This window comes from Microbacterium sp. lyk4-40-TSB-66 (genome assembly GCF_030209475.1).
GTDB lineage: Bacteria > Actinomycetota > Actinomycetes > Actinomycetales > Microbacteriaceae > Microbacterium.
The window spans coordinates 453,960-509,140 of record NZ_JARVRW010000002.1 but is presented as its reverse complement, the minus strand read 5'-3'; the positions used below and the strand labels follow the sequence as shown (position 1 = coordinate 509,140).

54 protein-coding genes, 1 tRNA gene and 2 pseudogenes (1 of these 57 only partly in view) are annotated in these 55,181 nt (G+C 69.6%); 36 read left to right on the top strand and 21 right to left on the bottom strand.

Annotation, left to right across the window (positions count from 1 at the left end; all coding sequences use genetic code 11):
* The first annotated feature begins 94 nt into the window (after positions 1–94).
* From QRO03_RS04510 to QRO03_RS04500, 3 genes are read left to right on the top strand one after another with little or no spacing between them, the layout of a single operon-like run.
* The gene (locus QRO03_RS04510) at positions 95–388 is read left to right on the top strand and encodes a rhodanese-like domain-containing protein (RefSeq protein WP_285136323.1); all 294 of its coding nucleotides are present in this window, start codon (positions 95–97) and stop codon (positions 386–388) included.
* A 28-nt stretch (positions 389–416) separates the two neighbouring features.
* On the top strand, positions 417–695 hold the full coding sequence (locus QRO03_RS04505) for a glutaredoxin family protein (RefSeq protein ID WP_285136321.1): 279 nt from the start codon (positions 417–419) through the stop codon (positions 693–695).
* Positions 692–994 carry a Dabb family protein gene (locus QRO03_RS04500; RefSeq protein ID WP_285136320.1) on the top strand — a complete coding sequence of 101 codons (303 nt, stop codon included), beginning with the start codon at positions 692–694 and terminating at the stop codon, positions 992–994. Before QRO03_RS04505 ends, QRO03_RS04500 begins: the two co-directional genes overlap by 4 nt.
* Positions 995–1,084: 90 nt before the next feature.
* Here QRO03_RS04500 and QRO03_RS04495 read toward each other — a convergent pair whose 3' ends face one another.
* Positions 1,085–2,152, bottom strand: coding sequence for an ATP-binding cassette domain-containing protein (locus QRO03_RS04495; protein ID WP_285136319.1), 1,068 nt, complete (start codon positions 2,150–2,152; stop codon positions 1,085–1,087).
* A gap of 98 nt (positions 2,153–2,250) precedes the next feature.
* Positions 2,251–3,591, bottom strand: coding sequence for an aspartate--tRNA(Asn) ligase (gene aspS, locus QRO03_RS04490; RefSeq protein WP_285136318.1), 1,341 nt, complete (start codon positions 3,589–3,591; stop codon positions 2,251–2,253).
* Between the two features lie 164 nt (positions 3,592–3,755).
* Between aspS and QRO03_RS04485 the strand changes: the two genes are divergently transcribed.
* The 6 genes from QRO03_RS04485 (at position 3,756) to ccsB (ending at position 9,385) form a co-directional block, all read left to right on the top strand.
* Positions 3,756–4,463: a DedA family protein gene (locus tag QRO03_RS04485; protein ID WP_285136317.1), complete on the top strand. Its 708-nt coding sequence runs from the start codon at positions 3,756–3,758 to the stop codon at positions 4,461–4,463.
* Between the two features lie 155 nt (positions 4,464–4,618).
* The gene (locus QRO03_RS04480; RefSeq protein WP_285136316.1) at positions 4,619–5,263 is read left to right on the top strand and encodes a histidine phosphatase family protein; all 645 of its coding nucleotides are present in this window, start codon (positions 4,619–4,621) and stop codon (positions 5,261–5,263) included.
* The gene (locus QRO03_RS04475) at positions 5,263–5,868 is read left to right on the top strand and encodes a TlpA family protein disulfide reductase (RefSeq protein ID WP_285136315.1); all 606 of its coding nucleotides are present in this window, start codon (positions 5,263–5,265) and stop codon (positions 5,866–5,868) included. The genes QRO03_RS04480 and QRO03_RS04475 overlap by 1 nt, the downstream gene beginning before the upstream one ends.
* A complete protein-coding gene (locus QRO03_RS04470; protein WP_285136313.1) occupies positions 5,865–6,611 on the top strand; it encodes a cytochrome c biogenesis CcdA family protein in 747 nt (248 codons plus the stop codon). Before QRO03_RS04475 ends, QRO03_RS04470 begins: the two co-directional genes overlap by 4 nt.
* On the top strand, positions 6,592–8,373 hold the full coding sequence (gene resB, locus QRO03_RS04465) for a cytochrome c biogenesis protein ResB (RefSeq protein ID WP_285136312.1): 1,782 nt from the start codon (positions 6,592–6,594) through the stop codon (positions 8,371–8,373). Before QRO03_RS04470 ends, resB begins: the two co-directional genes overlap by 20 nt.
* Before the next feature lie 4 nt (positions 8,374–8,377).
* The gene (gene ccsB, locus QRO03_RS04460; protein ID WP_285136311.1) at positions 8,378–9,385 is read left to right on the top strand and encodes a c-type cytochrome biogenesis protein CcsB; all 1,008 of its coding nucleotides are present in this window, start codon (positions 8,378–8,380) and stop codon (positions 9,383–9,385) included.
* A gap of 394 nt (positions 9,386–9,779) precedes the next feature.
* Here the strand turns inward: ccsB and QRO03_RS04455 are convergent, their stop codons facing one another.
* The 3 genes from QRO03_RS04455 to QRO03_RS04445 form a co-directional block, all read right to left on the bottom strand.
* Positions 9,780–10,310: an endonuclease domain-containing protein gene (locus QRO03_RS04455; RefSeq protein WP_285136310.1), complete on the bottom strand. Its 531-nt coding sequence runs from the start codon at positions 10,308–10,310 to the stop codon at positions 9,780–9,782.
* Positions 10,311–10,897: 587 nt separating this feature from the next.
* A complete protein-coding gene (locus tag QRO03_RS04450) occupies positions 10,898–13,240 on the bottom strand; it encodes a YhgE/Pip domain-containing protein (protein ID WP_285136309.1) in 2,343 nt (780 codons plus the stop codon).
* On the bottom strand, positions 13,237–16,134 hold the full coding sequence (locus QRO03_RS04445; protein ID WP_285136308.1) for an MMPL family transporter: 2,898 nt from the start codon (positions 16,132–16,134) through the stop codon (positions 13,237–13,239). The genes QRO03_RS04450 and QRO03_RS04445 overlap by 4 nt, the downstream gene beginning before the upstream one ends.
* A gap of 117 nt (positions 16,135–16,251) precedes the next feature.
* Here QRO03_RS04445 and QRO03_RS04440 point away from each other — a divergent pair, with 117 nt between their 5' ends.
* Positions 16,252–16,878 carry a TetR/AcrR family transcriptional regulator gene (locus QRO03_RS04440; RefSeq protein WP_285136307.1) on the top strand — a complete coding sequence of 209 codons (627 nt, stop codon included), beginning with the start codon at positions 16,252–16,254 and terminating at the stop codon, positions 16,876–16,878.
* On the opposite strand, the gene QRO03_RS04435 is transcribed toward QRO03_RS04440, so the two are convergent.
* The gene (locus tag QRO03_RS04435) at positions 16,865–17,866 is read right to left on the bottom strand and encodes an o-succinylbenzoate synthase (RefSeq protein WP_285136306.1); all 1,002 of its coding nucleotides are present in this window, start codon (positions 17,864–17,866) and stop codon (positions 16,865–16,867) included. The genes QRO03_RS04440 and QRO03_RS04435 overlap by 14 nt on opposite strands.
* 47 nt (positions 17,867–17,913) lie before the next feature.
* Between QRO03_RS04435 and QRO03_RS04430 the strand changes: the two genes are divergently transcribed.
* The gene (locus tag QRO03_RS04430) at positions 17,914–18,711 is read left to right on the top strand and encodes an LLM class F420-dependent oxidoreductase (RefSeq protein ID WP_285136305.1); all 798 of its coding nucleotides are present in this window, start codon (positions 17,914–17,916) and stop codon (positions 18,709–18,711) included.
* Positions 18,712–18,800: 89 nt separating this feature from the next.
* On the opposite strand, the gene QRO03_RS04425 is transcribed toward QRO03_RS04430, so the two are convergent.
* Positions 18,801–19,934, bottom strand: coding sequence for a Fic family protein (locus QRO03_RS04425; RefSeq protein WP_285136304.1), 1,134 nt, complete (start codon positions 19,932–19,934; stop codon positions 18,801–18,803).
* 183 nt (positions 19,935–20,117) lie between these two features.
* Between QRO03_RS04425 and QRO03_RS04420 the strand changes: the two genes are divergently transcribed.
* The 3 genes from QRO03_RS04420 to QRO03_RS04410 are packed head-to-tail and all read left to right on the top strand — an operon-like array spanning position 20,118 to position 23,204.
* On the top strand, positions 20,118–21,020 hold the full coding sequence (locus tag QRO03_RS04420) for a 1,4-dihydroxy-2-naphthoyl-CoA synthase (RefSeq protein WP_285136303.1): 903 nt from the start codon (positions 20,118–20,120) through the stop codon (positions 21,018–21,020).
* A 49-nt stretch (positions 21,021–21,069) separates the two neighbouring features.
* A complete protein-coding gene (locus QRO03_RS04415; protein ID WP_285136302.1) occupies positions 21,070–22,221 on the top strand; it encodes an AMP-binding protein in 1,152 nt (383 codons plus the stop codon).
* A gap of 11 nt (positions 22,222–22,232) precedes the next feature.
* Positions 22,233–23,204: a 1,4-dihydroxy-2-naphthoate polyprenyltransferase gene (locus QRO03_RS04410; RefSeq protein ID WP_285136301.1), complete on the top strand. Its 972-nt coding sequence runs from the start codon at positions 22,233–22,235 to the stop codon at positions 23,202–23,204.
* Between the two features lie 90 nt (positions 23,205–23,294).
* Here QRO03_RS04410 and QRO03_RS04405 read toward each other — a convergent pair whose 3' ends face one another.
* Positions 23,295–23,615 carry a DUF4229 domain-containing protein gene (locus QRO03_RS04405; RefSeq protein WP_285136300.1) on the bottom strand — a complete coding sequence of 107 codons (321 nt, stop codon included), beginning with the start codon at positions 23,613–23,615 and terminating at the stop codon, positions 23,295–23,297.
* A 74-nt stretch (positions 23,616–23,689) separates the two neighbouring features.
* On the opposite strand from QRO03_RS04405, the gene QRO03_RS04400 reads away from it, so the two are divergent.
* The 3 genes from QRO03_RS04400 to QRO03_RS04390 are packed head-to-tail and all read left to right on the top strand — an operon-like array spanning position 23,690 to position 26,807.
* Entirely contained in the window at positions 23,690–24,112 is a 423-nt protein-coding gene (locus QRO03_RS04400) for a PLD nuclease N-terminal domain-containing protein (protein WP_285136299.1), read from the top strand.
* 6 nt (positions 24,113–24,118) lie between these two features.
* Positions 24,119–25,897, top strand: a complete 1,779-nt coding sequence (gene menD / locus QRO03_RS04395) for a 2-succinyl-5-enolpyruvyl-6-hydroxy-3-cyclohexene-1-carboxylic-acid synthase (protein WP_285136298.1) — start codon at positions 24,119–24,121, stop codon at positions 25,895–25,897.
* A gap of 52 nt (positions 25,898–25,949) precedes the next feature.
* A complete protein-coding gene (locus QRO03_RS04390; protein ID WP_285136297.1) occupies positions 25,950–26,807 on the top strand; it encodes a polyphosphate kinase 2 family protein in 858 nt (285 codons plus the stop codon).
* A 25-nt stretch (positions 26,808–26,832) separates the two neighbouring features.
* On the opposite strand, the gene QRO03_RS04385 is transcribed toward QRO03_RS04390, so the two are convergent.
* Positions 26,833–28,110 carry an isochorismate synthase gene (locus QRO03_RS04385; RefSeq protein WP_502883001.1) on the bottom strand — a complete coding sequence of 426 codons (1,278 nt, stop codon included), beginning with the start codon at positions 28,108–28,110 and terminating at the stop codon, positions 26,833–26,835.
* A 175-nt stretch (positions 28,111–28,285) separates the two neighbouring features.
* On the opposite strand from QRO03_RS04385, the gene QRO03_RS04380 reads away from it, so the two are divergent.
* The 8 genes from QRO03_RS04380 (at position 28,286) to QRO03_RS04345 (ending at position 36,819) form a co-directional block, all read left to right on the top strand.
* Complete coding sequence (locus QRO03_RS04380) at positions 28,286–28,849, top strand: DUF402 domain-containing protein (protein WP_285136296.1); 564 nt, start codon at positions 28,286–28,288, stop codon at positions 28,847–28,849.
* A gap of 61 nt (positions 28,850–28,910) precedes the next feature.
* The gene (locus QRO03_RS04375; protein ID WP_285136295.1) at positions 28,911–29,630 is read left to right on the top strand and encodes a demethylmenaquinone methyltransferase; all 720 of its coding nucleotides are present in this window, start codon (positions 28,911–28,913) and stop codon (positions 29,628–29,630) included.
* A gap of 85 nt (positions 29,631–29,715) precedes the next feature.
* The gene (locus tag QRO03_RS04370) at positions 29,716–30,777 is read left to right on the top strand and encodes a polyprenyl synthetase family protein (RefSeq protein WP_285136294.1); all 1,062 of its coding nucleotides are present in this window, start codon (positions 29,716–29,718) and stop codon (positions 30,775–30,777) included.
* A gap of 41 nt (positions 30,778–30,818) precedes the next feature.
* Complete coding sequence (locus QRO03_RS04365; RefSeq protein ID WP_285136293.1) at positions 30,819–32,192, top strand: FAD-dependent oxidoreductase; 1,374 nt, start codon at positions 30,819–30,821, stop codon at positions 32,190–32,192.
* Positions 32,193–32,362: 170 nt separating this feature from the next.
* Entirely contained in the window at positions 32,363–33,628 is a 1,266-nt protein-coding gene (locus QRO03_RS04360; protein WP_285136292.1) for a sugar ABC transporter substrate-binding protein, read from the top strand.
* Positions 33,625–34,599, top strand: coding sequence for a carbohydrate ABC transporter permease (locus QRO03_RS04355; RefSeq protein WP_285136291.1), 975 nt, complete (start codon positions 33,625–33,627; stop codon positions 34,597–34,599). Before QRO03_RS04360 ends, QRO03_RS04355 begins: the two co-directional genes overlap by 4 nt.
* A 28-nt stretch (positions 34,600–34,627) precedes the next feature.
* Positions 34,628–35,476: a carbohydrate ABC transporter permease gene (locus QRO03_RS04350; protein WP_285136290.1), complete on the top strand. Its 849-nt coding sequence runs from the start codon at positions 34,628–34,630 to the stop codon at positions 35,474–35,476.
* Positions 35,477–35,550: 74 nt separating this feature from the next.
* Positions 35,551–36,819, top strand: coding sequence for an ABC transporter ATP-binding protein (locus QRO03_RS04345; RefSeq protein WP_285136289.1), 1,269 nt, complete (start codon positions 35,551–35,553; stop codon positions 36,817–36,819).
* Positions 36,820–36,970: 151 nt separating this feature from the next.
* Here QRO03_RS04345 and QRO03_RS04340 read toward each other — a convergent pair whose 3' ends face one another.
* The 3 genes from QRO03_RS04340 to QRO03_RS04330 form a co-directional block, all read right to left on the bottom strand.
* Complete coding sequence (locus QRO03_RS04340) at positions 36,971–37,111, bottom strand: hypothetical protein (RefSeq protein WP_285136288.1); 141 nt, start codon at positions 37,109–37,111, stop codon at positions 36,971–36,973.
* A 21-nt stretch (positions 37,112–37,132) separates the two neighbouring features.
* On the bottom strand, positions 37,133–37,594 hold the full coding sequence (locus QRO03_RS04335) for a DUF6518 family protein (protein WP_285136287.1): 462 nt from the start codon (positions 37,592–37,594) through the stop codon (positions 37,133–37,135).
* A 188-nt stretch (positions 37,595–37,782) separates the two neighbouring features.
* Positions 37,783–39,126, bottom strand: a complete 1,344-nt coding sequence (locus QRO03_RS04330; protein ID WP_285136286.1) for a dicarboxylate/amino acid:cation symporter — start codon at positions 39,124–39,126, stop codon at positions 37,783–37,785.
* A gap of 150 nt (positions 39,127–39,276) precedes the next feature.
* On the opposite strand from QRO03_RS04330, the gene QRO03_RS04325 reads away from it, so the two are divergent.
* The 5 genes and pseudogenes from QRO03_RS04325 (at position 39,277) to QRO03_RS04310 (ending at position 43,285) form a co-directional block, all read left to right on the top strand.
* Complete coding sequence (locus QRO03_RS04325) at positions 39,277–39,981, top strand: FadR/GntR family transcriptional regulator (RefSeq protein WP_285136285.1); 705 nt, start codon at positions 39,277–39,279, stop codon at positions 39,979–39,981.
* 85 nt (positions 39,982–40,066) lie between these two features.
* Positions 40,067–41,776, top strand: a complete 1,710-nt coding sequence (locus QRO03_RS04320) for an AMP-binding protein (RefSeq protein ID WP_285136284.1) — start codon at positions 40,067–40,069, stop codon at positions 41,774–41,776.
* Positions 41,773–42,180, top strand: coding sequence for an NAD(+)--rifampin ADP-ribosyltransferase (arr, locus tag QRO03_RS04315; RefSeq protein ID WP_285136283.1), 408 nt, complete (start codon positions 41,773–41,775; stop codon positions 42,178–42,180). Before QRO03_RS04320 ends, arr begins: the two co-directional genes overlap by 4 nt.
* A gap of 58 nt (positions 42,181–42,238) precedes the next feature.
* Positions 42,239–42,424 (top strand): annotated as a pseudogene (locus QRO03_RS16360) (DUF2510 domain-containing protein); the annotation flags it as partial.
* A 27-nt stretch (positions 42,425–42,451) separates the two neighbouring features.
* The gene (locus tag QRO03_RS04310) at positions 42,452–43,285 is read left to right on the top strand and encodes a DUF4190 domain-containing protein (protein ID WP_285136282.1); all 834 of its coding nucleotides are present in this window, start codon (positions 42,452–42,454) and stop codon (positions 43,283–43,285) included.
* Between the two features lie 66 nt (positions 43,286–43,351).
* Here the strand turns inward: QRO03_RS04310 and QRO03_RS04305 are convergent, their stop codons facing one another.
* From QRO03_RS04305 to QRO03_RS04295, 3 genes are read right to left on the bottom strand one after another with little or no spacing between them, the layout of a single operon-like run.
* Positions 43,352–43,489: a hypothetical protein gene (locus tag QRO03_RS04305; protein WP_243223856.1), complete on the bottom strand. Its 138-nt coding sequence runs from the start codon at positions 43,487–43,489 to the stop codon at positions 43,352–43,354.
* The gene (locus QRO03_RS04300) at positions 43,486–44,127 is read right to left on the bottom strand and encodes a dihydrofolate reductase family protein (protein ID WP_285136281.1); all 642 of its coding nucleotides are present in this window, start codon (positions 44,125–44,127) and stop codon (positions 43,486–43,488) included. Before QRO03_RS04300 ends, QRO03_RS04305 begins: the two co-directional genes overlap by 4 nt.
* A gap of 24 nt (positions 44,128–44,151) precedes the next feature.
* Entirely contained in the window at positions 44,152–44,640 is a 489-nt protein-coding gene (locus tag QRO03_RS04295) for a YajQ family cyclic di-GMP-binding protein (protein ID WP_285136279.1), read from the bottom strand.
* Positions 44,641–44,728: 88 nt separating this feature from the next.
* Here QRO03_RS04295 and QRO03_RS04290 point away from each other — a divergent pair, with 88 nt between their 5' ends.
* The gene (locus QRO03_RS04290; protein WP_285136278.1) at positions 44,729–45,229 is read left to right on the top strand and encodes an FBP domain-containing protein; all 501 of its coding nucleotides are present in this window, start codon (positions 44,729–44,731) and stop codon (positions 45,227–45,229) included.
* 206 nt (positions 45,230–45,435) lie between these two features.
* A tRNA-Tyr gene (locus QRO03_RS04285) sits at positions 45,436–45,517 on the top strand.
* 226 nt (positions 45,518–45,743) lie between these two features.
* On the opposite strand, the gene QRO03_RS04280 is transcribed toward QRO03_RS04285, so the two are convergent.
* The 4 genes from QRO03_RS04280 to QRO03_RS04265 all read right to left on the bottom strand — a co-directional run bounded on the left by QRO03_RS04280 (position 45,744) and on the right by QRO03_RS04265 (position 49,054).
* Positions 45,744–46,145 carry an NUDIX hydrolase gene (locus QRO03_RS04280; protein WP_285136277.1) on the bottom strand — a complete coding sequence of 134 codons (402 nt, stop codon included), beginning with the start codon at positions 46,143–46,145 and terminating at the stop codon, positions 45,744–45,746.
* A gap of 185 nt (positions 46,146–46,330) precedes the next feature.
* Positions 46,331–47,524, bottom strand: a complete 1,194-nt coding sequence (locus QRO03_RS04275) for an MFS transporter (RefSeq protein ID WP_285136276.1) — start codon at positions 47,522–47,524, stop codon at positions 46,331–46,333.
* Positions 47,521–48,420, bottom strand: coding sequence for a dihydrodipicolinate synthase family protein (locus QRO03_RS04270; RefSeq protein WP_285136445.1), 900 nt, complete (start codon positions 48,418–48,420; stop codon positions 47,521–47,523). The genes QRO03_RS04275 and QRO03_RS04270 overlap by 4 nt, the downstream gene beginning before the upstream one ends.
* A 28-nt stretch (positions 48,421–48,448) precedes the next feature.
* Positions 48,449–49,054 (bottom strand): helix-turn-helix domain-containing protein, encoded by a 606-nt coding sequence (locus QRO03_RS04265; protein ID WP_285136275.1) that lies wholly within the window; start codon positions 49,052–49,054, stop codon positions 48,449–48,451.
* A 38-nt stretch (positions 49,055–49,092) separates the two neighbouring features.
* Between QRO03_RS04265 and QRO03_RS04260 the strand changes: the two genes are divergently transcribed.
* The 3 genes and pseudogenes from QRO03_RS04260 to QRO03_RS04250 all read left to right on the top strand — a co-directional run.
* Positions 49,093–50,301 (top strand): trans-sulfuration enzyme family protein, encoded by a 1,209-nt coding sequence (locus QRO03_RS04260; RefSeq protein WP_285136274.1) that lies wholly within the window; start codon positions 49,093–49,095, stop codon positions 50,299–50,301.
* A gap of 55 nt (positions 50,302–50,356) precedes the next feature.
* Positions 50,357–51,286: a 2-dehydropantoate 2-reductase gene (locus tag QRO03_RS04255; protein ID WP_285136273.1), complete on the top strand. Its 930-nt coding sequence runs from the start codon at positions 50,357–50,359 to the stop codon at positions 51,284–51,286.
* Positions 51,283–51,504: pseudogene (locus QRO03_RS04250) on the top strand (pyridoxal-phosphate dependent enzyme); the annotation flags it as partial. The gene QRO03_RS04255 and the pseudogene QRO03_RS04250, both read left to right, overlap by 4 nt.
* A gap of 99 nt (positions 51,505–51,603) precedes the next feature.
* On the opposite strand, the gene QRO03_RS04245 reads toward QRO03_RS04250, so the two are convergent.
* Positions 51,604–52,716: a substrate-binding domain-containing protein gene (locus QRO03_RS04245; protein ID WP_285136272.1), complete on the bottom strand. Its 1,113-nt coding sequence runs from the start codon at positions 52,714–52,716 to the stop codon at positions 51,604–51,606.
* Positions 52,716–54,665 (bottom strand): heparinase II/III domain-containing protein, encoded by a 1,950-nt coding sequence (locus QRO03_RS04240; protein WP_285136271.1) that lies wholly within the window; start codon positions 54,663–54,665, stop codon positions 52,716–52,718. The genes QRO03_RS04245 and QRO03_RS04240 overlap by 1 nt, the downstream gene beginning before the upstream one ends.
* Before the next feature lie 119 nt (positions 54,666–54,784).
* Here QRO03_RS04240 and QRO03_RS04235 point away from each other — a divergent pair, with 119 nt between their 5' ends.
* Positions 54,785–55,181, top strand: partial view of a DUF2264 domain-containing protein gene (locus QRO03_RS04235; protein WP_285136270.1) — the beginning only. Its footprint extends 1,595 nt past the window's final position; 397 of the gene's 1,992 nt are visible here — the first part of the coding sequence; it begins with the start codon at positions 54,785–54,787; its stop codon lies off the right edge, out of view.

Genomic DNA, 55,181 nt, shown 5'->3' with positions numbered 1-55,181 from the left:
TGTCCGATGCGACGGGCGCTTCGTGTATCCGTCGCGCGCGTCGGCGGGGCATCGGCATCCTGCTCGTCGCCTCGCCCCTTCCGGAGGGAAAAGCATGCAGTCCATCACCGTCCACGACCTGCACGCGGGGCGCGAGCGTCCCCTCATCGATGTGCGCGAAGAGCACGAGTTCGCCGCGGGTCATGTGCCCGGCGCGGTGAATCTGCCCATGTCGACGCTGGGTGAGCACCTCGACGAGCTGCCGGCCGAGCCCTTCGATGTCATCTGCCAGGTCGGCGGCCGATCGGCGCGCGTGACCGAGGCGCTCGCCGCGCGCGGTCACGATGCGACAAACGTCGAGGGTGGCACGGGTGAATGGATCGCGGCGGGATACGCCGTCGAGGCGTGAGCGCGTCCGCCCCTCCTAGGATGGACGTGTGACCACCCTCACGCTGATCGGCAAGCCCGACTGCCATCTGTGCGATGTGGCCGAGCAGATCGTCGAGACGGTCGTCGCCGACCTTCCCGCGGACATCGCCGAGCGCATCGACATCGAGCAGGCCTCGATCGCCGACGACGCGGCCCTGCACGCCGTCTGGTGGGAGAAGATCCCCGTCGTGCTCATCGACGGCGAACTGCACGCCCACTGGCGGGTCTCCGCAGACCGCCTGCGAGCCGCGTTGATCGCGGCAGATTCCGAAGGAGCCTCCTCGTGAGCATCCGTCACATCGTCCTGTGGAAGCTGGCGGCCGACGACGCCGACACGCGAGCGCTGCACGCCGAGCAGATCGCCGAAAAGCTCCTCGCCCTGCGCGAGGTCGTGAGCGAGATCAACCACATCGAGGTGGGCCGCAACACCGTCAACCCCCAGTCGAACTGGGACGTCGCGCTCGTCAGCGAGTTCGCCGACGCCGCCGCCCTCGAGCGGTATCAGGTTCACCCGGCGCACCAGGAGGTCGCGGCGTTCGTCCGCTCCGTCGTCGCCGAGCGCTCCTGCGTCGACTACCCGTTCTGATCCCCGGCCCGCGGGTTCCCGTCGGACTTCCTCGCCGGCGCATCGCGCAGAACGGCGCGCACCGCTGAGGCGCCACGTGCTCCGTGGTCGTCAGTCCTGGGAGAGCACGCTCGCCGGAACGGGTGCGAGAGCGATGCGCACGCGCGCGTCGTCCTCGAGGCGCCGCTCGGCGGGGTGCTCGACCACGACACGGCTGCCGTCGGCGGCGAGGACGGTCGTACGGCGGACGCTGCCGAGGAACGTCGTCTCTTCGACGACGGCGTCCACGCCCGGCGCGTCGGCCGCGACGAGCACCACGTTCTCGGGCCGGACCACCACCTCGCAATGACCGTCGTGTGCGGCGCCGGCGAGGGGCAGTCTCTGGCCCCAGACCTCCACGACGGCGCCCTCGACGATCCCCGGCACCGTGCTGACCGGCCCCAGGACCTCCGCGACGGCGGCATCTCCGACACGTCCGTAGACGTCTGAGGGAGAGCCTCGGGCGATGATCCGTCCCTCGTCCATCACGACGAGCTCGTCGGCGACGGCCGCGCCTTCCGCGGTGTCGCGGGTGGCCCAGAGGGTCGTCACCCCGCGCTCGCGCAGTTCGCGGACCAGACGGTCGCGCGTCTCCGCGCGGGCGGTCGTGTGAAGCGCTGCGAGGGCGTCGTCGAGCGCGAGGGCACGGGGGCGGGATGCCAGGACCCGCGCCACCGCCCACCGCTGGCGGTCGCCGAGTGCGAGTCGGGACACGGCGGCATCCGGGGTCTCCAACCCGACGAGCTCGCACAGGCGATCCGTCTCGAGGTCGGGGTCGACGACGCCGGCCTGCCGAGCGACCGCTGCGATCGACGCGCGCACGCGACCGAAGCGCGGCGCCGACGCACGGTCCGCCACCACGGGTAGGCGAGGGGCGGCGGCACCCGCGCGTCCCTCCACCTGCACGGTGCCGGCGTCGCAGCGCTCGGCACCGGTCGCGAGTCTGAGCAACGTCGATGCCCCGCACCCCGACGGGCCGATGATCGCCGCGATCCGACCGGCCGCGATGTCGAGGTCGATGTCGTGCAGCACGCGGACGCCCGCGCGGTCGCGGCTGACGCCGCGGAAGACGATCGACCAGCCCCGGGAGCGTGACGCACGCCCCATTCCCGCGGGGTCCACGGGCGTGACGGCGACCATGCGCCTACGTTATGGGTCGCCGATGACACGCGAACGCCCGGGGAGTGAACCCCGGGCGTCGCTCGGTCGAATCGTGGACGTCGGTGCGGACGCCGTGCTTACGGAGCCAGGCGGGTCGGTCCGCGGAAGAGGTAGGTGACCTCGCGGATGGACGACTCGCCCAGCAGCAGCATGAGCACACGGGCGAGGCCCATGCCGAAACCGCCGTGCGGCGGGGCGCCGAAGCGGAAGAAGTCGAGGTAGAAGTCGAGGTGCTCGGGGTCGAGACCCTTCTCCTTCGCCTGTTCCACGAGCACGTCCACGCGGTGCTCGCGCTGGGCGCCCGTCGTGATCTCGACGCCGTTGAAGAGCAGGTCGTACGACTTCGTCAGCCCGGTCTTCTCATCGCGCATGTGGTAGAAAGCGCGGATCTCGGGGTGGTAGTCGGTGATGAACACCAACTGGTGTCCGTACGTCTCGGCCACGTGCGCCGCGATCTGACGCTCGCCCTCGGGGTCGAGGTCGCCGTCGGTGCGGGGGATGTCGTATCCGCGGGCGGCGACGATCTCGCGGGCCTCGGCGAGGGGGATGCGCGGGAAGGGCAGCGACGGCACCTGCACCTCGACGCCGAACAGATCCTGGATCTCGGCGCCGTGCTTGTCGGCGACCGCCTGGAACGCCGTCTGCAGCAGTTCCTCCTGCATCCGCGCGACGTCTTCGTGCGAATCGATCCAGCTGATCTCGGCGTCGATCGAGGTGAACTCGGTCGCGTGGCGGCTGGTGAAGGAGGGGTCGGCGCGGAAGGCCGGGGCGATCTCGAAGATCTTGCCGAAGCCGGCGACCTGGGCCATCTGCTTGAAGAACTGCGGGCTCTGGGCGAGGTAGGCCGTCTTGTCTTCGAAGTACGGCACCTCGAACAGCTCGGCGTTGGACTCCGAGGGGGAGGCCATGAGCTTGGGGGAGTGGACCTCGATGTAGTCGCGCTCGACCCAGTACGTGCGCATGGCGTGCTCGAGGGTGGTCTGCACACGGAAGATGAGGTTGTTGCGGCGCTGACGCAGGTCGATGAAGCGGTAGTCCATGCGCTTGTCGGGGCTGCTGTCGGCGGCGATCGGGGTCTCGGGGTTGGCCGCGGCGGCGATCACGAGTTCGCCGACCTTGATCTCGACCCCGCCGAGCTTCACGCGCTCGTCGTGCTTCAGCTCGCCACGCACCGTCAGGAACGTTCCGGTGGCGAGGCCACCGATCGTCTCGGTGAGGGCGAGGGCGGCGGCATCCTGATCCGTCGCGTCCTCGGAGGGGCGCGTCGCCGGGTTCACGAGCTGAACGGCGCCCGTCTCGTCGCGGAGGACGACGAACTGCACCTTCTTCTGATCGCGCACGGTTTCGACCCAACCCGACACCTCGACGGCGCCGGCGGGAAGGGATTTCAGCTGGTTGACCAGGACTCGTTCGCTCACGATCGACCATCCTACGTGCGCCGGTCGCGCGGGACGGGGACTCGGGGGCGGGCTTCGCGGCATCCCTCCGCTCGGGGGCAACCCCCAGGATTCGCACCTGTACGGGTCGTAGCCTGAAACGGGCGTCCGTTCGGGCGGCCGATCACCGAGCGCGAAGGCACCCGATGACCGACACCACCCTCACACTCTCACCTCTTCGAGCCGCGACCGGCTCCGGCGAGGGGCAGTCGTGGCTGACGTCGCTGGCCGACTGGACCGTCTCGCTCATGGAGATCATCGGCCCGGTGGGTGCAGGCGTCGCGATCGCGCTCGAGAACCTCTTCCCGCCGCTGCCCAGCGAGGTCGTCCTGCCGATGGCGGGGCTGACCGCCAGCCGCGGTTCCTTCACGCTCTTCGAGGCCCTGCTGTGGACGACGGTCGGCTCGATCGTCGGCGCATTCATGCTCTACGGCCTCGGCCGCTGGCTCGGGGCCGCGCGTCTGCGCGCCTTCGCGGCCAAGATGCCGCTGTTGCACCCCGAGGACGTCGATCGTACGGTGGCGTGGTTCGAGCGGCACGGTGGCAAGGCGGTGTTCTTCGGCCGCATGATCCCGATCTTCCGGAGCCTCATCTCCATTCCCGCGGGGGTGTCGAAGATGCCCCTGTGGCGCTTCGGACTGCTCACGGGCGCCGGCAGCCTGATCTGGAACACGATCTTCGTCCTGTCGGGCTATCTGCTGGGCGAGAACTGGCACATCGTCGAGGAATACGCCTCGATCCTGCAGTACGTCGTGATCGGTGCGGTGGCCATCGGCGTCACGTGGTTCCTGTACGCGCGCATCCGCTCCCTGCTCGCCTCTCGGCAGGATCCGGCCTCGCGCACCGACGCCTGACGGACGCTCGGACCCTCCGTTCCGGGCCCCTCTCCGCGGCGGCTCGGGAACCTTTCCCCGTCGCTCGCGGGGGCGGCGTCGCACGGTATCTCCACGTCGAAGCAACCGGCCCGCCCGCTCAGTCAGACCACAGAACCCGCGCCTAGACTGGCCTCGTGACCGCCGATCGCCTGCATCTCGTGCGCCACGGAGAGGTCCACAACCCCCGTCGCGTGCTCTACGGTCGGCTCCCCGGTTTCGGCCTCAGCGCTGCCGGTCGGCAGATGGCACGCCAGGCCGCCCAGTACGTGCGCGGGCTCGATCGGCCCGTCAGCGCGCTGGTGGTCTCACCCCTGCAGCGCACGCGCGAGTCGTCGGAGCCCTTCACCGAGATGTTCGGCATCGACGCCTACATCGACGACCGGGTGATCGAGCCGACCAATGTCTTCGAGGGGCGGCGCATGAAGCAGGCGCTGGCCAACCCCCTCAATTGGCGCCACCTCAGCCGCCCGGCCGTGCCCAGCTGGGGCGAGCCGTACGAGCGCATCGTGGCCCGGATGACGGATGCCATGACCGACGCCTGGGAGCGGGTGCCCTCGGGCGACGTCGTCGTCGTCTCACATCAGCTGCCGATCTGGGTGACCCACCTCGCCCTCTCCCACCAACCCACCCGCCACGACCCTCGCAAGCGCCGGTGCGCGCTGTCGAGCGTGACGAGCTTCGAACGGCGAGACGGCGCCGACGGCTCGACGCGCTGGGTCGAGGTGGCGTACGCCGAGCCGGCATCGACCGCCGGAGCCGTCGACGTAGGAGCCGTGTGATGCGCCGAATCCTCACCGCCGCGGGGTCTCTGGCCGCTGCCGCGGCCCTCGTGCTGGGCCTGGCGGCCTGCACCGCCGACCCTCTCGCCGACCAGTACCGCGCCGGTGACAACAAGGGCTACATCGCCGCGAACGGTTTCCAGACCGCCGAGATCCCGGCCGGAAGCCGCGGGGAACCCGTCGACTTCGCCGGCACGCTCGACGACGGTTCCGCCGTCTCCAGCGCCGACTACGACGGCAAGGTGCTCGTGGTGAACTTCTGGTACGCCACGTGCGGCCCGTGCATCATCGAGGCGCCGCGCCTGGAGCAGGCGTACAAGACCTTCGAGGGGCAGGACGTCGCGTTCCTCGGCATCAACACGTACGACCAGCCCTCGACCGCGCAGTCCTTCGCGCGCGACCACGACATCTCGTACCCGAGCGCGATGGCCGTCAACGATGCCGAGCTGAAACTCGCGTTCAATGACAAGACGCCGCTGAACGCGACCCCGACCACCCTCGTGCTCGACAAGCAGGGGCGCGTCGCTGCGCGCATCGTCGGCGAGCTGCCCGAGGCCTCGATCCTCGAGGCGATCGTGCGCACCCTGGTCGCGGAGGACGCGTGAATCCCGGAGCCCTCGTCTTCGACGGGGCGCTGTGGGTCGCCGTGCCCATCGCCCTGGCCGCCGGCCTCATCTCGTTCCTCTCCCCCTGCGTGCTGCCGCTCGTGCCGGGCTACCTGGGGTACATCGGCGGTGCCGTCGCTCCCCGTGGGGGCTCGGCATCCACCGGTCGAGGTCGCCTGCTGGGCGGAACGCTGCTGTTCATCGCCGGGTTCACGCTCGTGTTCATGGCCTTCAACGTGCTCGGCGGTGCCGCGGGCGCGTTCTTCACCCGCTACGGCGACGTGATCACGCGCATCCTCGGCGTGGTGATCATCCTGATGGGGCTCGTGTTCATCGGCCTGTTCGGCATCGCACAGCGGTCCGTGCGGATGCAGGCCAAGGGCAACCTCGGTCTCATCGGGGCGCCGCTGCTCGGCATCGCCCTCGGCGTCGGCTGGACGCCCTGCATCGGGCCGACGCTCACGGCCATCCTGTCGGTGTCGTACAACCTCGGAGACCCCGGTCGCGCCGCCCTACTGGGGCTGGCGTATTCGCTGGGCCTCGGCATCCCGTTCCTTCTTCTCGCGCTCGGCTTCGGGTGGGCGACCCGGTCCGTCGCGTTCCTGCGCAAGCACATCCGTGCGGTCAACATCGTGGGCGGAGTGCTGCTCGTCGTTCTCGGTCTCGCCATGGTGACCGGTGTCTGGGGCGCATGGATGTCGTCCCTGCAGGGGGTGATGAGCGGTGTCCAGCTCCCCCTCTGACCGGTCGCGTGAGGAGCCCACGGACGGCGTCCTGCGCCCGTCCGACCACGCCGATTCCGCCGCGGCATCCGATTCCGACGACATCACCCAGCCGCGACTCGGGGTCGTGGGGTGGGCGCGCTGGGGCTGGCGACAGCTCACGTCGATGCGCACCGCCCTCGTGCTGCTGCTGCTGCTCGCGATCGCCGCCGTGCCGGGTTCGCTCGTACCGCAGCGCACCGCGGATCCCAACGGCGTGACGCAGTACTTCACCGACAACCCCGACCTGGCGCCGGTGCTCGACAAGCTGAGCCTCTTCGACGTCTACACCTCGCCGTGGTTCTCGGCCATCTACCTGCTGCTGTTCATCTCGCTGATCGGCTGCGTGCTGCCCCGCACCAAACACCACTGGAAGGCCCTGCGCTCGCAGCCGCCGCGCACCCCCGCTCGTCTGTCGCGACTGGACGATCACCGCACCCGTACGATCGCGGTCGACGGTGATCCGGATGCCGCGGCATCCGCCGCCGTGGACACCGCCGCCGCTCAGCTGCGCAAGAGCGGCTACCGGGTCGCCCGCTACGACGGGCGCGGCACGTTCTCGGTGTCGGCCGAGCGCGGCTACCTCCGCGAGACGGGAAACCTCGTCTTCCACGCGGCCCTGGTCGGCGTGCTCGTCGCGGTCGGCCTGGGCGGCGGGTTCACCTACACCGGGCAGCGCGTGCTCGTGGAGGGTCAGGCGTTCGCGAACAGCCTGCTGGACTACTCCTCGTTCAACCCGGGCCGTTTCGTCAGCGGCGACACCCTCACGCCCTATTCGATGACGCTCGACCAGTTCGATGTCAGCTATGTGCCTCCCGGGCAGCCCGGCTCGGGGCAGGCCGGTGACTTCGTCGCCCACGTGACCACGCAGGCTCCCGGGGGCGACCCGCAGGACGGCGAGGTGCGCGTCAACCACCCGCTCGACGTGCGCGGAGACCGCGTCTACCTCCTCGGCAACGGCTACGCCCCCACCGTCACGATCCGCGACGCCGACGGCCGCGAGGTGTTCCACGACTCGGTCGCCTTCCTCCCTCAGGATGCCAACATGACCTCGCTCGGTGTCATCAAGGTCGCCGACGGACTGCCCGAACAGCTCGGTCTGCTCGGCTTCTTCTATCCGACGATGGACGTGCTTCCCTCGGGGGCGCTCACCTCGACCTACGGCGACCTGGAGTACCCCGTGCTGACGCTGCGCGTCTACGAGGGGGACCTCGGCATCGACGACGGCACGCCCCGCTCGGTGTACACCCTCGACCCCTCGGGCATGACCCAGATCGCCGGCGGCGACAGCGGCAACCCGGCGCTCCAACTCATGCCCGGTCAGACCGAAGACCTGCCGAACGGCCTGGGCACCATCACGTTCGAGAACGAGGCACCTGCGGGGGCGTCCGGGTACGACGGGTCGGTCAAGCGGTTCGCATCGCTGTCGATCCACCGCGATCTGGCCGGACCCTGGGTGCTCGCATTCGCCCTGCTCGCCCTGTTCGGTCTGCTCGCGGCGCTCTTCGTCCCGCGCCGACGCATGTGGGTCAAGGCCACTCCGTCGGCGAACGGGGTGTCGATCGAGTACGCGGGCCTCGCGCGCGGGGAGGATCCGACCCTCGCCGCGGCCGTCGACCAACTCGTCGAGAAGCACGCCACCACCCTGCCCGCGGGCGGTCGGCCCGATACGAGCCCGACCGGTCCCGACGCCGGTGCGCCCACCCCTGCACAGAGCCAGCCCGTCACCGGAAAAGTAGACTGAGACCATGCCCGGAACCGATCCGATTCTCCTCGACGAGATCTCCCTCCTCTTGGTGTGGACGGCGGTCGCCATCTACGTGCTGGCGTTCATCGCCTACGCCATCGACCTCGCTCGGCGCTCCGACCTCGCTCTGAAGGCGAAGGACGAGGTCGTCGCGCGCGAGCTCGTCACCGCGGGCGGCGGGGGAGTGATCGGTGGGTCCGCCGGGTCGTCGGCATCCACCGCCGCATCGAAGCCGCGCTACCTGTGGGCCCGCCTGGGCACCGTGCTGACGACGCTCGGGTTCGTCTTCCACCTCGTGGCGACCGTCTTGCGCGGCATCGCGGCCGAGCGGGTGCCGTGGTCGAACATGTACGAGTTCGCGCTGACGGGTCTGCTGCTCATCATCGCCGTCTACCTCGTCGTGCTCACGCGCTACGACCTGCGTTTCCTCGGTTCGCTCATGACGGGCCTCGCGGTGCTGCTGCTCGGCGGCGCGACGCTGGCGTTCCACGTCGAGGTCGTGCCGCTGGCCGACCCGCTGAAGTCGGTGTGGCTCGTCGTGCACGTGTTCGTCGCGAGCCTCGCGACGGCCCTGTTCGCCCTGGCCTTCGGCCTGTCGGTCGTGCAACTCATCCAGGCGCGGCGCGAGCGCAAGCTCGCCGAGGCCCCCGCGGACGCCGAGCCGAAGCGCAGCTTCCTGCGCACCGTGCCGTCGGCCGACGCCCTGGAGTCGCTCGCCTACCGCTTCGCCATCGTCGGCTTCATCTTCTGGACCTTCACGCTCATCGCCGGCTCCATCTGGGCGAACGACGCGTGGGGCCGTTTCTGGGGCTTCGACACCAAAGAGGTGTGGACCTTCGTGATCTGGGTGCTGTACGCCGGGTACATCCACGCCCGCGCGACCCGCGGCTGGCGCGGAACAAGGTCGGCATGGCTGTCGATCATCGGCTTCACCGCGGTGCTGTTCAACTTCACGATCGTCAACGTCTTCTTCAAGGGCCTGCACGCGTACAGCGGTCTGACGACCTAAGCGTGTCGGCGTGCCCCGCATCGGGGCGCGGGTGGGTGCGCGGCGCGGATGCGTCGTTTCTCGGCGTTGGCTCAGCGTGCGGCGCGGGTGTGAGCTGCGCGGGCGGGCGTTGCTCGCGTGTGCGTGCGGTGTGAGCGGTGCGTGCGGGCGTTGCTCGCGTGTGCGTGCGGTGTGAGCGGTGCGTGCGGGCGTTGTGCGCCCGTGTCGACAGGGGTCGCCCCGGGAATCACCATCGATCGTCCAAGACACGCCGCATCATCGGGCCGGGAACGGCGATTCCTGGACACTCGACGGAACGGTCGTGGGTCCCGCGGCGGGCACGCCTGCGTCCCCCGAGGGGTGAGCGTCCAAAACACGCCGCGTGCGCGAGGCGCCGCCGGAGTTTCGTGGACACTCAACGAAGGCGAGCCGTGCCCAGGGCGCGCCGAACGGGTGTCACGATGTCGTGACCAGGGGTGGCGAGGTGGTGGGCGAGAACACGGACGAGCGTCCATCCCTCGGCGCTGATCGCTCTCCAGCGGTCCGCGTCGCGACGGAACTGTTCGGGGTCGGCATGTTGTCGGCCGTCGTACTCGACCGCCACTCTTTGTCGGGGATAGGCCATGTCGAGTCGTGCCACGAACGCGCCCCCACCCGTGCGCAGAGTCCAGTTCAGTTCGGGCTCGGGGAGCCCTGCCTGCACGAGGATCAGGCGCACGGCGGTTTCGCGAGGTGATTCCGCCCCGGGGCGAACGAACTCGAGTGCGTGGCGAAGCGCGGCCGCTCCCCGTCGCCTCGCCCTTGACGCCACGTCGGAGAGATCGGATGACGGGTCACCCTCGGCGAGAAGCCAGTCTCCGACCGCGACCAGATCCTCCCATTGCAGAGTGGCACCCAGCTGCCCCCAGGTCTCGACTCGGGTGGCGACCGGAAGATCATCGACCATTGTCACCCCGTCCTGTGGCATGGAAAGTCTGTGCCCGACGACGTTTCGGGTGCGCGGCTCACGCAGGGGCGGGGGTGCGCTCACATGGAGAGCCTGCCCGTGACGGAAGGGAAGCGGCATGCCCCACAGCACAGCCGCCGTCTCGTGACTGAAGAACTGCCCGCCGATCATTCTCGGGAGGTAGGCACGGCACCGGTCGCGAACGGATTCGAGAGATCTGTCTCCTTCTGTGCTTCTCACGCCGGGGAACGGCGCGCTGACGTCACGAGCAGACAGCCTCCTCCGGGGCACTCCCAGCCGGTCGGCGTCTCGGACGTGGAAGACCGTGCCGAGTTCTGGAGGGAGAGGGCGAGTGCTCATTGCGCCATCCGACACCACCCGTCCGCGCGCGCGCCCGCCGACCCCTCGCACCTGTGGATGGGCGGGTTGTGGAGGAGGTCTGCCGACATGTCGCCGAGTGATTGAGTGTCCAGGACACGCCGCTTCAGGTCGGCGGACACGGCGGGTCTTGGACACTCAACGGACCACGGGCACGGGCGCGCCCCGCGGCGCGGGGCGCGCCGCGGGACGGGCCGTGGCCGAACGGGTCAGGCGGGCAATGCGGCGGCGCGGGCGGAGGTCGTGCGGCGGCGCACCACGATCAGCGTCGTGACGATCAGTGAGAGCACTGCCCAGACCACGAACCCCGCGATGCCGGTGGCGACGCCGCCCGACGACGACAGGGCGCCGAGCATCGCGTCGTACACCGGCGCGGTGGGCATCAGGGCCGCGGCCGCGGCCAAGGCGGGAGGCACGGTCGAGACGATCGTCGCGCCGAGAGCGAGAGCGCCGATGACCGCGGCCACCCAGCGCCCGGCGCCCCCGAACACGGCGACCAGAGCCTGATGCACGGCCGCGAAAGCGATTCCCGCGGCGACGCAGATGAGCGCGAAGAGTGCCCAGTCGCCCCAGTCGTAACGGGATGCCACCTGCACGACCGCCGCGACCAGCAGGCCTTGCGCGGCGCCGACGCCGGCCGCGGGCAAGAAGCCTCGCAGGGCGACGAGGGCGGAGGGGCGGCGGCTCGTGAGCGCCCGCGCCGAGACGGCTTGGAACGCCACGAATGAGGCGAGTCCGCCGAACCAGAGCACCGCCATCGCCAGGAGGGGCACCGCCGCGAGGCCGAAGAGCGAGTCGCTCGCACCCGTTGCCGAGACGGGGTCGGCGACGACGTCGGCGAGGGTGGCCGCCTCGGCGTCGGTGTAGGTCGGCACCTGCGACACCGCGGTGTCGAGCCCGTCGGCGAGGGATGTCGTTCCGGATGCCACCTGGTCGACGCCGTCGGCGAGCTGACCGGCACCGTCAGCGGCGTCCTGGGCGCCGGTCGCGAGTTGCGACGCGCCGTCGGCGGCCCCCTGGGCGCCCGCCGCGAGCTGCGAGGCGCCGCCTGCCGCACCTTGCGCCCCCGTGGCGAGCTGCGCCGCGCCGTCACGGGTCTGCGCGAGCCCACCGGCCAGCTGCGAGGCGCCGGAGCCGAGCGCGTTCGCACCGGTGCCCAGCTGCCGTGCACCGTCGCCGAGTCCGGTCGCGCCGGCTGCCACGCCGTCGATGCCGCCGGCGATCGTGTTCAGTCCGCTCTCGGCGTCGCGTGCGCCGACGGCCAGGCCTGCGGCTCCCTCGGCCAACTGCGCGTTGGCGTCGGCGATGGTGCGGACGCCGGCGGGGAGTTGGGCCGCCTGCCTGGCGATCTGCGCGACGTCGGTCACGGTCTGCTGGGCGCTCGGGAGGGCGGCGTCGGCACGGTCGGAGGCGACCCGCAACTGCTCGCACAGCTCGGGGCTCGTGCTTGCATCGCAGGTGTCCGCCAGGCGCCGCAGATCGGCTGCGGCGGTGACGAGGGCGTCGTTGACCTGCGGCGCGGCGTCGGCCACGTCGTTCGCGGCCTGCTCGAAGCCCGGAGGAATGGCGTCGGCGATCTGTCCGATCTGGTCGGCCAGCTGGCGGTTGCCCTCGGCGATGCCGTCGGCGCCGCCGGCGAGACGTCCGACCCCGGCCGCGGCGTCGCGCGTGCCGGTGGCGAGTTGACTGGCACCGCCGGCGAGCTGGTCGGCGCCGTCGGCGAGTCCCGTCGCGCCGCTCGAGATCTGTCCGGCACCGCCCGAGAGCTCGCCCGCCCCGGCCGCGAGCAGACCCGCACCGTTCGACAGGGCTCCCGCACCGGTGGCGAGCTGTCCGACGCCTCCCGAGAGCTGGTCGACCCCCGTCGCGAGCTGACCGACGCCGCTCGAGAGTGCGCCGGCGCCGTCGGAGAGCTGGCCCACGCCGTCCTGCAGCCCGTCTGCACCGGTGGCGGCCTGCGTGGCGCCGTCGGCGAGCTGGCGCGCTCCACCGGCCGCTTGACCGAGCTGGTCGCCGAGCGTGGTGAAGCCGAGGAACACGTTCTTCAGGTACTGCGACGACAGCTCGCTGCCGTAGACGCTGGACGCGGTGGATGCCAGTTGCGCGGTGATCGCGCCGTCGACGACACGCGCGTCGGGCGCCGTCTGCACGTTGATGGTGGCCTTCTCGGGTGTCTCTCCGGGGCGGGTGGAGAGCGAGGCGGCGGTGAAGTTCTCGGGGATGGTCACGACGGCGGTGTACGTGCCGTCGGCGAGACCCGCCGTGGCGTCCTCGTCGTTCGAGATGACCCAGTCGATGTTGCTGGGCTGGTCGTCGGCGCCCTTTACCAGGCCGCCGGTGAGTTGCCGACCCAGAGGAACGAGTTGACCGTCGAGCTCGACGGCCTTGTCGTCGTTGACGATCGCGGCCGTGATGTTGTCGAGCCGGTCGGTGGGGTCGTACAGCGCGCCGACGAGGATGCCGCCGATCACCGCGGGCAGCAGCAGGACGCCGATCAGCGTCAGCCAGGTGACGGGGCGGCGTGAGCGGGAGCGCTCGACGGGGAGAGTCATGCGAACACCTCGGAGATATCGGCGAAGGATTCCGGTTGCGCCGGTTCGCTCGGGCGGTGACGGCGCAGGGTCGGCAGGGCGAGGGAGGCCACATCGGGCCGCTGCGCCTCGGCGAGCAGCGCGAGGGCTCGGCGTTCGTCGCGCGCCGAGACGATGAGGGTGAGGGGCGACGAGGCGTCATCGGATCGCTCGCGCGCCGCGGTCGCGGCTCGACGCAGGACCTGCGCCACCTCGTCGCGGGCATCGTCGTCGAGGCGGTCCACATCGGACACCACGACGATGCGCGCCCCGCCTCCGACGGCCTGACCGACCTCGGCGCCGGCGGTCTCGGGATCGTCGAGCAGGGCGACGCCGACGCGTGCCCGCACGGCGCCCGCGCGCTCGGGCACGAGCAACCCGTCGACCCGCAGCTTTCCCTCGATCTTCGACAGACGACCCGCCACAGCGAGGAGCAGGGTGCGGGTCGTGGGAGTCTCGCCCGTGACCAGCAGCGTCCCCCCGTACCCGAGGCGCACCGAGACGTCGCGGAACACGGGCTCCTCGGCATCCGTTGCCGGGACCGTCCGCAGATCGTCGGCGGCGAGGGACATCGCCGGTTCGGTGGGCCAGTCGGCGAGGCGCACTTCGCGTTCGACGGCCTCGCCCTCGACGTCGAACTTGGGGAGCAGCCGGTCGAGCCAGCGCGGCATCCACCAGGCCTTGTCTCCGAGCAGGGCGAGTACGGCCGGCACGAGAGTCATGCGCACGAGGAACGCGTCGACGGCGACGCCGACGGCGAGGCCGAGCGCGATGGGCTTGAGGCTGGAGTCGCCCTCGGGGACGAACGCCACGAAGACGGCGAACATGATGACCGCGGCCGCGACCACCACGCGGGCGGATGCCGCGAACCCGCTGCGGACGGCTCCGAGCGCGACCTCGCGCGGCGTGCGTCCGTCGCGATGCGCGTGCACGTAGTCCTCTCGCATGCGCGACACGAGGAACACCTGGTAGTCCATGGCGAGACCGAAGAGCACGCCCATCACGACGATCGGCATGAAGCTGATGATGGGACCGACCTTGGCCACGTGCAGCGCGTCGGCGAACCACCCCCATTCGAACACCGCGGCGACAACGCCGAAGGCGGCGGCGACAGACAGCAGGTAGCCCCCGGCGGCGGTGAGGGGTACCCAGATCGAGCGGAAGACGATCATCAACAGGATGAGCGACAGTCCGACCACGAAGAGGCCGAACGGCAGCAGCGCCGCCCCCAGTTGGTCGGAGATGTCGATCGTGACGGCGGTGTACCCGGTGACGAGGAGGCGCACGCCGAACTCGTCGTAGAGGCGGTCTTCCTGCGCCCGCAGCTCGCGGACGAGGTCGGCGGTGCGGGGGTCGTCGGGAGCGGTCTCGGGCACGATCTGCACGATGCCGGTGTCGGCGGTCTCGTTCGGCGTCGCGAGCGCGACCTCGGCGACGCCGGGGATCTTCGCGATCTCATCACCGATGTCGGTCATCAGGGTGAGCGGGTCGTTGCTCGTGACGATCGTGCCGGTCATGATGAGCGGGCCATTGGCTCCCGGCCCGAAGTACTCGTCGGTCAGCTCGTACGCCACTCGGGCTTCGTCGCCCTCGGGCAGCTGTCCGGCGTTCGGCAGGGTCAGGGCGAGAGATGCGGCGGGGATCGCCGCCGTTCCGAGGAGGGCGACGATGGCGACGGTGGTGACGACGGGACGCCGTGTCACCAGCCCCACCCAGCGCTTCGCGGGGCCGTTGCGCTGCGCGCGGATGGCCGCGGTGTCAGCCTTCTCACGACTCTCGGCGGCAGCCCGGGCGGCCTCGGCGGGGTCGTCGACGGCAGCACCCCGAGCGCGTTTCTCGGGTCGCTTGTGTCCCCACCCGACCACGCGATGGCCGGCGAAGCCCAGCAGCGCGGGCGTCAGGGTGAGACCGACGCACACCGCGATCGCGACCGCGACGGATGCGGCGATGCCCATCGTGGTCAGGAACGGGATGCCGGCGAAGCTCAGCCCGATGAGGGCGATGAGCACGGTGATGCCGGCGAAGACGACGGCCGATCCCGCGGTGCCGACGGCGCGCGCGGTCGACTCCTCGGGGTCCATTCCCGCCCGTGTCTGGTCTTGATGTCGCGACACGATGAAGAGGGCGTAGTCGATGCCCACCGCGAGTCCCAGCATCACTGCCAGCAGCGGCGTGGTCGCCGACACGGTGGCGAAGCCGGTCGCGATGAAGATGAGGCCGATCGAGAGGGCGACGCCCAGGATCGCCGTGGCCAGCGGCATGCCGGCCACGAGGAACGAGCGGAACGTCATCATCAGCACGAGCGCGGCGATCAACACGCCGATCGCCTCGGTGAGGGAGGCGCCGGGGATCTCGGTGGCGAACAGCTGCCCGCCGAGCACGGCCTGCGAGCCCGCGGGCAGGGCCGAGCCGAGGGGTGTCGCCGCTTCTCGCAGACCGTCTTCCGTGGCCTGCGGAACGGCCGTGGCCTCGCCGGAGAACTGGATGCGCACGATCGCCGCGCGGTCGTCGTCGGCGACGCCGCCGGAGATGCGCGCGTCGTAGGGATCGGTGACGGCCTCGACGAAGTCGAGCCCCCCGACGTCGGCGGTCGTCGTCGCGATGGCGTCTTGATACGCCTGGTCGCGCACGCTCGCGCCGTCGGCCGCGACGACGATGATCTCGGCGCTCGCCCCGCTCACCTGGGGGAAGGTGCGCTCGAGCATCTCGAGACCGGCCTGCGACTCGGTGCCGGGGATGGTGAAGGTGTTGTCGGTGCCCTTGGCGAAGAGCGCGACCCCGCCGCCGGCGAGCACGAGCACCAAGAGCCACGCGGTCAGGACGCGCCACGGGTGGCGGAACGACCAGCGACCCAGGGTGTACAGGAATGTCGACACGGTGGCTCCCACGATCGGTGAACGAGTCGATACATCACCGTATCGGATACATCAATGTATCGTAGTCCGAGATGGTGACGTCGAACCTGGATGTCACCCGAGGACAGGAGGTCGGGGATGACCGATTCCGCTCCCGCGACGACGCGGCGCCGCGAGAACACCCGCATCCGTCTGATGGACGCCGCGGCCGAGATGTTCGCCGAGGTCGGCATCGACGCGGCATCCGTCGAGGCCGTCTGCGAACGCGCGGGCTTCACCCGAGGGGCGTTCTACTCGAACTTCGCCTCGAAGGAAGAGCTGTTCCTGGCGCTGTGCGCGCGGTCGGCTGAAACGACCATCGCCGCCGTCCGCGATCGGGTCACCTCCATCGAGGACCGCGGTCTCGAGGCCGCCGGCGATGTCCGGCAGCTGGTCCACGAGGTACTCGAGGCGACGGGGGAGGACCGCCTCGACGTGCTCCTCGGGGCCGAGACGCGGCTGCAGGCGCTGCGCAATCCCGAGTTCGCCGAGGCCTACCTCGCGCTGAACCAGGGACTCGGCGAGAGCGTCACCCAGCTCGTGCGCGACATCGCCGAGGCGCGCGGACTTGCGCTGCGCGTACCCGCCGACGTCGCCACCGAACTGCTGCTGTCGGTGTGGATCTCCACGTCCGAGACGGCCCTGCTCACCCGTCAAGCACCGGCGCTGTCGCGCTCGGGGCTGGCCGAGAGGCTGTCGCAGGTGGTCGGACTCATCCTCGAGTGACCTCGAGCAGGTCGTAGCAGCGACGAAGGCGCGCCAGCCACCAATCGCGGCGCTCGCCGTCGGCGGCCACGCGGTCGAGGTCGGCGGACGACGGACGGGGGCGTTCGAGCGACAGCATCCCGCCGCGGGCGACGAGAGGGGATGCCACCACGTCGGCGGCGAAGAGCGAGGCGGTGCCGAGCCCGCAGTCGAAGTCGAGCTGCGGCAGCGCCGCTGCGAGGGCGGCGCCCATCGACAGTCCGATCGAGGTGTCCAGCGCGCTCGAGACGACCGCGGGCAGCCCCGCCTGCGCGACGATGTCGATCGCCGCGTGCACCCCGCCCAGCGGCTGAGCCTTGATCACGAGCAGGTCTGCGGCGCCCGCGCGGGCGACGAGCAGGGGGTCGGCGGCTTTGCGGACGCTCTCGTCGGCGGCGATCGCGATGTCGAGGTAGGCGATGCGCTCCCTCAGCTGCGCGAGCTCGTCGATCTCGGCGCACGGCTGCTCCACGTACTCGAGGTCGAACTCGCACAGGGCGTGCACGGCGCGCTCGGCCTCGTCGACGTTCCAGGCCGCGTTGGCGTCGATGCGCACGCGCCCCTCCGGTCCCATGACCTCGCGCACCGCGCGGACGCGTGCCACGTCGTCGGCGAGCGTCTGCCCCGCCTCGGCCACTTTCACCTTCGCCGTTCGGCATCCGTCGTAGCGGGCGAGGATCCCGGCCACCTCGGATGCCGCGACCGCGGGCACCGTGGCGTTGACCGGGATCGCGTCGCGTCGCGCCGGCGGCACGGGCTCCCACCCGAAGTCGAGGGCGCCGGCGAGCCAGGTCGCCGACTCGGTGTCGGCGTATTCGGTGAAGGGGGAGAACTCCGTCCACCCCTGCGGTCCCTCGAACACCACGGCCTCACGGGTCCGGATCCCGCGGAACCGCGTGGCCAGAGGAAGCGCGACCACCCGTGCGGTGGCGAGGACGTCGGCGAGCGGGGGGAGGGGCGTGGTGCTCATGTCCCCATCCTGGCCCCGGTGCCGGTGGCCCGGAATAGGCTGGCCGCATGCTCTTCGACACCCCGGTCCGGCTCGGCGTCCAGATCCAGCCGCAGCACGTGCAGTACTCCGACATCCGCGACGCCGTCCTCCGCCTCGAGGAGATGGGGGTCGACGTCCTCTTCAACTGGGACCACTTCTTCCCGCTCTACGGCGACCCCGACGGCGAGCACTTCGAGTCGTGGACGATGCTGGCGGCCTGGGCCGAGCAGACCGAACGCGTCGAGTTCGGGGCGCTGGTCAACTGCAACAGCTACCGCGGCGCCGACCTCCAGGCCGACATGGCCCGCACGATCGACCACATCAGCAAGAAGGGCGGCGACACCGGCCGCTTCATCTTCGGCACCGGGTCGGGATGGTTCCAGCGCGACTACGACGAGTACGGCTACGACTTCGGCACCGCGGGTTCGCGCTTGAACGCGCTCGCCGCCGACCTCGACCGCGTCGTCGATCGCTGGGGCAAGCTCAACCCCGCTCCCACCCGTGGCATCCCCGTCATGATCGGCGGCAAGGGCGAGCAGAAGACGCTGCGCATCGTCGCCCGCCACGCCGACATCTGGCACAGCTTCGTCACCCCCGACGAGCTGCCCCACAAGTTCGGTGTCATCGAGAAGTGGGCCGAGACCGAGGGGCGCGATCTGTCGGGCCTGATCGTCTCGAACGAGCTCAAGGACCGCGACGAGACCGTGGCGGACGCACTCCTCGACGCCGGCACGCGCCTGTTCACCCTCGGCTTCTCGGGTCCCGACTGGGACTACTCCCTCATCGAACGCTGGCTCCGCTGGCGCGACTCCAAGAACGCGTGAGCCGGGCGGGGGACCCGACGTCACCGTGTCGTTCTCCGCGACTTCTCCTCGGCGCGTACGTCGACCGGCATCGACTCCCTTGGCGCTCGTCAGTCGGCTGAGAGCATGCGCGGCAGGTATCCGAGAGCGTCGAGGCGACGGATCAGGCGGGGCGCAAGGGGCCCGCGCGCTAGCGAAAGCCGATAGAACCGGGGCCCTTCTTCGGCTTGCTGAAGGAGGGATCGGTCGCGCAGGCTGCGGATGAAGCGTGAGCGGTGGGACGCCGTCCCCGGCACGATCTCCTCGAGATCCCCCGCCTTGATCACACCGCTTTCAAGGGCCGATCGCAGGGCCGCGTTCTCGTCGTGAGAGACGAGCCCGTCGCGCCGCAACGACTCGAGGGCCGGGCCCACCAGCTCATCGATGACGAACGCGTGGCGTTGCAACTCGAGGAGCCGAGCGATGTCGTCGCGGATGCCGCGCACGAAGAATTCGGCCCAGGCGACCGTGCCGGTGTCCGTGAGATCGTCTCCACTCTCCAGAGCGGAGATGTAGGCATCCCGGTCGTTCCCGAAAACGGCGGTGGGGTTCAGCGCGCTGAAGCCTCGCGTGGCGAAGATGGTCTTGCGCAACATGGCGTACGTGAAGAGCCGCGATACTCGCCCGTTGCCGTTGCGGAACGGGTGAATCCACACGAAACGGTGGTGTGCGACGGCGATCTGCAGCATCTGCTCGTGGAGAGGCTTCGACTCGTTTGCGAAGTCCAGGAGAGACGTCATCTCGGGGTGCACGGTGACCCACGTCGGGGGCACGTGAGCAGAGTTCGTGATCGCTACTTCCTGCTCCCGGTACGCGCCGGGGGTGGGGTCGCCTTCCCTGCTCAACCCGTCGACGACACGACGGTGGATCTCACGAATGAGGTTATGTGTGAGAGGGGTCTCGGGCGGGAGGCTGTCGATGAAGCGAGCTGTTGCGGCGATGTTGGTGATCTCGCGCAGTTGGTCGGCGCTCGATCCCACGGTCGCGTTGATCTGATCGAGCGCGTCGTAGACGGTCGTGTGATTGCCCTCGATCCGAGCGGAGACGACGCTCATGACCAGATCGAACAGTTGGTGGAGTTCCACGAAGGTGTCTCTCGGAGTATCTCCCGTACCGATGTCGGCGCGCAGACGTTCGATCTCGAACAGCGTGGCCACCAGCGGAGACTCGAAGTCGAGCTTCGGCATCGCGTACTTGTCGACCATGGTCGCCCTTCTTGCGGTAGCACGCGCGATTACTTGCGCATGAGAACGCGTGAAACTATATCTGTAAAGGAAAATCGAGGACGGTCTCAAGAGATTATTTGCATACGACGTTTTAGAAGAGTTGCGCGGTACGCCCCCCGTTATTGTGATCCGGCCCAAGATCCCCGCGCGTAGGCTGATCCGGTGACCGTCTCCGAGCTCTTCGATCCCGCGGAATGGACCCTGGCGCCCGGCGCCGCGGACTACACCGACATCACCGCCCACGTCACCCACGACGGGCGCGTCGCCCGCATCGCGTTCGACCGGCCCGAGGTGCGCAACGCCTTCCGCCCGCACACGGTCGACGAGCTGTACCGTGCCCTCGACATCGCCCGCCAGGACCACCGCATCGGGGTCGTGCTGCTGACCGGCAACGGACCGAGCGCGAAAGACGGCGGGTGGGCCTTCTGCTCGGGCGGTGACCAGCGCATCCGCGGTCGCGACGGCTACAAGTACTCGCACGATGAGACCGCCGTGCACGACCCGGGCCGCGCGGGCCGCCTGCACATCCTCGAGGTGCAGCGCCTCATCCGGTTCATGCCCAAGGTCGTCATCGCTGTCGTCCCGGGGTGGGCCGCGGGCGGGGGACACTCCCTCAACGTGGTGTGCGACCTGTCGATCGCGAGCCGGGAGCACGGTCGTTTCAAGCAGACGGATGCCGACGTGGGCTCGTTCGACGCCGGTTACGGCTCCGCGTACTTCGCGCGGCAGATCGGGCAGAAGTTCGCACGCGAGATCTTCTTCCTCGCGGAGGAGTACTCCGCCGACCGGGCATACGAGATGGGGGCGGTCAACCGCGTCGTGCCCCACGCCGAGCTCGAGCGGGAAGCGCTCGCGATGGCCCGCACGATCCTCACCAAGTCGCCCACGGCGATCCGGATGCTCAAGTACGCCTTCAACGCCGTCGACGACGGTCTCGTCGGTCAGCAGCTCTTCGCCGGAGAGGCGACCCGCCTCGCCTACGGCACCGACGAGGCAGCCGAGGGCCGCGATTCCTTCCTCGAGAAGCGCGACCCCGACTGGTCGGGCGTGCCGTGGCACTACTGAGCGAAGAGGTGCCGCACGAGACGGGCATCGCGTCCCGCGGGTGCCGCGCGTGAGGCTCGAACCCCCGGCATCCGAGGATCCGCGAGACGTTCTGCGGGCGTTGCGCGCGGCCGTGCTCGGGGCGGGTCCCGCGATCTCCCTCGGAGGGGCGGGCCTCGCCGGCGAGGTTCCCGCGGGAACGGCCGCCGTCGTGACGACGTCGGGCTCGACGGGTGTGCCCAAGTCGGTGGTGATCGGCCGCAACGCCCTCATCAGCAGTGCGTACGCGACCGCCGCCCGAATCGGCGAGGGTGCGTGGCTGCTGGCCGTGCCCGCGACGTACGTCGCGGGCGTGCAGGTCATCGTCCGGGCACTGCTCGCCGACCGCGAGCCCGCCGTCGTCAGCGGTCCCTTCCGGCCCGAGCCCTTCGCCGCGGCCGCCCTCGGGATGGCCTCGCACGCCGATGGCCAGCGCGTACCGAGTTACACCTCCCTCGTCCCGGCGCAGCTGCAGAGACTCCTGGATGCCGCCGAGCACGACACCACCGTCGCTCAGGCCCTGCGGTCGTTCGAGGCGATCCTCATCGGCGGTCAAGCGCTCGCGCCGGCCGTCCGCCGGCGCGCGGAGGAGCGGGGCGCGCGCATCGTCCGCACCTACGGTTCGAGCGAGACCAGTGGCGGGTGCGTCTACGACGGTGTGCCCCTCGACGGCGTCGACATGCGCGTCGCCGACGGCGAGGTTCTCCTGTCGGGGCCGATGCTCGCCGAGGGCTATCTCGGCGACCCCGCGCGCACGGCATCCGTCTTCCCGATCGACGGCGCCGGCACGCGCTGGTACCGCACCGGCGACGGGGGCGAGATCGTCGACGGGGTGCTGCACGTCACCGGCCGTCTCGACAACGTCATCGTCTCGGGCGGCGTGAACGTCTCGCTCGATCGCGTCGAGGCCGCCGTCCGCGGCATGCCGGGGCTCACGTCGGCCGTGGTCGTGCCGATCCCGGATGCCGACTGGGGGCAGGGGTCGGCCGTGGTGGTGCCGGGGCTCGCAGCCGCAGAAGAAGAGACGGTTCTCGCGTCGGTGCGGGAGGTCGTGGCCGAAGCGGTGGGCGCGCCCGCGCGCCCGGCGCGCGTCGTCGCCGTCGAGGAACTGCCCACCCTGTCGTCGGGGAAGCCGGATCGAGCCGCCCTGCGCGCGATGCTCGCGCGGACCCCGCGGGCATAGGATGACCCTCCGTGGCAGCTCCGTCTCGTAAGCGTTCGACCCCGGCCAAGAAGCGTCGCCCCGGCGGCAATCCCCAGAAGCCGAAGGGCGGGGCGCCGCAAGCCGTCGCCCCGGCCACCGCGCGCGATTGGATCGCGGCGGCGCGTCTGCGGACCCTGCCCCTCGCCATCACCCCCGTCCTGATCGGCACGGGGGCTGCGACCCTCGTCGACGAGCAGTTGCACGGGGTGATCGCCCTCGCCTGCCTCGCGGTCGCGTTCGCCCTGCAGATCGGCGTCAACTTCGCCAACGACTACTCCGACGGCATCCGCGGGACCGACGACGTGCGGGTCGGGCCCGGCCGCCTGACCGGCGGCAGGAAGGCGAAGCCGCGCACCGTGCTGATCGTGGCGTTGGCGTTCTTCGCCCTGGCCGCCGTCATCGGCCTCGCGCTCGTCATCCGCACCGGGCAATGGTGGCTCATCCTGGTCGGGGCGGTGTGCATCGTCGCCGCGTGGTTCTACACCGGCGGCAAGCGTCCCTACGGCTACAACGCGATGGGCGAGCTGTTCGTCTTCGTGTTCTTCGGTCTCGTCGCCACCCTCGGAACGACGTGGCTGCAGGTGCGCTCACTGCCGCAGGAGGCGTGGTTCGGGGCGGTCGCCGCGGGTCTGCTGGCGTGCGCGGTGCTGCTGGCGAACAACCTGCGCGACATCGATCAGGACCGCCTTGCCGGCAAGCGCACGCTCTCCGTGCTGATCGGACGACGCGCCACCCAGGTGCTCTTCACGCTGTTCGTGCTCGTGCCGTTCGGCATCGCCGTGTTCCTCGCACTGGTCTATCCGATCGCGTGGCTCACGCTCATCGCGCTCCTCGGCGGGCTCGCGGCCATCCTCATCGTGTGGACGTATCGGACGCCCCGCGAACTCATCACGGCGCTGCAGGTCACGAGTTTCACCTCCGTCGCGTACGGCGCCCTGTTGTTCTGGGCGTTCGCGGGCTGACCCGTCCGCCGTCGCGCGGGGTGGAACGCTTCTCTCGCGACGGAGACGACCGCACAGGTCGCCCCGCCGTGCGCGGTCGCGCGAGCCGCGTCAGCGCTCCTGGCCGGCCTCGGGATCGGTGGTGCGCCGCGGGGCATCGAGTGCGGCATCCTCTGCATCGGCGTCTGTCTCAGCGCCCGTGCGGCGGCCGGTGGCGGCCCGTTCCGCACGGCGCTCGGCCAGGCCGCCGGTGACGTTCTCGAGCGGGCGACGCAGGAACAACAGCGACAGGCTGAAGCCGATGAGGGCCGCGAAGATCGCCGCGAGCCAGGGCAATTCCTGGAAGACGGGGAAGAGCAGCAGGATGCCGAGGGGCACCAGGAACGCGAGAAGTCGCAGCACCGTGTAGACGAGGGCCGAACGAGCACGCATCGTGCCAGTCTACGGCGGAGTGCGGCGCCCGTGGTTCCGGGCCGTCGTCCAGCAGACGCACGTAGAATCACTGCATGGCACGGTTGCTTCTCATCCTGGCGCTCGTGGCGACCGTCTTCTGGGTCTACACGATCGTGGACTGCGCCGTGCAGGCTCCCTCTCGTCACCGCGGGGTGAGCAAGGGCGCGTGGATGGCGATCGTCATCCTGCTGCCGGTGCTCGGCGGCATCCTGTGGTTCGTCATCGGGCGTGGCCGCGCTGCCGGCAAGACCGCAGCCGCGCGGCGCGCTCCCGACGACGACCCCGAGTTCCTCGGACGCATGACCGCCTCCGCCCGTGCCGACCAGGACGAGCGGATCCGCCGTCTCGAGGAGGAGCTCGCGCAGCTCGATTCCGAGGCCGACGACCCGCAGCCGCCGAAGAAGTCGACCGATCCCGACAACCCTCCGGGAAAGGGCGACGACGACACCCGCGGGCAGCGCGGCGCCGTCGGCTGAGCCGTCGTGGCCCCGCTGAACGATCGCTCGGGCGCGCCCGCGACCGACGCCGCCGCAGCGCTGCTGGCCGGGTTCGTCTCACGGGGCGTCCGCCACATCGTGGTCAGCCCCGGTTCGCGGTCGCAGGCACTCGCGCTGGTCGCCGCTGAGCTGGAGAGCGCGGGGCTCATCCAGCTCCACGTGCGCATCGACGAGCGCGTCGCCGGCTTCACCGCCCTCGGTATCGGGCGTGAGACGGGGACACCCGCGGTCGTGGTGTGCACGTCGGGGACCGCCGTCGCGAATCTCCTCCCGGCCGCCCTCGAGGCCCACCACGCCGGCGTCCCCCTGCTGTTGCTCACGGCGGATCGGCCCCCCGAACTCCGCGGCGTCGGCGCCAATCAGACGACCCGCCAGCCGGGGCTGTTCCGCCCGGCGGTGCGGTTCGAGGCCGACCTGGCCGTCCCCGACACGACCGACGTCGACGGCTCCGGCGAGCAGACCGCCGCCTTCGACGCGGTCGCGGGCGAGGCGCTGGCCGCGTCGCTCGGTGAAGGCATGCGCGCGGCCGGGCCCGTTCACGTCAACGTGCCCTTCCGCGAGCCCCTCGCGGGCGCCGTACCGGGCTGGCTCGCCGAGCGGGCGGCATCCCGCGCCGTCGAATCCACCCCCGATCCGAGTGAGGACACCTCCGGCGCGCTCTACCAGGGAGGCGGGGGGATCGGCATCGCCGACGTCGCCCCCGACCCCGAGGCGGCGCACCGCATCGAGACCGGCCCGCGCACGATCGTCGTCGCCGGCGCCGATGCGGGGCCGGCGGCGGAGCAGTTCGCGCACGCGGGCGGTTTCCCCCTCGTCGCCGAGATCGTCAGCGGGGCACGCTTCGGCCGTCAGATCGTGCACGGCTATCGCGCGTTGCTGCGCGAGCCGGCGCTGGGCGGACGCATCGAACGGGTCGTGCTGTTCGGGCGTCCGACGCTCAGTCGCGAGGTGGCCGTGCTGCTCGGGCGCGACGACGTCGAGGTGCTCGCCGTGCGCGGACCCGGCGAACCCGTCAACCTCAACGGCGCGACCATCGCGGTCGACGCCGTGCGGGTGACGGGCGAGGCGGATCGCACGTGGCTGGGCGAGTGGATGCGCGCGTCGCGCGACGCGGCCGTCGACCTGTCGCCGCGCGCCCCCGACGCCGAGGGTCTGGCGTCCGCCGTCCCGCATGAACGGCTCGGGGCGATCAGCGCCGAGGTCGAGGTGATGCGGGCGCCGCTGGACCGCGCCGCCCTCGTGGATGCGCTCTGGCGGGCGACCTGGCCCCACGACCGCCTCGTCTTCGGCTCGTCGCGGCTCGTGCGCGTCGCCGACGAACTGCTCGGCGGCAAGAAGGTGGCCGTGCACGCCAACCGCGGCCTGGCTGGCATCGACGGGACGATCGCCACGGCGAGCGGGGTGGCGCTGGCGAGCCAGGTCGACGAGCGACCGGGCGTCACGCGTCTGCTGCTGGGTGACCTGGCGTTCCTCCACGACATGGGCGCGCTGCTGCTTCCCCCCGGCGAGGCCGAGCCGCGGCTGCAGGTCGTCGTCGGAAACGACGGCGGCGGCACGATCTTCGACGGGCTCGAGGTCGCGGGGATCGCCGGCGCCGACGCGATGTCGCGGGTGCAGTACACCCCGCACACCGCGCGGCTGGAGCAGCTCGCGCTCGCGTTCGGCTGGGAGTACCACCGCTGCACCACCCGGGTCGCGCTCGACCAGGTGCTCACGGCTCCGACGGGCGGGAGACAGCTCATCGAGGTGCCCCTGCCGCGCTGATGCGGCCCGTCAACGGGTGGTGCACACCCGCGTGCCGCGGCACGATGGCGGGATGAGCACGAGCAGCAGATGGTCCACGCCCGCGAGCCTCGCCCTGCGCGTCGAGCCGGGATTCCGATTGGCTGACATCGACCCGCGGTCGACACCCGGATACGACGGCGACAAGGATGCCGGCAAGGCCGACCTCGAGGCGGGCCGCGAGCCGCTGGAAGACCTCCAGGAGCGCCTCTTCGCCCAGAGCGTCGCCGGCACGGCGACCGGATCGGTGCTGCTGGTGCTGCAGGCGATGGACACCGCTGGCAAGGGCGGCATCGTTCGGCACGTCGTGGGCGCCGTGGATCCGCAGGGCGTCGAGCTCGCCTCGTTCAAGAAGCCCACCGCCGAGGAGCTCTCGCACGACTTCCTCTGGCGCATCGAGAAACGGCTCCCGGATGCCGGGCGCCTCGGCGTCTTCGACCGCTCCCACTACGAGGACGTGCTCATCGGTCGCGTGCGCGCACTCGCTCCGGCGCCCGAGATCGAGCGGCGCTACGGCGCCATCGTGGCCTTCGAGGCGCAGGCGGCGGAGATGGGCATCCGCGTGGTCAAGGTCATGCTGCACATCTCGAAGGACGAGCAGCGCGAGCGTCTCGCCGAGCGCCTCGACCGCCCCGAGAAGCACTGGAAGTACAACCCCGGCGACGTCGACGAGCGTCAGCTCTGGGACGACTACATGGATGCCTACCAGGTCGCCGTCGAGCGTACGTCGACGCCCGTCGCGCCCTGGCACGTCGTGCCGGCGGACCGCAAGTGGTACGCGCGTCTGGCAGTGCAGCAGCTGCTCATCGACGCCCTCGCCGACATCGGTCCGCGGTGGCCGGCGGCCGACTACGACGTCGAGGAGGAGAAGCGCCGTCTCGCGGCATCCTGATCCCGCCGGTCGAGCGGCGCCATGACTACGCGAGCGCCTCGACGATGGGGCGGAACTTCACGCGGGTCTCGAGGAGTTCCGATTCGGGGACGCTCTCGGACACGATGCCCGCCCCCGCGTAGGCGGTGATCGGTGCCGTGGGAGACGACGGGGCCGCGCGGTCGATCTGCGCGCACCGCAGGGCGATGGCCCACTCGCCGTCGCCCGAGGCGCTCGTCCAGCCCACGGCCCCGGCGTACCGGCCGCGGTCGAACGGCTCGAGTCGGCGGATGAGCTCGATCGCAGCGGCCGTCGGCGTGCCGGCGACGGCGGCCGTCGGGTGCAGCACCGACAGCAGATCGAGCGATGACGCGTCCTCGCTCAGAACCCCCTCGACGTCGGTGGCGAGATGCCAGACGTTGGGGAGCTTCAGCGTGAAGGGCTGGTCCTCGGCGGCCAGCGACGACGTGTGCGGGCCGAGGGCCTTCAGCACGCTCTGCACGGCGAAGCGGTGCTCGTCCTGGTCCTTCGTGCTACGACTGAGACCGATGGATGCCGCGACGTCGGCGTCGGCGTCGCCGCCGCGCGCGACCGTGCCGGCGAGCACGCGCGCCGTCACCGTGCCACCCGACACCGTCACGAGCGTCTCGGGGCTCGCGCCGATGAGGCCGTCGACGGCGAACACCCAGCAATCCGGATAGCCCTCGAGCAGCGAGCGCACCAGGCGGCGCAGATCGGAGCCCGCGGGGACGGTGCCGACGATGTCTCGCGCCAACACGACCTTGGCCACCTCGCGGGCGCCGATGGCCTCGATGGCCTGGCGGACGGCATCCTGGTACTTCTCGGCCGTCTGCTGCCCGGGGCCCAGCGTCGCCGACCAGTGCGGTCCGAAGGGGGAGCGGGGCGGCAGCTCGGGCTCGGGCTCGTCGGGGGTGTCGTCGAACGCGAGGCGGGTGACCCACGCGCGTCCCCCGTGACGGCCCACGATCATGCCGGGGACGCGCAGCACGTTCTCGCGCTCGGAGCGCGGGTCGAAGACGAACGACCCGAAGGCGACGAGACCGGTACCGGGAAGCTGCAGGGGATCGTCGACCTCGGCGGCCGCGGCGATCGCCCGCCAACGCTCCGAGATCGTGGCGTCACCCGGGCGTTCGCCCGTGTAGCGCAGCGTCAGCAGATCGCCGAAGGCCGCGAGCGACTCGCCCCGACGACTCCAGAACAGGGGGTCGTAGGAGGTCGTGTAGGCCAGGACGTCGTCCATCGGCGGCAGTTCGCGCGTGACCACGCGCAGGCGCGGCACGACGTCATCCGCGGGTTCGAGCACGATTTCAGCGTAGACCCGTCGCGTTCGCCGGGGCCCCGCACCGGTGCACGACGAGACGGAAGTGTCTCGACGCCTCCCGGGTCGACGCGGGCGGTCCTCATCGGGTCCTCGTGCGCGGTGTCACGGGGCGGGTCGCGTCAGACCGGTGCCGACAGGGCGATTTAGACTCCGGATCATGGATCCCCGACCCGCCCCCGGCACCCGCCTGCTGTTCGAGTGGCGCAAATGGGACGGCTCGCCGCACTGGGTGCAGGACAGCGTCTACCTCGGCTCCGACGAGTGGGGCGAGTGGTTCGGGCAGCAGGTCGGCTGGAGGAGCGCCCGGCCGGGGGCGGAATTCGTGTGCCGTCAGCCCAATGTCACGCTCGTGCCGGCGAGCGGTGATTGGGCCTTCACCCACAACGCGGCCCCGCACCCCGTCGCCGTCTACATCGACCTGGCGTGGGATGTCCGCTGGCACGACGACGGCGTGCCCCGCGGCATCGACATGGACCTCGACGTCGTGCGCCGCACCGACGGGCGCGGCACGTGGATCGACGACCGCGACGAGTGGGACGAGCACCGCGTGCGCTACGGCTACCCGCTCGACATCGTGGAGCACCTGGATGCCGTCGCCACCGACCTCGAGCACCGCGTGCGCGCGGGGGAGGCGCCGTTCTCCGACGCGGTCACCGGGCCGTGGCTTGCGAGGCTCGCGGCCCTCGCGACACCGGACGAGTCGGCTGCGGCGCCGGCCTGAGGCGCCCACCGCCCTCGCAACCCCCGGCGACCGCCCCGCCGCCCCGGCCTAGACTCGACGGGTGAGCAGCGACCCCAACCGCGCCGACCTCGGAAAAGACCCGCAGCGTGTCAGCGGCATGTTCGATCAGGTCGCCGCAGCCTATGACCGCACGAACTCGGTGCTCAGCCTGGGGAACGACCGCCTGTGGCGGGCGGCGACCCTGCGGGCCGTGGCGCCGAAGCGGGGCGAGCGCATCCTCGACCTCGCGGCCGGCACCGGCACGTCGTCGATGGCGTTCGTACCCAGCGGCGCCCATGTCGTCGCCGCCGACTTCTCGCGCGGCATGATCGCCGAGGGCCGTCGCCGTCACGGAGACGTGCCGAACCTCGAGTTCGTGCAGGCGGATGCCACCGACCTCCCCTTCGGTGACGGCGAGTTCGACGCGGTGACGATGTCGTTCGGTCTGCGCAACGTCAACGACCCGCGCCGGGCCCTGCGCGAACTCCGTCGCGTGACCCGTCCCGGCGGACGCATCGTGGTGTGCGAGTTCTCGCACCCGCCGTCCCCCGTCTTCAACGGCCTGTACCGGTTCTACAACGACCGCGTGCTGCCGATCGTCGCGAAGGCCGTGAGCAGCAACGCCGAGGCCTACGACTACCTCAACGAGTCGATCCGCGACTGGCCGGATCAGCCGACGCTGGCCCGGTGGATGCGCGACTCGGGGTGGGACGACGTGGAGTACCGCAACCTCTCGTTCGGCATCGTGGCATTGCACCGCGGCATCCGTCCCGCGGAGTGATCGCGGCTCCTCCCCGCCCGCGAAGCGCTGTCAACCGTCGAGATACCGGCGGCTGCCCTGCGGCGCGCCAGGCTAGGCTGACAGCGTGACCCCGAGACCGCCCGCGGCCGGCTCCCGCCTGTCCGGCAAGCTGGGCCTGAGTGACCGCATCTTCGCAGGCCTCCGCTCGCGCACCCTTCTCACGACCGTCGAGGCGGGGCTCGCGCGCGTCGAGACCGAGCTCGAGGGCGAGGTGCGCAGCGCCGACAAGCTCGCCGACGTCACCGCCCGCTACCTCTACGAGGCAGGCGGGAAGCGCGTGCGACCCATGCTGGCCATCCTCACCGCGCAGCTCGGCCAGGGCACCACGCGCGAGGTCGTCGAGGTCGCCACCGCCCTGGAGCTCACGCACCTCGGCTCGCTGTACCACGACGACGTCATGGACGGCGCCGACAAGCGCCGCGGGGTGCCGAGTGCCCAGACCGTGTGGGGCAACAACATCGCCATCCTCACCGGCGACCTCCTCTTCGCCCGCGCGAGCCAGCTCATGGCCCGCCGCGGCGAGCGCGCCATCCAGCTGCAGGCCGACACCTTCGAGCGTCTCGTGCTGGGGCAGATGCACGAGACCGTGGGGCCGCAGGACGGCGACGAGCCCGTCGATTTCTACCTCAAGGTGCTGGCCGACAAGACCGGTTCGCTCATCGCCGCCGCGGCGCAGTCGGGCGTCATCTATTCGGGCGCGCCCGAAGAGTTCGAGCAGCCCATGGTCGTCTTCGGCGAGAAGGCCGGGGTCGCCTTCCAGTTGCTCGACGACGTGATCGACCTGTCGCCCGACCCGTCCGAGACGGGGAAGGTACCCGGCACCGACCTGCGGGCGGGGGTGCCGACCATGCCCTACCTGCTGCTCGGGCACCGATCCGACGCGGCATCCGCAGACCTCCGCGCCCGTATCGACGAGGGGCAGGAGCGCATCGCCGACGGCGCCGACCCCGCGGTCCTCGATGCGGCCCTCGCGGAGCTGCGCGACCACGAGACGACGCACGAGACCCTGCGTCTCGCGCACCAGTGGTCGCAAGAGGCGATCGACGCCCTCGCACCGCTGCCCGACGGCGCCGTGCGCGAGGCGCTGACGCGCTTCGCCCGCGCCGTGGCCGACCGCTCGGCCTGACCACATTTCCACCCCCCCCCGATCCCGATCGAGAGGACCCCATGACGAAGCTGCGCCTCGCCATCGTCGGAGCCGGCCCCGCCGGCATCTACGCCGCCGACATCCTGCTGAAGGCCGAGCGTCGATTCGACGTCTCGATCGACCTCTTCGAGCAGCTGCCCGCGCCTTACGGGCTCGTGCGCTACGGGGTCGCCCCCGACCACCCCCGCATCAAGGGCGTCATCACGGCGTTGCGCGAGGTGCTCGACCGCGGCGACATCCGCATCTTCGGCAACGTGCGTTTCGGCGAGGACATCACCCTCGACGACCTCAAGCAGCACTACAACGCCGTGATCTTCTCCACCGGCGCGATCCGCGACGCCGACCTCGACATCCCCGGCATCGACGCGCACGGCTCGTACGGCGCCGCCGACTTCGTCAGCTGGTTCGACGGTCACCCCGACGTGCCGCGCGAGTGGCCGCTGGAGGCCGAGTCGGTCGCCGTCATCGGCAACGGCAACGTCGCCCTCGACATCACGCGCATGCTCGCCAAGCACGCCGACGACCTGCTCCCCACCGAAGTGCCCGACAACGTCTATCAGGGGCTCAAGGCCTCGCCCGTCACCGACGTGCACGTGTTCGGTCGTCGTGGTCCCGCGCACGTGAAGTTCACCCCGCTCGAGCTCCGCGAACTCGGCGAGCTGCGCGATGTCGACATGGTCGTCTACGACGAGGACTTCGACTACGACGAGGCGTCGAAGGCGGCCATCGAGACGAACAAGCAGGTCAAGGTCATCGACCGCGTGCTGCAGCAGTGGCGCACGCGCCCGGGCGCCAACGGTGCCGGGGGAGAGGCGTCGCGCCGTCTGCACCTGCACTTCTGGGCGAAGCCGCTCGAGGTCGTGAAGGACGCCGAGGGGCGGGTCGCCGCCCTCCGCTACGAGCGCACCCGACCCGACGCCGAGGCCGGCGTCGTCGGCACCGGCGAGATCCGCGAAGTGCCGATCCAGGCGATCTACCGCGCTGTCGGCTACTTCGGTTCGCCGTTGAAGGACGTTCCCTTCGACGAGCGCCACGGCGTCATCCCGAACCACGAGGGTCAGGTGCTCTCGGCCGACTCGAACTCGCGGGTGCCCGGCGTCTATGCCACCGGGTGGATCAAGCGCGGCCCCGTCGGCCTCATCGGCCACACCAAGTCGGACGCCATGGAGACCGTGCGCCACGTCATCAACGACCAGAGCGAGTGGTGGCGTCCCGCCCACCCCGAAGAGGAGGCCATCCCGGCCCTTCTCTCGGAGCGCGGGGTCCGCTGGACCGACCTGGACGGGTGGCACCGCCTCGACGAGCACGAGATGGCCCTGGGCGCCCCGCACGAGCGTGCGCGCATCAAGGTCGTCCCGCGCGACGAGATGATCGCGATCTCGCGCGGCGAGTGACCCTCTGACCTCGAACCGCCCCGTCCCTGTGACGGGGCGGTTCGTCGTTCGCGCGAGTACCATCCCCTCCGCGGCGGAGGCAAGCCTCGCGGGGCGAATCCGTGCGCCTCGGCAGGATGGAATCCACGACGAGGGAGCCGAGACGCTCCCGACCGAGGCGAGGGGGCCGGATGCGAACGGTGAGACGGATCGTGGCCGGGGCCTCCGCCCTCGTCCTGGCGGGGACGCTCGGTGCGTGTTCGGCCGGTGACGGGGTGCCGACCCTCACCTGGTACATCAACCCCGACGACGGCGGACAGGCCGAGATCGCGGCATCCTGCACCGAGGCCGCGGACGGCGCGTACCGCATCGAGACGTCGCTGCTGCCCCGCGATGCGGCCTCGCAGCGCGAACAGCTCGCCCGGCGCCTCGCGGCGAGCGATCGCTCGCTCGACATCATGAGCCTGGACCCGCCGTTCATCCCCGAGCTCGCCGAGCCCGGTTTCCTCGCACCGGTGCCCACCGACCTGCAGAACACCGACGGCGTCGTGCAGGGAGCCGTGCAGTCGGCCAGCTGGAACGGCGAGCTGGTCACGGTGCCGTTCTGGGCCAACACGCAGCTGCTCTGGTACCGCAAGTCGGTCGCCGAGGCCGCGGGTCTCGACATGACGCAGCCGGTGACCTGGGACCAGATCATGCAGGCGGCCGAGGACCAGGGCAAGCAGCTCGGGGTCCAGGGGGCGCTCGCGGAGTCGATGACCGTTTGGATCAACGCGCTCGTGGCATCCGGGGGCGGCAAGATCCTCGAGGACCCCGAGGCGAAACCCGACGAGATGCAGCTCGGGCTGGACTCGGACGCCGGCAGGAAGGCCGCCGACATCATCGGTCGCATCGGTTCGTCGGGCCTCGGGGGTCCGGGACTTCCGACCGCCGACGAGAACGCGAGCATGAACCTCTTCCAGGGCGACAAAGGCTCTTTCATGGTCAACTGGCCCTTCGTCTACCCGGCCATGCAGGGCGCGGCCCCCGACGTCGTGGACGACCTCGGGTGGGCGGTCTACCCCCGCGTGGATGCCGGGACCCCGGCGGCCCCGCCCGTCGGCGGGATCAACCTCGGTGTCGGTGCGTACAGCGAGAACGTCGACCTCGCCTGGCAGGCGGTGGCGTGCATCGTCAGCCCCGAGAACCAGGCCCGGTACTTCGTCACCAACGGCAACCCGCCCTCGAACCTCGCCGCGTACGACGACGCCGAAGTCACCGAGAAGTTCCCGATGGCCGACACCATCGCCGAGTCGCTCCAGCTCGGGGCGCCGCGGCCGCAGACGCCGTACTACAACGAGATCTCGATCGGACTGCAGCGCACCTGGCATCCGCCCAACGCGGTGAACCCGGATGCGACGCCGCAGTCGTCGACGGACTTCATCCTCGCGGTGCTCAGAGGGGAGCGACTGCTGTGAGCGAGACCACACGGACCCGCGCCGGGAGGCGGCACGAGGCCGCCGAGGCGGCGAAGCCGACGAAGAAGCGCCGCTCCGATCGTGCCCGCGCCGAGGCGCGCCTGGGATGGATGCTCGCGGGCCCCGCGTTCGGGATCATGCTGCTGGTCACGCTGTACCCGATCGTCCAAGCGCTGTGGGATTCGCTGTTCAGCCTGCGTCTGACCGCGCCGGACGACCGCGAGTTCATCTGGTTCCGCAACTACGCGGTGATCCTGAGCGACCCGGCGTTCTGGCAGTCGATGGGGGTGACGCTGTTCATCACCGTCGTCACGGTGCTGCTCGAACTGATCATCGGCTTCGGGTTCGCCCTCGTCATGCACCGCGCGATCAAGAAGCTGCGCGGCTTCGCCCGCACGGCGATCCTCGTGCCCTACGGCATCATCACGGTCGTCTCGGCCTTTGCGTTCTTCTACGCCTTCGACATCAACTCCGGCGGGTACGTCAACAGCTGGCTGGCGTGGATCCCCGGCTTCGACGAGAACCTGAACTGGTTCGCATACCAGGGCACCTCGCTGACCGTGATCATCCTCAGCGAGGTGTGGAAGACCACTCCCTTCATCTCCCTGCTGTTGCTGTCGGGCCTGGCACAGGTGCCGGGCGACCTCGAGGAGGCGGCGAAGGTCGACGGCGCCACCGGCTGGGAGGTGCTGCGCCGCGTCATCCTTCCGAACATGAAGGCGGCGATCATGGTCGCGGTGCTCTTCCGCACCCTCGAGGCGTTCCGCATCTTCGACAACATCTTCATCATGACCGCGGGTGCCAACAACACCGAGGCGCTGTCGCTGCTGGCGTACAACACCTCGATCGGTCGGCTCGAGATCGGCCTCGGGTCGGCGATCTCGGTGCTGCTCTTCCTGAGCGTCCTCATCATCGCGGGCATCTTCATCAAGGGCTTCAAAGTGGATCTGTCGGCGGGGAAGAACTCGTGAGCGAGCGGTGTGAAGGAGTGTGCTGCTGATGCGCGCGATGACCTGGCCCCAGCGGATCATGTGGCTCGCGATCATCGCGGCCGTGCTCGTGTGGTCGCTGTTCCCCGTGTTCTCGATCCTGATGACGTCGTTCAAGACGCAGGCCGGCCTCTTCTCGGGCACGCTCATCCCGCAGGAGTGGACGCTCGACAACTACGCCACGATCCTCGCCCCGGGCGGCAGCGCGCAGGATCTTTTCCTGCCGGCCCTTCGCAACTCGATCGGCATCTCCCTCATCGCGACCTTCATCGCGGTGGTGCTGGCGACGCTCTGCGCGTACGCGATCGCACGGCTCGACTTTCCGGGAAAGCGCATCATCCTCACCACGGCGCTCGCGGTGTCGGTGTTCCCGATCGTCTCGATCGTCACGCCGCTGTTCAACCTGTGGCGCGTCGTCGGCCTCTACGACACGTGGCTCGGGCTGATCATCCCCTACCTGTCGCTGACGCTCCCGATCTCGATCTGGACCCTCGCGGCCTTCTTCCGCCAGATCCCGTGGGAGCTCGAGCAGGCGGCACAGGTCGACGGCGCGACCCCGTTCGAAGCGTTCCGCAAGACCGTCGTGCCGCTCGCAGCGCCGGGCGTGTTCACCACCGCGATCATCGCCTTCTTCATCGCGTGGAACGACTTCGTCTACGGCATCTCTCTGACCTCGACGGATGCCGCCCGCCCGGTGCCGGCGGCCCTGTCGTTCTTCACCGGGGCCTCGCAGTTCGAAGAACCCACCGGCGCCATCTCGGCCGCCGCCATCGTGGTGACGATCCCCATCGTGATCGTCGTCGTCATCTTCCAGCGTCGGATCGTGTCCGGTCTGACGCAGGGCGCGGTCAAGGGATAACGGGGCCGTCCGGTGGCATCCATCGCGCGCAACAGAACCGCCGAGGGCGGGGTCGAGGAACGAGGAGAGAGCTCATGGCATCCATCACTCTGAACAAGATCGTCAAGACCTACGACGACGGTTTCACGGCGGTCAAGGGCGTCGACCTCGACATCGCAGACGGCGAGTTCGTGATCCTCGTCGGGCCCTCGGGCTGCGGCAAGTCGACGCTGCTGCGCATGATCGTCGGCCTGGAGGACATCTCCGACGGCGAACTGAAGATCGCAGGCGACGTGGTCAACGACAAGGCGCCGAAGGACCGCAACCTCGCGATGGTGTTCCAGAACTACGCGCTGTACCCCCACCTCACCGTGTACGAGAACATCGCCTTCCCCATGCGGCTCAAGTCGAGCGACCTCAGCGACGACGAGATCGACGAGCGCGTGCGCCGCGCGTCGAAGCTGCTCGAACTCGACGAGCACCTCCAGCGGAAGCCCGCCAACCTCTCCGGCGGCCAACGTCAACGTGTGGCGATGGGTCGTGCGATCGTGCGCAACGCCAGCGCGTTCCTCTTCGATGAGCCGCTGTCGAACCTCGACGCGAAGCTGCGCGGGCAGATGCGCACCGAGATCGCGCGCCTGCAGCGCTCGCTCGGCATCACCACCGTCTACGTCACCCACGACCAGACCGAGGCGATGACCCTCGGCGACCGCGTCGCGGTGCTCCGCCGCGGGGAGCTGCAGCAGGTCGCGAGCCCCCGCGGGCTCTACGACCAGCCGGTGAACCTCTTCGTCGCGGGCTTCATCGGATCGCCCCCCATGAACTTCCTCAGCGGCACCGTCGACGGCGATACCCTGCGCCTGCCGATCGCCGACGTGCCGATCGACGACCGCCTCCGCAAGGCCGTCGAGGGTCGCGACCTCGTGATCGTGGGGGTGCGCCCCGACGCGTTCGAAGACGCCGACTCCACCGAGCGCGATCTCTCCGGGGGCATCACCGTCGATCTCGACATCGAGATGACCGAGTGGCTCGGCGAGGTGCTGTACGCGTACGTGCCGTACGAGACCGACGCGACGGTGAAGGACAAGCTCTCGGAACTCGACCGCGACCTCGACGGCGAGAGTCTGCGCACCGAGCTCGTCGTGGCACTGGATGCCATGAGCGCGATCCGCGCGGGCGACACGGCGCGCCTGTGGTTCTCACCCGATTCGCTCCACCTCTTCGACCCCGAGACGGGCGAGAACCTCACGCGCGACGAGGCGAAGGCCGAGAAACTCGAGGAGGACGCCCGTAACGCGCGGAAGCGGGCACTGGAGCGCGCGAAGGAACGTCAGGCGCGCGAGGGGGCGACGGCCGGGCGCTGATCCGTCCGGGGTGTGCGCGACCCGGAGACGACGGGTGGCGGCGCCCCGCCTGCCGCTCGGGCCCCGGCTTCGGTCGTCGTCCTCCGGAGTCCGGCGCGGGCGTGAGCTCGGACGGGCGCTGTGGGCGTCGCCTTCAGCAGGGTCGGCCGCGTCAGACGGACGAACCGAGCTGGCCCAGCCACACGTAGAAGGCGATGAAGGCCGCTGACCCGCCGGCGGTGGCGAGGCCTCCGAGGACGATCGGCGCGACGCGGGGGCGGGCGGCCACGGCGGTGGCGGTGAGCAGAGCCACGCCGAGCACGATCTGCAGGGTTCAGTACACGGGACTCGTGGTCGCCGCGACGACGGTGAGGCCGTAGACGCCCTCACCGATCAGCACCGCCGCGACGGGGGCGGCCACCAGCGGCTTCCACGACGCCGGGCCCGAGCGCACCAGCGCGGCGGAGACTCCGACGATCGGTCCCGCCAGCAGCCCGACGATCGTGAAGGTGTCCTGGAGCGGTTCGGCGTAGTAGTAGCCCCGCCAGCCCGAGACGATCCGGTAGCCCTCGACGAGTAGGACGAACGACACGAGGCCGAGTGCCGCGCCCACCGGTGGCCGCACCCGCGAGAGCCACACGAGGCCGAACGTCAGGATCGTCCAGCCGCCGGCCGAGTTGGCGAACGAATGCAGGGAGTCCGGCAGAACGGTCTGTCCGTAGCTGGTCAGGCCGCCCAGGACGAGCGACGAGACGGCGACGAGGAGCGCGGGGACCAACCACTGTCGGGGGTGCATGTCTTCACGGTAGGTCGGTGGGTCCCGCGGGCGCGTCGGCCGGGGGAGGGTCTCGATGTCATCCCCGCGGGGGATGCGATCGGGCGATCGCCGCCGCCGCGGCATCCGTGATCCTCGGCGGGGTGGCCCTGCCCCGCTTCGCGACCGCGGAGGGCCCACGAAGCGACCCTCCGCGCGGGGCCGACGGGTCAGTCGGCGCGGTCGGCGGCGGCGAACTTCTCCGAGAGCTCCGCGTCGTCCGCGGTGGTCGCGGTGACGCTCTTGCGCCCGGCGTACACGTCGCGGTCGATCTCGTCGGTGCCGTTGGCGACGAGCATCGCGATCATCGTGTCGCCGTTGACGTTGAGGAAGGTGCGGAAGATGCCGGTGAACCAGTCGACGGCGATCAGGAGTCCGACCGCCTCGAGCGGCAGTCCGAGCGAGGTGGCGAGGAAGGTCGCGGCGACGGCGAAGCCGCCCGGGACGGTGATGGTGCCCATGTTGAGCATGATCGCCAGCGCCATGCCGAGGATGATCTGCCCGGGGGTCAGCTCCACCCGTCCGGCCTGAGCGAGGAAGAGGATGACGATCGTGTAGTTCAGCACCGCGCCGTACGAGCCCATGGTCAAGCCCACCGACAGGGTGAAGTTCGCCACGCGCTGGCTGATGCCGACCTTCTCGACCGCGTTCTTCAACACCGTGGGGAAGGTCACTGCCGAGCTCGTCGTCGTGACGGCGATGACCGTCTGCTCGGCGAGCTTGCCGGGGAGGGCCGCCGGGTTGAGGCGGGTGCGCAACGCGACGACGACGACGAAGAGCGCCGTGACGATGAGCACTCCGGCGAGGGTCGATCCCAGGTAGGCCAGGGCCGTGGTGACCACCGCGAAGCCGACATCGCCGGCGAGGGCGGCCAAGAGGCAGAACACCCCGATCGGTGCGATGCGCATGACCAGGCGGATCATCCCGAGGATGACCTGCTGCAGCTGGTCGAGCAGGGTCACGACGAGTCTGTTGCCGGTCGTGCGGACGTAGCCGTTGAGGGCGAGTCCGAACAACAGCGAGAAGACGATGATCGGCAGCATGCTCGCGGTCGACATCGCGTTGAAGATGTTCGTCGACACGAAGCCGAGCACGGTCTCCTGCCAGCCCGCGGGCTCGGCGGCCTCCTGCAGGGCGGGGTCGACCGCGCCGGAGTAGTCGATACCGGTCCCGGGCTGGACGAGCGTCGCGAGAGCCCAGCCGACGATCGCGGCGACGACCGAGAAACCGACCATCCACGCGAACGTGCGTCCGGCGAGACGTCCCATCCCCGACCCGGTCATGGAGCCGGTCGCCACGATCACCGAGGCCATCACGAGCGGAACGATCGCCATCTGGATGAGACGGATGAACAGGTCGCCGACGAACTTGAGATTCGCGGCCCACTCGCCGGTGGCGAGGCCGAAGACGATCCCCAGCACCGCCGCGAGGGCGATCAGGCTCGCCGGATGACGGAGGACCCGCCAGGTCGTCGCGAGACCGCGACCGCCGTTCGTGCTGTCGTCGTCCGTCATCGCCGCTCCTCCGCAGATTGCCCTTGGTCGGTCCAATTGTGGGAGGTGAGGGTTTCGATCAGCCTTTCGCGGTGTTTCGTGGGCGTTACGGTCCGACCAATCGGTCGTCGTCGTCGCGAAGCTGCTGGAAAGATGAGGGCGGGAGGATCGATGAGCGATCACACGGCGCTGGCGCCGCTGGAGCGGCACGGCGGCTCGGTGCACGAAGAGATCGTCGCGCGGCTGCGCGCCCTGATCTTGGCGGGGGTCCTGAAACCCGGCGACAGGCTCGCCACCGAGCGCGAACTGGCCGAGCAGCTGGTCGTCTCGCGATCGGCGGTGCGCGAGGCGTTGCTGCGCCTGCAGTCGGCGGGGCTCATCGAGAGGCGCCAGGGCAGCGGCACCCGGGTGAGCGCGCGCGTGCCGATCACGGCCGTCCTCGCCTCGTGGAGCGACGACGAACAGACCTCCATCGCCGCGGCATCCGAGTTCCGAACCGTCGTCGAGCCGCAGATCGCCCGTCTCGCCGCGGGCCGTATCGACGATGCCGAGCTCGATGCGCTCGCCGCGGTCGTCGCGGAATCGAGCACCGTACTCGACGGCGAGCGGTCGGTGCAGCTCGACATCGCCTTCCACGCCGGCGTCGCCGCGGCCACGCGCAATCCGCTCCTCGCCTCCCTCAGTGAGCTGACGGTGTCGTGGACCCTCGAGGCGCGGCTCTTCTCGCACGTCGCCGCCGGTGGCCGCCGTCTCTCGCACGAGGGGCACGCCCGCATCCTCCGTGCTCTGCGAGCGGCGAATCCGGATGCCGCGGAGGCGGCCATGCGCGTGCACCTCGACGAGATCGCCGACCTGGCGCAGCACCTCCGCGACTGAGCGTCGGTGACGCGACCCGACTCGAGGGCCGTTCGGGACGCACGTCGGAACGGAGGGCTAGCGTGGACGCGAGCGAAGGAGCACCATGACCCCCACCGACGCGTCCGCCACCGAGCGATACCGGACCGCGCGCGACGAACTGCTGGCGGCGCGCACCGACCCCGAGCGGGCGGCGGCATTCACCTGGCCACGGTTCGAGGGACTGTTCAACTGGGCGATCGACTGGTTCGACCCGATGGCGCGCGGCAACGAGGCACCCGCGCTGATCGTCGTCGACGATGACGGCACCCACCACCGGCGCACGTTCGACGACCTCGCACGCCGATCCGATCAGGTCGCGGCGTGGTTGGCATCCCGAGGTGTCCGTCGCGGCGAGACCGTGCTGCTCATGCTCGACAACCAGGTGGAGCTCTGGGAGGCGATGCTCGCGATCATGAAGCTCGGCGGAGTGATCGCACCGACCACGACCGCCCTGGGCACGACCGACCTCGGCGACCGCATCCAGCGTGCCGAGATCCGGCACGTCATCGTCGGGGCGGCGGAGGCCGACAAGTTCGACGACCTTCCCGAGGGCCTCGGACGCATCGTGGTAGGAGGTGCGCACGCCGGTTGGGCGTCGTACGACGACGCTTTCGACACGGATGCCGAGCCGGCACGGCATCCGGGAACCACCGCCGACGATCGCCTGCTGCTCTACTTCACCTCCGGAACCACGTCGAAGCCGAAACTCGTCGAGCACACGCACGCGTCGTACCCGGTCGGCCACCTCAGCACGATGTACTGGCTCGGGCTGCAGCCCGGCGACGTACACCTCGCCATCAGCTCGCCCGGGTGGGCGAAGCACGCGTGGAGCCTGTTCTTCGCGCCCTGGATCGCGGGGGCGACGGTGCTCGCGCTGAACTACTCGCGGTTCTCGGCGGAGCGGCTGCTGGCGGAGCTCGAGGCGGACCGGGTGACGACCTTCTGCGCGCCGCCGACCGTGTGGCGCATGCTGATCCAGTCCGACCTCACCGGCCGGCGCGGGGCGCTTCGCGAAGTCGTCTCGGCGGGCGAGCCCCTCAACCCCGAGGTGATCGCGTCGGTGCAGCGCACGTGGGGGCTCGAGATCCGCGACGGGTACGGACAGACCGAGATGACCGCGATCGTGGCGAACACCCCGGGGGTCCCGGTCGTGCCGGGCTCGATGGGGCGGCCCCTGCCAGGGTGCCCGGTCGTGCTGATCGATCCGGTGACGGGCGTTCCGACCGACGAGGGCGAGATCTGCCTCGACCTCACCGAACGACCCCTGAACCTCATGACCGGTTACGTCGGCGACGTCGCGCGCAACGCCGAGGCGTTCGCCGACGGGCTGTTCCACACCGGCGACGTGGCGCGGCGCGACGAGACCGGCAGCATCACCTACATCGGTCGCACCGACGACGTGTTCAAGGCCTCGGACTACAAGATCAGTCCCTTCGAACTCGAGAGCGTCCTCATCGAGCACCCCGCCGTCGTCGAGGCGGCGGTTGTCCCCGCCCCCGACGAGCTGCGGCTCGCGGTTCCGAAGGCGTACATCGCGCTGGCCGGCGGGCGGGAAGCAGGCGAGGAGGTCGCGCTCGACATCCTGCGCTTCGCGCGGGAGAGGCTCGCACCGTTCCAGCGGGTGCGACGGGTGGAGTTCTTCGAGCTCCCCAAGACGATTTCGGGCAAGATCCGCCGCGTCGAACTGCGCCAGCGCGAAGAAGCCGTCGCGCGCGGCGAGATCACGTGCGTGGAATGGACGGATGCCGCGCTGCGCGGCGAGGGCCGAGCATGAGCGACGTCCTCGATCCGGGACCGTTCTTCCACGGGACGCGCGCCGAGCTCGGCGTGGGCGATCTGCTCACGCCCGGATTCCGCTCGAACTACCGGCCCGAGATCGTGATGAACCACATCTACTTCACCGCCCTCCTGGACGGCGCGGGCCTCGCGGCGGAGATCATCACCGGCGACGGCCCGCCGCGCGTCTACGAGGTCGAGCCGACGGGCCCGTTCGAGAACGACCCGAACGTCACCGACAAGAAGTTCCCCGGCAACCCCACACGGTCGTTCCGCTCGCTCGCGCCGCTGCGGATCGTCGCGGAGCGCGACGACTGGACCGCGCTCACCCCCGAGGCGCTCGCCGCGTGGCGCGAGCGTCTCACCACGATGCGCGACGAGAACGCCGAGATCATCAACTGACCACGGCCCTCGCAAGAGGTGGCGACGCCACTTAATCCTCACATCCGAGCCATCGCGAATGTCTGACGTCGCGTGCTTGTGGTGGGCGCGGCCCGTCGAGGTGTGTTCGGATATTCTGCAGTCAGGGCGCGGAGTCGCGCCGCTCGGACACCATGGGGGAATTATGTCGAGTACGCCGCCGGCCGGCTGGTATGCAGCTCCGCACGCGAATGGGGAACAACGCTACTGGGATGGGACGCAGTGGCAGGAACCGTCACAGGGTCACGCGACGATGGAGGCGACGACTGCGCAGGGCAGCCAGTCGAAGGGGCTGGCCCTTGCAGCCCTCGTAGTAGGCATCGTTGCGTTTCTCACCGGTCTCATACCTTGGCTCGGACTCCTGGCGGCGGTGGCCGCGATTGGCCTCGGTGTGCTTGCACTCGTCAAACGACAGAGCAAGCCCCTCTCTGTTACCGGCACCGCTCTCGGCGGTGTAGCTCTGTTGACTGGTCTTGTCGTCACAGTTGCATTCACCTCGGTCCTGACTTCGCCGAATCGACAAGCCCCTGTTGCCGAAGAGCGCGCCGAGGTCAGTGCCACTCCGACTCCGCAGGAGGCAGAACCGACCCCTACCCCGACCCCGCCGGCCGTCGAGCCCTCTCCTGCGCAGGAGGAGTCCTCGGCACCTGCGGCGCCGGCCGCGGACGGTTCCGTCGAGCGACCGCTCCCGCAGCCCTATGTCGCCAAGGGACTGCTAGGTGGTGAAAAGTATTCGCTGACCGCTCAGATAGTAAACGCGAATGCGGGTGAAGCGGTCCGGGAGTGGAATCAGTTCAACGACGAGGCGCCGGCGGGATACAAGTATGTCGTCATCGAGCTGACGATGACGGGCATCGATGTCGACGGCGTCGAGCCCTCCCTCGCCGAGTACGACATGTCCCTCGCAACGGGCGAGGGAAATAGATACGACAGCGAGTACGTCTTTCTGGGAGATGACATGCCACGAATGAGCGACGGCCCGACCCTGTACCCGGGAAATTCCTTCACAGGCTTCCTTGCTTACATTGTTCCTGAGAGTGCTCAATCCTTCCTGCTCCACGATAACGGGCGGTACGTTTCCTTCTGACGGTTCCGGTCCGAACCCTAGTCTCCAAATGACTCGCCGCGTCGGGGGGCCTTCGAACGGGTCGCGTCAGACCGGTTCGGTGGTGCGGATGAGGCCGCAGTTCACGCACGACCAGGCGACGAGGAAGCGTTCGTCGTCGAGGATCTCGAAGCGCAGGGGATCTCCGCAGGTCGGGCAGGTGAGCGGATCGAGCGGGGTGCTCATCGCGCGAACGTGACGTGCACGACCCCGCTCTCCGCCACCTCGGAGGTGACGGTGAAACGGGTGTCGAGTCCGCGCAGGTCATCCCACAAGCGGCCCCCGCGACCGAGGATGACGGGTCGGACCGCGACGTGGAGCCGATCCACGAGGTCGGCGGCGAGAGCCGCACGTACGGTGGACACGCCGCCGCCCACCCGGACGTCGGCGCCGCCCGCGAGATCGCGCGCCCTGGTCACGGCATCCGTGATGCTCTTCGACGAGAATTCGAAGCGCGTGCCGTTGGCGAAGGAGATGGGCTCGCGTTCGCGGTGGGTCAGCACGATGACGGGCACCTGGAACGGCGGCTCGTCGCCCCACCATCCGCGCCAGTCGGGGTCGTCGGGGAAGGAATGGAGGCCGAACATCGCCGCCCCCATGACCTCCGCGCCGACGCCCTCGAAATACGCGGCGGCGTAGCGATCGTCGACGCCGGTGGTGCCGGCGCCGGAGGTGTCGCCGAAGACGCGCTCGCGGAAGGTCTTCGTCGCCATATAGTCCGCGACGAGTCGGCCCCAGTCTTCGCCCATGGGGTTCTCGGGCGAGGGATCGGCGGGCATCGCCACCCCGTCGAGCGAGATGTTCAGATCGACGCGGACGACCATGGTGCGCTCCTCAGACGGTGGTGCTCACCGGTAGTTCGTGAACTGCAGGTCGACGTCGAGGTCCGCCGCCTTGAGCAGGCGCTGCACCTCTTGCAGATCGTCGCGCGACTTCGACTGCACGCGCAGCTCGTCGCCCTGGATCTGCGACTTCACGCCCTTGGGGCCCTCGTCGCGGATGAGCTTGTTGACCTTCTTCGCGTCCTCCTGCGAGATCCCCTCTTTCAGCGTGGAGGTGATGCGGTACTCCTTGCCGCTCTGCGTCGGCTCGCCGCTCTCGAGGCTCTTCAGCGAGATGCCGCGCTTGATCAGCTTGGTCTGGAACACGTCGAGCACGGCGTTGGCGCGCTCCTCGGAGTTCGCCTTGATCACGATCGACTCGCCGCTCCACGCGATCGAGGCGTCGGTGCCCTTGAAGTCGTAGCGCTGCTCGACCTCTTTGTGGGCCTGGTTGAGCGCGTTGTCGGCTTCCTGCCGGTCGATCTTGGACACGATGTCGAACGAAGAATCAGCCATGCAGCGATTCTATTCGCGTGCCCTCCGTGCGCAGCCCCTCGAAATCGCACGGCCCCGGCCGTTGCGCGCGCTCGTAGACTCGGATGCCATGCGAGCACTCACGGAGGACGAGGTCAGGTCGGCATTCGTCAATGCCACCCCCGACGAGCTGCGGATCATCTCTCTGCCGCCCGACTTCCTGCTGGCCGATTGGGACCACCTCGACTTCCTCGCCTGGCGAGACCCGCGCACCCGTGGCCGCGGCTACATCGTGACAGAGCACCAGGGCGTGCCGACGGGCATCGTGCTGCGCGCCGCCGAAGGGCAGTCCCGCGCCCGGTCGGCGATGTGCAACCTGTGCCACACGATGCAGCCGGGCGACCAGGTGTCACTGTTCACCGCCCGCCGCGCAGGGGACGCCGGCGAGCACGGTGACACCATCGGCACCTACATCTGTGCCGACATGTCGTGCCACGAGACCGTGCGCCTCGCCGCTCCTCTCGCGCCGAGCGAGATCCGTGCGAGCGTGGACCGCAAGATCGACGGCACGAAGCGTCGCACCAAGGAGTTCGTCGGCCGAGTGATGGATGCCGCGGAGGTCTCCCGCTGAGCCCATCGTCGCCGTGGTCCCGCACGCGGGGGATCACCGCCGGGGTCCCTCGCTGACGGGTCGCGACCCGGTTCCGCACCGGCGGGATCGCCGCGGAGACCTCCCGCTCAACGGATCGCCACCGTGGTTCGACGCATCCCCGCGGGGATAGTAGAGTGGTTTCTCGCGCCTCTGGTCGACTGTCGAAGCCGGGCGGGTGCGCACCTGGCGAGTTACCCAAGCGGCCAAAGGGATCTGACTGTAAATCAGACTGCATTGCATTCGGGGGTTCGAATCCCTCACTCGCCACGATGGGGTCATCCCCGTATCTCACGGAAAACATCCCCGTATCTCATTCCTCCAGGTCAGGGCCGCAATAGGTCCTGGCCTGAGGTGTTTGACCGGCGTGTCGTTCGATCTGCGACGGCGGATGTATCGTTCCCTTCGCGGTTTTTCCGTAGTGAGGGGCATCAGCGCCGTCACTGCGGGGTTCGACTTCGAACCAGCCGTCGCGGCCCGGCCTAGGCAGGTTCCGTCATCTCAGACCGCCGAAGTAGGTGGTCAGGACGTCGTTGTCGTCGTAGCCGAGCGTCATCGTGTTGATTGCGGTGCGTGAGAACAACGCGATGGCCTGCCCCTCTGTGAGTTGCACCGCGGCCGGGTCAACATCCAAGCGCAGCGCGAAGGTGGTCTCATGGCCGTACGAGTGAAGACGGCTCTCGACGAGGGTGAGCTCATCCGGTGCCACGATGAGACCCATCTCCTCCTCGAGCTCGCGCACCGCGCAGGCGAGCGCGTCTTCACCCTTCTCACGCATGCCCCCAGGCAGGCACCAGGTGTTCGGGTAGGGGATTTCCGCCTTGTCGTCACGCAGTTGCAGCAGCACCCGGCCGTCGCTGTGCTGCACGATCACCTGGACTCCCATCGGTTCGGTCACAGCCTCATCGTAGGTGGGGCAACTTAGCCCCTTCGGAACGCAACCAGGAGGCGATTGAGACCGGCGCAGTACAGACCGGCCGCTGATCCTTTGAATGAAGCGTTGATGCGTCGGCGCCTATCCCGACTGCCGGGGCGGCTGACCAATTCGACCGCGCATCGACGGGACGCACCGCGACGCGTGGGTCATCTCTTGTGTGCACGTCGGTCGATAACGGAAAGGCTCGCCGCGATGAGAGTGATGGCGGCGGCAAGGATGGTGGGGAGATGCGTTGCCGTGCTGATGAGCGCGCCGGCCGTCGCGGTCCCGGCTGAGCCGGCGGTGATCTTGACAGCCCCCACCCAGACGAAGATCTGACCGCGCGCTGCTGGCGGGGAGTATTCCGTGCGCGCGGCGAGCGTTGAGGCGAAAAGGTAGGAGTTCGCCACGCCGGCGAGTGTGTAAGCCGCGACACCCAGGGGGAGATTCGGTGCCGCTACGACCGCGAAGAGCGTAACGCTTACCGCGAGGGTGCAACGCGTCATCAGGGCATCGGCGGTGCCGCGCAGCGGTCGCACCATGACTCCGGCCGACCCGATCAGGCTGCCGATTCCATAGGTCGCAGTCAGCAGGGCCCCGGCCTCGGACGGCGCCCCCAGATACTGGGTCGACGTCACAGCCACGACTGGCAGCACCGCGACGGACGCAGCGACGAAGGTCGTGAGATAGAGGGTGCGTCGCAGCGGACCAGAGGTTGCCATGATCCGGAGAGTGCGCAGAGGCCGCGGGACATCCGAGGATGCGGAAGCCGGTGGGGCATACGGAAGAAGTCGCACGAGGACCGCGGCGGCGACGGTGCCGCCCGCGAGAACGAGCGCAGCGGCCGTCGGTGTCGCCCAGACGGAGATGACGGCAACGATGGTGGGGCCGATAGTGCCGCCGAGACCGTAGGAGGCGACATCCCAGCCTTGGGCGCGGCGCTGGTGCTGCCGGAGAGGGCCAGCGATAGCTGGGAGCCGACTGCTGATGCCACCAGTGAGGAACGGACCGAAAAGACCTGAGATGAACAGGAGTAGTGCGGTGAACCCGGGCCACACCACCGGGTACAGCAGCACCGCCGAGGCGAGCGTGGCGCCGTGGATGAGGCACGCAAGGGCGATGACAACTCGCCCGTCGCGGGCGGTATCAAGTCTGCGGGCAATGAAAGGACCAAGCAGATGCGGGGCCGTGATACTGGCCCCCAGCAAACCGGCGAGCCACCCGGGAGCGCTGCTGGTGGTGACGATGAGGATGATGGCTACGACCGCCCCGCCGTCGGCAGCGCGCGCCAGAGTGGCCGCGGCGACATACCGGGTCAAACCCCAGGCCGGTTGGGGGTGCGGGCCGTGGGCGCTCGTCATTCTCCCAGAGTGATTTTCAGATCCTCGATGATCCGTGCGACCTCAGCACGGGTGCGGGGGTCGAGTCCCCGAACTGGGCGCGGGAGGCTGTCAGGGGCGACAAGTCCGAGATGCTCGGCGATGGCTGCGCTCACCCGGTAGCTGCCGTGTCGGGCGAACATGTCCCACAAGGGGGCTAGCCGCCTCGACTCGGCCGTCGCCGTCTCCTGGTCGCCGGCAAGCGCGGCGCGAGTAATCGTCTGGGCAAGCACGGGGAGCGTACCGCCGAGGACGGAGTACCAGGCATCGCATCCGGCGTTCAAGCCGCGAGCGGCGGCACTGTCACCCGAGATCCCGACCGTGACGGTCTCGGGGATGTGATCGCGAATCGTCTGGACGCGGGCCGCGGCCTCGGTCGCGTCGCTGGGCATACTCGGGATCTTGATTGACGCGACGTGCGGCAAGGCCGCAATCCGAGCGTACAGCTCGTCGGTGAAGGTGACGCGTGTGGTGCCCGGGTTGTCGTAGAGCACGAGTGGTACCGAGAGGTCGGCTGCGACATCTTCGAACAATCCGAATACCTCGTCATCGCCGAGGGCTTGGTAGGTCACCGGCGCCAGAAGTACCGCGCTCGCACCTGCCTGTTGCGCATCCTCAGCGTGGCGCAACATTTGTGAGGTCCGGAGCGCGCCGATTCCCACCAGCACGGGAATTTTGCCCGCGTGCTGAACGGCGGAAGCCGCGACCCGTCGTCGCTCGTCACGGTCCAGATACATGTAGGAACCGGTCGAGCCAAGTGCGGTGATGGAGTCGACTTGCGCGGAGACGAGGCGCTCAAGGAGCTGTTCGTAGGCGGCTTCGTCGAACGCATCGTTGCGGAGAGGGGTGTGGGGGAACGCACTCAGCCCTGTAAACATCCCCGCTTGGGTTTTACGGGACTCCTCGTTAGGCATGAGCGTTACTCTCTCCTGTGTTCGCGCCGAGTTGCGGTTGATACACCGTGAGGGAGAAGTGGCAGGGCTCGGCCGATCCGTTCGCGTAGGCGTGGCCCACATCTCCCGGAAAGGTGATGGAGTCGTCGGGGCCGAGTGAGTAACGGTCTTCGGCGACTTCGAGGGTGATTGTTCCGGCAACCACATGAAGCACCTCGCGACAACCGCGCGGGTGTGCTTTGCTCTCGTGTCGCTCACCCGGGTTCAGTCGCCAGTCCCACAGGTTCACCACGTCAGGGGGCTGGGTACCGATCAGCAACACGGCCCGTCCGCCGTGAGGACCGGTCCACAGCTCCGTGCCCTCGCCGGAGCGGTGGATTTTCACAAGCCGGGCAGTGGGTGGCTCCACGAGAGCCGCCAGGGGGATCCCGAGCGCTTCGCTCAATGCGAGCAGTGTGCCGAGGCTGGGGTTCACCTCGCCCTGCTCCACGTTCACCAGCTGTCGTCGGCTGATCTCTGCCGTCTCAGACAGGCGGTTCAACGTCCACTCCCGCGACTGACGCTCGCGGCGGATTCGCGATCCAATGGCCGCCGCCAGCGTGGTCGTATGCGCATCCATAGATGCATCATAATGCCCATATGGTGCACAATGCCCCTATGAGCACAACGCCCGACAAGCGTGATCCTGCAAGCGTGGGAGACGCGACCTGGGCCGTCCACGGTGGCAACTCCGTGGATGCTAGTACCGGCGCCGTTCGTACTCCCCTCGTGCTTGCGAACTCATATCGACTCCCGGACGATCCCTCGCAGATGAACTGGTCTGACACGGCCGGTCTCGTGTACACACGAAACGGCGGGGCCAACCAGGCAGCCCTCGAAACGAAGCTCGCCGCCCTGGATCGCGCAGAGGCCGCGGCCACATTCGGCAGCGGTGTCGCGGCGCTGCACGGAGTGTTTTTTACGCTGCTGAAGGCTGGCGACCACGTCATCGTGTCGGATGTCGTATACGAAGCGGTGTGGAGGCTTTTCGCGCAACTCTTTCCCGAGCGCTATGGCATCCACGCAACCTTCGTTAACGTCCGCGACCTCGACGCGGTCCGCGCTGCAGTGCGACCAGAAACGAAGCTTCTCCACGTTGAAACCATCGCCAATCCCACAACAAAAGTGGCTGACATCCGGGCTTTGGCTGCGATTGCGCACGACACTGGAGCGCTGCTCAGCGTCGACAGCACCTTCACCCCGCCACCCCTGTACCGCCCGCTCGAGGACGGCGCCGACATCGTCGTGCACTCGCTGACCAAATACATCAACGGCCATGGTGATGCGATGGGCGGCGCGGTCCTGGGATCGCGGGAAGTCGTAGATCGCATCCGGCACGACGCCGTGGTCGACGTCGGTGGAGTCCTCTCACCTTTTAATGCATGGATGATCATGCGGGGATCCGTCACCCTGCCCCTACGGCTTCGACAGCACCTCGCCACCGCCCAGCGCATTGGAGAGTTCCTCGACGCCGATCCTCGGGTCGCATTCGTTGCGTACCCGGGTCTTACGTCCCACCCCGACCACATCTTGGCACGCGGCCAGTTCGGCGGTCGTGGGTTCGGGGGCATCCTGGCCTTCGCCATCGGTGGAGACGCAGCCATCCAGAATCGGTTCGTCAAAAACCTCAACATCATCACCTCGGCTGTCTCCCTCGGTCACGACGAGAGCCTGGTCGTACACGCGGCGCCGGGAACCCGAGGTGGCGATGACAGATACCCGCCCGAGTTCCAGCGCTACGGTCACCTGCGACTGTCGGTGGGCCTCGAAGACGCCGACGACCTCCTAGCGGACATCACCCAGGCTCTCGAGAAGACACGCGCGTAGGACAACACGCACCGACCGGGCTTTGGTTCACAGTCCGTGAGAGGAATAGCTACAGATGGCACGAATACTCATCGCCGGTGCGGGAGCGACCGGCGGGGCGCTCGGGGCAAGGCTCATCGTCGCCGGACAGGACGTGACCTTCCTTACTCGCGAGCGCCGCGCCAAACAACTCGCGTCCGACGGCCTGCGTTTCCGCGCCCCGGACTGCGATGGCGTGCACCGGGTGCGGGCAGTAACCAGGGTCCAGGACTCCGAGCAGTACGACGTTGTGATTGTGGCGGTGAAGGCACCAGCGCTGGATGACCTCATCCCCATGCTTACTCCCGCGCGGGGACCTCAAACACGCTTCGTTCCCCTTCTCAACGGCATGGAACACATGTCGAAGTTGGAGCGGGCGTTTCCCGGACAGGTGCTGGGCGGCATCCTCCGGATCGTGGCGACCTTGGACCCACACGCAATAGTGACGCAGATGACTGAACTGTGCAGCCTCAGCCTGGGAGGTCTTGCCGGCGACGCCGTGCCTGAGACTGTCCGTCGCGCGTTTGACGTCGACGGCATCGATCTCGAGATTGTGGACGACGTGGCCTCGCTGCTGTGGGAGAAATGGGCCTTCATCGCTGCCGCCGGCGTGATCACCTGCCTGTTCCGCGGCACCGTCGGAGACATACTCGCCGCTGGGGGAGAGGGCGAGATCCGTCAGGCAATCACCGAGTGTGAGCAGATCGCACTCTCCTCAGGTCACCCCGTTAGCGACCGTGCACACGCCCAGTCGCTCGCGCTTCTCACCGAGCCCGGGTCGATGTTCACTTCGTCGCTCTACCGTGACCTCCAGCACGGCGACCCTGCCGAGGCGGAGCACATCATTGGTGATCTTGCCGCACGTGCAGTGGCCACGAACACGTCGGCGCCGCTGTTGAACGCTGCGCTTCTGCAGCTGCGTACGCATCACCAGTCGCTGAAACGGACCTCGGGAGCCACAAGATGATCGAAGGTGTCGTCGACTCTCCCCTTAAAACCATCGGGGGCACTCCGACGGTGCGTCTCCAGCGCATCGTGCCTCCCGGGTCCGGGCAAGTTCTCGTAAAGGTGGAGGCTGGCAACCCCACAGGCGGGTACAAGGACCGGATGGCGCTAGCGATCATCAACGAAGCAGAGCGCCGGGGAGCTCTCCGGCCCGGGCAGCGCGTCGTGGAGTACTCCGGCGGCAGCACAGGGCCTTTTCGTACCCACCACGCGAAGGCCGGGCGCCGCGAGGGGCGCGGGGAGACGGGCGCGCCGGAGCGCCCCCCACCGGATGCAGCGTCAGCCCCGCAGCGGCGGGGCGGTGGAGCCCCGCACGTTCAGGCGTGGGCTGAGGATCACGCGATGGATGGGGCGCTCGGCGTCTTCCATACGACGCGCGATGAGGTCGATCGCGGCTTCGCCCACTGCCCGCCGCGGCGGGGCGACCGCCGTGAGGGCCGGTGTGAAGAGCTCGGCGATCTCGTCGTCGTAGGCGACGATCGACAGGTCGCCCGGCACCGAGATACCCCGGTTCAAGGCGAGGTCGACGAACGCCATCGCCTCGGGGTCGGAGTGCACCACCAGGGCGGTGACGCCGTTGCCGAGTGCGGCGTCCAAGGTCGCGTCGACGACGGCGGAGAACTCGGAACTCGTGCGAGGCGGAAGCATCGACTCGAAGTGATCGCTGGGGGTGAGCCCGAGCTCGATGCAGGCGGCCTGCCACCCCGCGGTGATCTTGCGCGAGGTGGGGGAGTCGCGCGAGATGATGAGCCCGACGCGGCGGTGCCCCAGCGCGGCGAGATGACGCGCCGCCAAGACGGCGCCGAGGGCGTGGTCCGTCGTGACGGACTCGACGGGTGCGCCGTCGGGCGAAGAGGTCGCCTCGCGCTCGACGAGCACGCTGGGCACGCCGGTGTCGATCAGCCATTGCACGACGTCGTGGGCATGTTCGGTGTCGGTGTTCGGTGCGACGATGAGGCCCCGCACTCCGTCGGTGTTGACCAGCCGCTCGAGCACGGGCCGTTCGTCCTGCAGCGTGTAAGAGGCGCCGCGGACCACGACGCCCAGGCCGTGCCGCGCGGCCGCGGCCTCGGCGCCGCGGACCACCCCCGGCCAGTAGTAGTTCAGCGACGGCACCAGCATCGCCACCGAGGCGGTCGGCAGCAGGGAGACGGGCGAGGCGGCATCCGATGGGGGAGTCGAGAGACCCGCTGCGGGGGCGACGGCCCCTCCGTGCACACGCTCCAGCAGCCCCTCTGACTCCATCTGGGCGAGATCGCGCCTCAGGGTGACGGGCGCGACGCCCAGCTCGTCGATGAGCTGCGATACGCGCACCGCCCCCTCGCGACGCAGGGTGGCGAGAACATGGGCGCGACGTTCAGCCGCGAGAGGGGCCGCAGCCTGGTTCGTCATCAGAGTTCCTCGATCGTTGCAGGGAGTGTTTCGAAGGTTACGACAACGTCGCGACGGTGCGAGATGTCGAGCTCGAGGCGATAAAGGCTCGTGCCCCAGACGTCGGTGAGCAGGGGATCCTCGAGGTCGCGCCGGGAGAGGGTGCTCCTGACCCCGACGGGCCAGCGGACGACGACGGACGCCGCGCCCTCGAGCGGGACGACGCGAGCGCGGGCACCGGAGTCGTCGACGTCAACGCTGCCCGCGAGCACGAGGTGCCAGCGATGAGCCGCCCCGACGTCGCTTCGCCAGTCGTCTGCGACACGCACGCGACCATCGACGAAGGACACGTGGCGTCTCCACGACGACGCGCTTCCGTCGGGGTACGCCCCCGCGAGATCGGCCGACCACTCGACCGTGGCCCCGTCGATGTCGACCGTCACATCACGGGCCCGGTACGCAGGGCCGGGGTTCTGCTGCCGACCGCCGATCACGGGGGTGTTGTGCCAGGCGCTCTGCATCGTCCAGATGTCGTATCGATCCGGTCCGAACGTCTGCCTCGTGTACGTCGGGCGTCCCACGTCGACGACGACCGGGACGCCGTCCGACGCGATCACGAAGCTTCCCACGTCGTTGTGGTTGTGGTGCTCGTCGTTGTGCCCGCCCTTGACGGCGACGGTCAGACCGGCTGTCGAGCCGCCGCGACCCCGCGCGAGGAGCACTTCGGTGGAGGGCAACCACACACGCCGCACCAGCGGCGCCGTGGTGGTCGCCGCCCGAGTCCAGTCCGTATCCGTCATGCCCCGCAGCAGCCTGCCCAGCCCGAAAGTCTCCGTAGCGGCCGGTACCCCCTCACGGCGATAGCTCGCCGCGTGCGCGAGCGCGTCCTCGTCGCCGACGGCGCGCGCACTGCGGTGCAGAGCGTGCCAGGGCTGGTCGCTCGGCGGCTTCGCCTGGCCGTCCGCGAGGTTCAGGTACCAGTCGCCGCCGAGGTGAGAGCGATGCGGGAAGGCGACGGTCGCCGACAGTGCCGGGATCCGCGCGGCGTCGAGGCAGCCGCCTGTGGCGTAGGAGACGAGCTCCAGCGCCTCCAGGGCCCGACACGCGCCGTTCCACCAGTACCCGTATCCCTCGTCGATGGCGCCGTCGGGAGGGAGGGCGCTCACGTACCGGTCGATGCCGTGGAGGGCGCTCGCCACGATCTCGATCCGCTCCTCCTGCTGCTCCGGGGAGTCGAGGAGGCGGAGTGCGGACACGATCACGTTGCCGTGGATCCAGGGGTTCCAGTTGTGGACGTCGCCGTCCAGACCGATCCAGTGCCAGTCCCGTCGGGCGCGGAACGGTTCGAAGACGCGAAGACGCACCTCTCGTCGGATCCGTGCGCGTACCCCGGGGAAGGTCGTCTCCAGGGCTGCGCCCACGACGTGGTCGACCCAGGCAAGCTGCGCCGCGACCTCGCCCGCCCCGAGGTCGAGGAACGGCCGTTCCGGGACGGCGAAGACCGAGCCCGCCGTGTGGGCGTCGTCATGTGCCGGCCAGCACCAGGACGTCTGCTCGCACAGCAGCCAGACTCCGTCCAACACCTGCTCGAAAAAGCGGCGTTCCTGTGTGACGGCAGCGGCGACGACCGCTCGACTGAGACGGCGCTGGCGATCGAAGACCACGGATTCCCACTGCTCCCGGTCCCCGTCGCCGTGCACGCGTGCGGCGGCGCTCGCGAGCGCGACCTGCCAGGGTTCGCCGGCATCGTCCGAGGCTCGCGCGAGGATCGCAGCCACAGTGGGCTGATCGACGGTTCCGTCCGCGCCCCACACGGTGCGGTCCTCTGCGTGTGCGACCGGCATGGCATCCTCGGGTCGTCGAAGAGTCCGTCGGAGGGTGTCCGAGAGGCTTTCGTCCGCGCGGACGGCGCCGCATGCGCGCCAGAACGCGAGGAGGTCGCCGGTGCGGGCGGGAGAGCTGAGCGTCATTGTTCGGTCCTTAAAGCGATCAGAAACAATCATAAAGAGTAAAAGACGACCTTGCAATGAACGAAACGCGTTGATACTCTCCTGAAACGGTCGCTCAAGGCGAAGTCGAAGGAGATTCCGTGTCCGGTGCATCGCAGCTCTCACCCAGAGGAACGACGACGTCGTCGACCGTTCCCGGCTGGACGCGCAGCGACTGGACGGGCTTCGCCGACCGTCTCCTCGAAGCCGCTCGGGAGCACGCATCCGACAACGGGGCCCGCATCACCTTCCCCGGCGCAGAGGGAGGGTACGGCCGAGCGGTGGACGGGCTCGAGGGCTTCGCCCGGACCTTTCTCTTGGCGGCGTTCCGCCTCGCGGGGGACGACGGCCAGGGCCTGGAGAACCTCGCGGACTTCTACCGCCGCGGTGTCACGCACGGCGTCGACCCCGCGGCCCCCGACCGGTGGGTGCGTATGGACGAACACCCGCAGGCCAAGGTGGAAGCGGCATCCCTCGCGCTCGGGCTCGACATGACGC

What these genes read in the sequence shown, in the direction of transcription:
- QRO03_RS04510 (WP_285136323.1), top strand. Translation starts at nt 95, where the DNA reads ATGCAGTCCATCACCGTCCACGACCTGCACGCGGGGCGCGAGCGTCCC.
- QRO03_RS04495 (WP_285136319.1), bottom strand. Translation starts at nt 2,152, where the DNA reads ATGGTCGCCGTCACGCCCGTGGACCCCGCGGGAATGGGGCGTGCGTCA.
- QRO03_RS04485 (WP_285136317.1), top strand. Translation starts at nt 3,756, where the DNA reads ATGACCGACACCACCCTCACACTCTCACCTCTTCGAGCCGCGACCGGC.
- QRO03_RS04475 (WP_285136315.1), top strand. Translation starts at nt 5,263, where the DNA reads ATGCGCCGAATCCTCACCGCCGCGGGGTCTCTGGCCGCTGCCGCGGCC.
- ccsB (WP_285136311.1), top strand. Translation starts at nt 8,378, where the DNA reads ATGCCCGGAACCGATCCGATTCTCCTCGACGAGATCTCCCTCCTCTTG.
- QRO03_RS04455 (WP_285136310.1), bottom strand. Translation starts at nt 10,310, where the DNA reads ATGGTCGATGATCTTCCGGTCGCCACCCGAGTCGAGACCTGGGGGCAG.
- QRO03_RS04450 (WP_285136309.1), bottom strand. Translation starts at nt 13,240, where the DNA reads ATGACTCTCCCCGTCGAGCGCTCCCGCTCACGCCGCCCCGTCACCTGG.
- QRO03_RS04440 (WP_285136307.1), top strand. Translation starts at nt 16,252, where the DNA reads ATGACCGATTCCGCTCCCGCGACGACGCGGCGCCGCGAGAACACCCGC.
- QRO03_RS04435 (WP_285136306.1), bottom strand. Translation starts at nt 17,866, where the DNA reads ATGAGCACCACGCCCCTCCCCCCGCTCGCCGACGTCCTCGCCACCGCA.
- QRO03_RS04430 (WP_285136305.1), top strand. Translation starts at nt 17,914, where the DNA reads ATGCTCTTCGACACCCCGGTCCGGCTCGGCGTCCAGATCCAGCCGCAG.
- QRO03_RS04425 (WP_285136304.1), bottom strand. Translation starts at nt 19,934, where the DNA reads ATGGTCGACAAGTACGCGATGCCGAAGCTCGACTTCGAGTCTCCGCTG.
- QRO03_RS04405 (WP_285136300.1), bottom strand. Translation starts at nt 23,615, where the DNA reads ATGCGTGCTCGTTCGGCCCTCGTCTACACGGTGCTGCGACTTCTCGCG.
- QRO03_RS04400 (WP_285136299.1), top strand. Translation starts at nt 23,690, where the DNA reads ATGGCACGGTTGCTTCTCATCCTGGCGCTCGTGGCGACCGTCTTCTGG.
- QRO03_RS04390 (WP_285136297.1), top strand. Translation starts at nt 25,950, where the DNA reads ATGAGCACGAGCAGCAGATGGTCCACGCCCGCGAGCCTCGCCCTGCGC.
- QRO03_RS04380 (WP_285136296.1), top strand. Translation starts at nt 28,286, where the DNA reads ATGGATCCCCGACCCGCCCCCGGCACCCGCCTGCTGTTCGAGTGGCGC.
- QRO03_RS04365 (WP_285136293.1), top strand. Translation starts at nt 30,819, where the DNA reads ATGACGAAGCTGCGCCTCGCCATCGTCGGAGCCGGCCCCGCCGGCATC.
- QRO03_RS04360 (WP_285136292.1), top strand. Translation starts at nt 32,363, where the DNA reads ATGCGAACGGTGAGACGGATCGTGGCCGGGGCCTCCGCCCTCGTCCTG.
- QRO03_RS04350 (WP_285136290.1), top strand. Translation starts at nt 34,628, where the DNA reads ATGCGCGCGATGACCTGGCCCCAGCGGATCATGTGGCTCGCGATCATC.
- QRO03_RS04345 (WP_285136289.1), top strand. Translation starts at nt 35,551, where the DNA reads ATGGCATCCATCACTCTGAACAAGATCGTCAAGACCTACGACGACGGT.
- QRO03_RS04335 (WP_285136287.1), bottom strand. Translation starts at nt 37,594, where the DNA reads ATGCACCCCCGACAGTGGTTGGTCCCCGCGCTCCTCGTCGCCGTCTCG.
- QRO03_RS04330 (WP_285136286.1), bottom strand. Translation starts at nt 39,126, where the DNA reads ATGACGGACGACGACAGCACGAACGGCGGTCGCGGTCTCGCGACGACC.
- QRO03_RS04325 (WP_285136285.1), top strand. Translation starts at nt 39,277, where the DNA reads ATGAGCGATCACACGGCGCTGGCGCCGCTGGAGCGGCACGGCGGCTCG.
- QRO03_RS04320 (WP_285136284.1), top strand. Translation starts at nt 40,067, where the DNA reads ATGACCCCCACCGACGCGTCCGCCACCGAGCGATACCGGACCGCGCGC.
- arr (WP_285136283.1), top strand. Translation starts at nt 41,773, where the DNA reads ATGAGCGACGTCCTCGATCCGGGACCGTTCTTCCACGGGACGCGCGCC.
- QRO03_RS04310 (WP_285136282.1), top strand. Translation starts at nt 42,452, where the DNA reads ATGGAGGCGACGACTGCGCAGGGCAGCCAGTCGAAGGGGCTGGCCCTT.
- QRO03_RS04305 (WP_243223856.1), bottom strand. Translation starts at nt 43,489, where the DNA reads ATGAGCACCCCGCTCGATCCGCTCACCTGCCCGACCTGCGGAGATCCC.
- QRO03_RS04300 (WP_285136281.1), bottom strand. Translation starts at nt 44,127, where the DNA reads ATGGTCGTCCGCGTCGATCTGAACATCTCGCTCGACGGGGTGGCGATG.
- QRO03_RS04295 (WP_285136279.1), bottom strand. Translation starts at nt 44,640, where the DNA reads ATGGCTGATTCTTCGTTCGACATCGTGTCCAAGATCGACCGGCAGGAA.
- QRO03_RS04290 (WP_285136278.1), top strand. Translation starts at nt 44,729, where the DNA reads ATGCGAGCACTCACGGAGGACGAGGTCAGGTCGGCATTCGTCAATGCC.
- QRO03_RS04275 (WP_285136276.1), bottom strand. Translation starts at nt 47,524, where the DNA reads ATGACGAGCGCCCACGGCCCGCACCCCCAACCGGCCTGGGGTTTGACC.
- QRO03_RS04270 (WP_285136445.1), bottom strand. Translation starts at nt 48,420, where the DNA reads ATGTTTACAGGGCTGAGTGCGTTCCCCCACACCCCTCTCCGCAACGAT.
- QRO03_RS04265 (WP_285136275.1), bottom strand. Translation starts at nt 49,054, where the DNA reads ATGGATGCGCATACGACCACGCTGGCGGCGGCCATTGGATCGCGAATC.
- QRO03_RS04260 (WP_285136274.1), top strand. Translation starts at nt 49,093, where the DNA reads ATGAGCACAACGCCCGACAAGCGTGATCCTGCAAGCGTGGGAGACGCG.
- QRO03_RS04255 (WP_285136273.1), top strand. Translation starts at nt 50,357, where the DNA reads ATGGCACGAATACTCATCGCCGGTGCGGGAGCGACCGGCGGGGCGCTC.
- QRO03_RS04245 (WP_285136272.1), bottom strand. Translation starts at nt 52,716, where the DNA reads ATGACGAACCAGGCTGCGGCCCCTCTCGCGGCTGAACGTCGCGCCCAT.
- QRO03_RS04240 (WP_285136271.1), bottom strand. Translation starts at nt 54,665, where the DNA reads ATGACGCTCAGCTCTCCCGCCCGCACCGGCGACCTCCTCGCGTTCTGG.